Source organism: Frateuria sp. GZRR33 (assembly GCF_051900425.1).
In the GTDB taxonomy this organism is placed as follows: domain Bacteria; phylum Pseudomonadota; class Gammaproteobacteria; order Xanthomonadales; family Rhodanobacteraceae; genus Frateuria_A.
The window spans coordinates 1-42,800 of sequence record NZ_JBHZGK010000015.1; the positions used below are offsets into that span (position 1 = coordinate 1).

At 65.9% G+C, this 42,800-nt stretch carries 38 protein-coding genes; 13 read left to right on the plus strand and 25 right to left on the minus strand.

Annotated elements, in window-relative coordinates; translation table 11 throughout:
• Positions 1-140 precede the first annotated feature (140 nt).
• Positions 141-1,499: a 3-oxoacid CoA-transferase subunit B gene (locus ACFWZU_RS15005; protein WP_439702334.1), complete on the minus strand. Its 1,359-nt coding sequence runs from the start codon at positions 1,497-1,499 to the stop codon at positions 141-143.
• A gap of 287 nt (positions 1,500-1,786) precedes the next feature.
• On the opposite strand from ACFWZU_RS15005, the gene ACFWZU_RS15010 reads away from it, so the two are divergent.
• The 3 genes from ACFWZU_RS15010 to ACFWZU_RS15020 all read left to right on the plus strand — a co-directional run bounded on the left by ACFWZU_RS15010 (position 1,787) and on the right by ACFWZU_RS15020 (position 3,951).
• Positions 1,787-2,776, plus strand: a complete 990-nt coding sequence (locus ACFWZU_RS15010) for an isoaspartyl peptidase/L-asparaginase family protein (RefSeq protein WP_439702369.1) — start codon at positions 1,787-1,789, stop codon at positions 2,774-2,776.
• Between the two features lie 264 nt (positions 2,777-3,040).
• Complete coding sequence (locus tag ACFWZU_RS15015) at positions 3,041-3,529, plus strand: dihydrofolate reductase (RefSeq protein WP_439702335.1); 489 nt, start codon at positions 3,041-3,043, stop codon at positions 3,527-3,529.
• Positions 3,530-3,534: 5 nt separating this feature from the next.
• Positions 3,535-3,951 carry an NUDIX domain-containing protein gene (locus ACFWZU_RS15020; protein WP_439702336.1) on the plus strand — a complete coding sequence of 139 codons (417 nt, stop codon included), beginning with the start codon at positions 3,535-3,537 and terminating at the stop codon, positions 3,949-3,951.
• Between the two features lie 8 nt (positions 3,952-3,959).
• Here the strand turns inward: ACFWZU_RS15020 and coaE are convergent, their stop codons facing one another.
• The 4 genes from coaE to pilB all read right to left on the minus strand — a co-directional run bounded on the left by coaE (position 3,960) and on the right by pilB (position 8,826).
• Positions 3,960-4,586 carry a dephospho-CoA kinase gene (gene coaE / locus ACFWZU_RS15025; RefSeq protein ID WP_439702337.1) on the minus strand — a complete coding sequence of 209 codons (627 nt, stop codon included), beginning with the start codon at positions 4,584-4,586 and terminating at the stop codon, positions 3,960-3,962.
• Complete coding sequence (locus tag ACFWZU_RS15030) at positions 4,583-5,440, minus strand: prepilin peptidase (protein WP_439702338.1); 858 nt, start codon at positions 5,438-5,440, stop codon at positions 4,583-4,585. The genes coaE and ACFWZU_RS15030 overlap by 4 nt, the downstream gene beginning before the upstream one ends.
• Positions 5,441-5,703: 263 nt before the next feature.
• Positions 5,704-6,969: a type II secretion system F family protein gene (locus ACFWZU_RS15035; protein WP_439702339.1), complete on the minus strand. Its 1,266-nt coding sequence runs from the start codon at positions 6,967-6,969 to the stop codon at positions 5,704-5,706.
• A gap of 132 nt (positions 6,970-7,101) precedes the next feature.
• Complete coding sequence (gene pilB / locus ACFWZU_RS15040) at positions 7,102-8,826, minus strand: type IV-A pilus assembly ATPase PilB (protein ID WP_439702340.1); 1,725 nt, start codon at positions 8,824-8,826, stop codon at positions 7,102-7,104.
• A 291-nt stretch (positions 8,827-9,117) separates the two neighbouring features.
• Between pilB and ACFWZU_RS15045 the strand changes: the two genes are divergently transcribed.
• The 3 genes from ACFWZU_RS15045 (at position 9,118) to ACFWZU_RS15055 (ending at position 11,923) form a co-directional block, all read left to right on the plus strand.
• Positions 9,118-9,972 (plus strand): glycosyltransferase family 2 protein, encoded by an 855-nt coding sequence (locus tag ACFWZU_RS15045; protein ID WP_439702341.1) that lies wholly within the window; start codon positions 9,118-9,120, stop codon positions 9,970-9,972.
• 66 nt (positions 9,973-10,038) lie between these two features.
• Complete coding sequence (locus tag ACFWZU_RS15050) at positions 10,039-10,755, plus strand: class I SAM-dependent methyltransferase (protein ID WP_439702342.1); 717 nt, start codon at positions 10,039-10,041, stop codon at positions 10,753-10,755.
• A gap of 76 nt (positions 10,756-10,831) precedes the next feature.
• The gene (locus ACFWZU_RS15055) at positions 10,832-11,923 is read left to right on the plus strand and encodes a glycosyltransferase family 4 protein (RefSeq protein ID WP_439702343.1); all 1,092 of its coding nucleotides are present in this window, start codon (positions 10,832-10,834) and stop codon (positions 11,921-11,923) included.
• A gap of 20 nt (positions 11,924-11,943) precedes the next feature.
• Here ACFWZU_RS15055 and ACFWZU_RS15060 read toward each other — a convergent pair whose 3' ends face one another.
• The 12 genes from ACFWZU_RS15060 to ACFWZU_RS15115 all read right to left on the minus strand — a co-directional run bounded on the left by ACFWZU_RS15060 (position 11,944) and on the right by ACFWZU_RS15115 (position 26,414).
• Positions 11,944-13,068, minus strand: coding sequence for a glycosyltransferase family 4 protein (locus tag ACFWZU_RS15060; protein WP_439702344.1), 1,125 nt, complete (start codon positions 13,066-13,068; stop codon positions 11,944-11,946).
• Positions 13,069-13,087: 19 nt separating this feature from the next.
• Positions 13,088-14,200 carry a UDP-galactopyranose mutase gene (gene glf, locus ACFWZU_RS15065; protein ID WP_439702345.1) on the minus strand — a complete coding sequence of 371 codons (1,113 nt, stop codon included), beginning with the start codon at positions 14,198-14,200 and terminating at the stop codon, positions 13,088-13,090.
• Positions 14,197-15,246 (minus strand): glycosyltransferase family 2 protein, encoded by a 1,050-nt coding sequence (locus tag ACFWZU_RS15070; protein ID WP_439702346.1) that lies wholly within the window; start codon positions 15,244-15,246, stop codon positions 14,197-14,199. Before ACFWZU_RS15070 ends, glf begins: the two co-directional genes overlap by 4 nt.
• 16 nt (positions 15,247-15,262) lie before the next feature.
• The gene (locus tag ACFWZU_RS15075) at positions 15,263-16,024 is read right to left on the minus strand and encodes an FkbM family methyltransferase (protein ID WP_439702347.1); all 762 of its coding nucleotides are present in this window, start codon (positions 16,022-16,024) and stop codon (positions 15,263-15,265) included.
• 40 nt (positions 16,025-16,064) lie between these two features.
• Positions 16,065-17,012 (minus strand): NAD-dependent epimerase/dehydratase family protein, encoded by a 948-nt coding sequence (locus ACFWZU_RS15080; protein ID WP_439702348.1) that lies wholly within the window; start codon positions 17,010-17,012, stop codon positions 16,065-16,067.
• Positions 17,013-17,065: 53 nt separating this feature from the next.
• Positions 17,066-18,199 (minus strand): glycosyltransferase family 2 protein, encoded by a 1,134-nt coding sequence (locus tag ACFWZU_RS15085; RefSeq protein ID WP_439702349.1) that lies wholly within the window; start codon positions 18,197-18,199, stop codon positions 17,066-17,068.
• A 28-nt stretch (positions 18,200-18,227) separates the two neighbouring features.
• Positions 18,228-19,463, minus strand: a complete 1,236-nt coding sequence (locus ACFWZU_RS15090) for a flippase (protein ID WP_439702350.1) — start codon at positions 19,461-19,463, stop codon at positions 18,228-18,230.
• 137 nt (positions 19,464-19,600) lie between these two features.
• Positions 19,601-21,619 (minus strand): hypothetical protein, encoded by a 2,019-nt coding sequence (locus tag ACFWZU_RS15095; RefSeq protein WP_439702351.1) that lies wholly within the window; start codon positions 21,617-21,619, stop codon positions 19,601-19,603.
• Positions 21,616-23,658, minus strand: coding sequence for a tetratricopeptide repeat protein (locus ACFWZU_RS15100; protein WP_439702352.1), 2,043 nt, complete (start codon positions 23,656-23,658; stop codon positions 21,616-21,618). The genes ACFWZU_RS15095 and ACFWZU_RS15100 overlap by 4 nt, the downstream gene beginning before the upstream one ends.
• Before the next feature lie 64 nt (positions 23,659-23,722).
• Positions 23,723-24,193, minus strand: coding sequence for a pilin (locus tag ACFWZU_RS15105; protein WP_439702353.1), 471 nt, complete (start codon positions 24,191-24,193; stop codon positions 23,723-23,725).
• Positions 24,194-24,525: 332 nt separating this feature from the next.
• Positions 24,526-24,969 carry a pilin gene (locus ACFWZU_RS15110; RefSeq protein ID WP_439702354.1) on the minus strand — a complete coding sequence of 148 codons (444 nt, stop codon included), beginning with the start codon at positions 24,967-24,969 and terminating at the stop codon, positions 24,526-24,528.
• Positions 24,970-25,058: 89 nt separating this feature from the next.
• On the minus strand, positions 25,059-26,414 hold the full coding sequence (locus ACFWZU_RS15115) for a hypothetical protein (protein ID WP_439702355.1): 1,356 nt from the start codon (positions 26,412-26,414) through the stop codon (positions 25,059-25,061).
• A gap of 124 nt (positions 26,415-26,538) precedes the next feature.
• Between ACFWZU_RS15115 and ACFWZU_RS15120 the strand changes: the two genes are divergently transcribed.
• A complete protein-coding gene (locus ACFWZU_RS15120; protein WP_439702356.1) occupies positions 26,539-28,650 on the plus strand; it encodes a dipeptidyl-peptidase 5 in 2,112 nt (703 codons plus the stop codon).
• 91 nt (positions 28,651-28,741) lie between these two features.
• Here ACFWZU_RS15120 and ACFWZU_RS15125 read toward each other — a convergent pair whose 3' ends face one another.
• From ACFWZU_RS15125 to miaB, 7 genes are all read right to left on the minus strand, one after another.
• Positions 28,742-29,200 carry an REP-associated tyrosine transposase gene (locus ACFWZU_RS15125; RefSeq protein ID WP_439702357.1) on the minus strand — a complete coding sequence of 153 codons (459 nt, stop codon included), beginning with the start codon at positions 29,198-29,200 and terminating at the stop codon, positions 28,742-28,744.
• Positions 29,201-29,441: 241 nt separating this feature from the next.
• Positions 29,442-30,461, minus strand: a complete 1,020-nt coding sequence (locus ACFWZU_RS15130) for a magnesium and cobalt transport protein CorA (RefSeq protein WP_439702358.1) — start codon at positions 30,459-30,461, stop codon at positions 29,442-29,444.
• A 118-nt stretch (positions 30,462-30,579) separates the two neighbouring features.
• Positions 30,580-31,776 (minus strand): lipoprotein N-acyltransferase Lnb domain-containing protein, encoded by a 1,197-nt coding sequence (locus ACFWZU_RS15135; RefSeq protein ID WP_439702370.1) that lies wholly within the window; start codon positions 31,774-31,776, stop codon positions 30,580-30,582.
• 148 nt (positions 31,777-31,924) lie between these two features.
• Complete coding sequence (locus tag ACFWZU_RS15140) at positions 31,925-32,782, minus strand: HlyC/CorC family transporter (RefSeq protein WP_439702359.1); 858 nt, start codon at positions 32,780-32,782, stop codon at positions 31,925-31,927.
• 243 nt (positions 32,783-33,025) lie between these two features.
• On the minus strand, positions 33,026-33,523 hold the full coding sequence (ybeY, locus tag ACFWZU_RS15145) for an rRNA maturation RNase YbeY (protein ID WP_439702360.1): 498 nt from the start codon (positions 33,521-33,523) through the stop codon (positions 33,026-33,028).
• 5 nt (positions 33,524-33,528) lie between these two features.
• Positions 33,529-34,536 carry a PhoH family protein gene (locus ACFWZU_RS15150; RefSeq protein ID WP_439702361.1) on the minus strand — a complete coding sequence of 336 codons (1,008 nt, stop codon included), beginning with the start codon at positions 34,534-34,536 and terminating at the stop codon, positions 33,529-33,531.
• A 124-nt stretch (positions 34,537-34,660) separates the two neighbouring features.
• Positions 34,661-36,004, minus strand: coding sequence for a tRNA (N6-isopentenyl adenosine(37)-C2)-methylthiotransferase MiaB (gene miaB / locus ACFWZU_RS15155; RefSeq protein ID WP_439702362.1), 1,344 nt, complete (start codon positions 36,002-36,004; stop codon positions 34,661-34,663).
• A 335-nt stretch (positions 36,005-36,339) separates the two neighbouring features.
• On the opposite strand from miaB, the gene ACFWZU_RS15160 reads away from it, so the two are divergent.
• Entirely contained in the window at positions 36,340-37,386 is a 1,047-nt protein-coding gene (locus ACFWZU_RS15160; protein WP_439702363.1) for a lytic transglycosylase domain-containing protein, read from the plus strand.
• Between the two features lie 128 nt (positions 37,387-37,514).
• Here the strand turns inward: ACFWZU_RS15160 and ACFWZU_RS15165 are convergent, their stop codons facing one another.
• Positions 37,515-38,723 carry a S1C family serine protease gene (locus ACFWZU_RS15165; RefSeq protein WP_439702364.1) on the minus strand — a complete coding sequence of 403 codons (1,209 nt, stop codon included), beginning with the start codon at positions 38,721-38,723 and terminating at the stop codon, positions 37,515-37,517.
• A 165-nt stretch (positions 38,724-38,888) separates the two neighbouring features.
• Here ACFWZU_RS15165 and petA point away from each other — a divergent pair, with 165 nt between their 5' ends.
• The 5 genes from petA to ACFWZU_RS15190 all read left to right on the plus strand — a co-directional run bounded on the left by petA (position 38,889) and on the right by ACFWZU_RS15190 (position 42,681).
• The gene (gene petA, locus ACFWZU_RS15170; protein WP_439702365.1) at positions 38,889-39,485 is read left to right on the plus strand and encodes a ubiquinol-cytochrome c reductase iron-sulfur subunit; all 597 of its coding nucleotides are present in this window, start codon (positions 38,889-38,891) and stop codon (positions 39,483-39,485) included.
• Positions 39,485-40,786: a cytochrome b gene (locus ACFWZU_RS15175; protein WP_439702366.1), complete on the plus strand. Its 1,302-nt coding sequence runs from the start codon at positions 39,485-39,487 to the stop codon at positions 40,784-40,786. The genes petA and ACFWZU_RS15175 overlap by 1 nt, the downstream gene beginning before the upstream one ends.
• Before the next feature lie 13 nt (positions 40,787-40,799).
• Complete coding sequence (locus tag ACFWZU_RS15180; protein ID WP_439702367.1) at positions 40,800-41,531, plus strand: cytochrome c1; 732 nt, start codon at positions 40,800-40,802, stop codon at positions 41,529-41,531.
• Positions 41,532-41,606: 75 nt separating this feature from the next.
• Positions 41,607-42,230: a glutathione S-transferase N-terminal domain-containing protein gene (locus tag ACFWZU_RS15185; protein ID WP_439702368.1), complete on the plus strand. Its 624-nt coding sequence runs from the start codon at positions 41,607-41,609 to the stop codon at positions 42,228-42,230.
• A gap of 34 nt (positions 42,231-42,264) precedes the next feature.
• On the plus strand, positions 42,265-42,681 hold the full coding sequence (locus ACFWZU_RS15190; protein ID WP_439702371.1) for a ClpXP protease specificity-enhancing factor: 417 nt from the start codon (positions 42,265-42,267) through the stop codon (positions 42,679-42,681).
• Positions 42,682-42,800: the final 119 nt, after the last annotated feature.

Sequence of the window (42,800 nt, forward strand, 5' to 3'; positions counted from 1 at the left end):
CCCCCGGGCCGCCCCCCGCGGTCGCGCACAGGTGCGCTCCTACAGAGAGATTCCAGGTCCCAATGCTGACGCGCCCTTGGGCGCGACCGGAATGGCGGTCGCACCCAAGGGCGCTCTAACGGAGGCATGCAACCCTGCGCTCAGCCCTTCAGCGAGGGCGACACCACGAAATCGCAACCGGTCTTGGCCTTGACCTCGTCCAGGGTGACGCCCTGGTTGAGCTCGATCAGGGTCAGCCCCTTGCCCTTCTCGACCTCGAACACGGCAAGGTCGGTGATGATCAGGTCCACCACTTCCTTGCCGGTCAGCGGCAGGTCGCACTGCGGCTTGATCTTCGGCGAGCCGTCTTTCGCGGTGTGCTCCATCAGCACGACCACGCGCTTGACGCCGCTGACCAGGTCCATGGCGCCGCCCGGGCCCTTGACCATCTTGCCCGGCACCATCCAGTTGGCCAGGTCGCCCGTGGCCGACACTTCCAGGCCGCCCAGGATCGACAGGTCGATGTGGCCGCCGCGGATCATCGCGAAGGAATCGGCGCTGGAGAAGAAAGCCGAGCCGGGCAGGGTGGTAATGGTCTGCTTGCCGGCGTTGATCAGGTCAGGATCGACGTTGTCCTCGGACGGGAACGGGCCGATGCCGAGCAGGCCGTTCTCCGATTGCAGGATGACGTCCATGCCTTCGGGAATGTAGTTGGCCACCAGCGTCGGGATGCCGATGCCGAGGTTCACGTAGAAGCCGTCGCGCAGCTCCTTCGCCGCACGCTGCGCCATTGCCGAGCGGGTCGGGTTCTCCTTGCCGGTATTGGCGCCGGCGACGGTGCGGAACTCGATGCGCTTCTCGTACTTCGCACCCTGCACGATGCGGTCCACGTAGATGCCCGGTACGTGGATGTTGTTCGGATCGAGTTCGCCGACCTCGACCAGATGCTCCACCTCGGCCACGCAGACCTTGCCGCAAGTGGCGATCATGGGATTGAAGTTGCGCGCGGTCTCGCGGAACACGAGGTTGCCCAGGCGGTCGCCCTTCCACGCCTTGACGATGGAAACGTCCGCGTGGATGGCCTCCTCCAGCACGTACTCCTTGCCGTCGAATACCTTGGTTTCCTTGCCCTCGGCCAGCTTGGTGCCGAATGCCGTGCGCGTGTAGAAGCCCGGGATGCCGGCGCCGCCGGCGCGCAGCTTCTCGGCCAGCGTGCCCTGCGGGGTCAGGTGCAGTTCCAGCTCGCCGGAGAGCACCTGGCGCTCGAACTCCTTGTTCTCGCCAACGTAGGAAGCGTACACGCGCTTGACCTGGTGGGTTTTCAGCAGCGGCCCCATGCCGAAGTCGTCCACGCCAGCGTTGTTGCCGACGATGGTCAGGCCCTTGGTGCCGGCCTCCAGCAGCGCGCCGATCAGGTTCTCCGGGATGCCGCACAGGCCGAAACCGCCGGCGGCGATCGTCATGTCGTCGAACAGCAGGCCGTCGAGAGCCGCCTTCGCGCTTGCATACACCTTGTCCATCGCAGTGCCTTCCGGGTGGAGAGTCAGCTGCCAAGGATACGATGGAACGCAGGCGCGCCGCGTCGTACCAAGGTCGCAAGCGTCGCCGCCCCCGCTCCCAAGGTCGACGCGCGACGACAGTTCACTGTAGGAGTGCACCTGTATCATCCCGGGAGCAGCGCGGTTTCTGCAGCCGCGCCTGCTCGGATCGCCGGGACGGCTGGATATACTCGGTGGCCACTGCCGGGAGACTCCAAGTGAAGCCGCTGCGCGTGTTCGCCGCCCTGACCGCCCTGGGTATCGCCGCCATGAGCCATGCCGCCACTACCCCCGTGCTGGTCATCCACGGCGGGTCGGGCGTGATCCGGCGCGCCATGAATCCGGCGAAGGAAAAGGAGGTCCGCGCGGCGCTCGCCCGCGCGCTCCAGAGCGGCTATGCGCAGCTCAAGGCGGGCAAGCCGGCGATGGATGGCGTCACCGCGGCGCTGACCGTGCTGGAGGACGACCCCAACTTCAATGCCGGCAAGGGCGCGGTGTTCACCCACGACGGGCGCAATGAGCTCGATGCGGCGATCATGGACGGCTACACGCTGCGCGCGGGCTCGGTGGCCGGCGTGCATCGCGTGAAGAATCCCATCCTGCTGGCGCGGGCGGTGCTGGAGAGGTCCCAGCACGTCATGCTGGTGGGGGAGGGGGCCGAGGCGTTTGCGCGGGAAGCGGGGATCACGCTGGTCGATCCGTCCTATTTCCGCACCGAACCGCGCTGGCAGCAGCTGCAGAAAGCGCTGAAGGAAGACCGCGACGGCACGCCGCATTCGGACGTGGAAACGGCCAAGCACTTCGGCACCGTCGGCGCCGTCGCGCTGGATGCGCAGGGCCACCTGGCCGCGGGTACGTCGACCGGCGGCATGACCGACAAGCGCTGGGGCCGGGTCGGCGATTCCCCGATCATCGGCGCCGGCACCTATGCCAATGCCGACTGCGCGGTTTCCGGCACCGGCTGGGGCGAGTTCTACATCCGTACCGTGGCGGCGCACGCGATCTGCATGCGCGTGGCGTTGATGCACGTGCCGCTGGAACGCGCGGCGGCCGAGGTCATCAACCAGGAAATTCCCGCCATGGGCGGCAACGGCGGCGCGATTGCGCTCGATGCAAAGGGCAACATCGCCATGCCGTTCAACACCGATGGCATGTACCGCGGCTGGATCAGCAGCGATGGCGCGGCGCACGTGGCGATCTACGACGACGAGCCGGACGCTGCCGCCGGCGTCGACCCGGTCGAAGACGCGCGCCCATGATCGGCAAGCCGGCGTGATGCCGCGGGACTTGTAGCCGGTTTCCCCGCAAGACGAATTTGCCTGCGTACAGTCCGGGCGCACGGGCCGACGGTTTATCGCCACGCCGGGTATCCATGGCCTTGGTGCGCCTCCTGCGGGGGGGGGGAATGAAGGTGTGGGGCAACTCCCGGTTCTTCGTGAGTGGCTACAATGGATCCGAACATGGCGGGCGGCCCCAGCGGTCGCATGAGCCGGTCGCACCATCCACACGCCCCTGGAGCACCGATGTCCATTTCGTTGATCGCCGCACTGGATGAGAACTTCGCCATCGGCCGCAAGGGGCAACTGCCCTGGCACCTGCCGGACGACCTGCGCTGGTTCAAGCAGCTGACGCTCGGCAAGTACGTGCTGATGGGCTACAACACAGCGGTGGCGATCGGACGGGCCCTGCCGGACCGGCACAACCTGGTGCTTTCGCGCCGCCACGAGGCGCCCTTTCCCGGGCAGATCGCTGTGCGTTCGCTGGAGGAAGCGCAGGCGCGCGCCGGCGGCACCGGCCTGATGGTGATCGGCGGCGGCCAGGTCTATGCCGCGGCGCTGCCGCACGCCAGGCGCATGTACCTGACCTGGGTCAGCGCGGCCGTCGAAGGCGCGGACACCTTCTTCCCCGGCATCCACTTGCGCGACTGGACCGAAGTCGCGCGCACCCACCACAAGGCCGACGCCGAGCACGAGTACAGCTTCGACATGGTCGAGTACGTGCGCGAGACCTGACGTCGTTGATCGGCCCTGTCATGCATGTGGTGGCCGGCGTGCTGTTCGATCCCGCCGGCCGCGTGCTGCTCGCGCAACGACCGCCCGGGAAGCACCTGGCCGGCATGTGGGAATTTCCCGGTGGCAAACTGGAACCGGGCGAATCCCCGGCCGTCGGCCTGGTGCGCGAATTGCGCGAGGAACTGGACGTCGGGGTTGACCTGCATCGCGTCACGCCGATGATCCAGGTGCACTGGAATTACGGCGACCGGGACCTGCTGCTGGACGCCTGGCGCGTGGTCGCATGGCAGGGGACGCCACGCCCGGTCGAAGGGCAGGCGCTGCAATGGCGGTTGCCGGCGGACATCGACCCCGCGGTACTGGCGCCGGCGGACCGGGAGATCCTGGCCGCCGTCCGTTCCGGGCAGCCGGTACCCTTGTAGCAAGGCAGTCAGCTGCTCCGGCGTTGCGCCGCCAGGGCCAGGTATCGACGGTGCAGTGCCTGCACGTGCGCGTCCAGCGCCACTTCGCTGCTGCTGTTGTCGATCACGTCGTCCGCCAGCTTCAGCCGTTCGCTGCGGCTCGCCTGCTGCGCCAGCATCCGCTCGGCGAGCGACCGGTCGATGCCGTCGCGGGCGATCAGGCGCTCCAGTTGTACCGCCTCGGGCACGTCCACGAGCAGGATGCGGTCGATCCAGCGGTAGTGGGCAATGTTCTCGGCCAGCAGCGGGATGGCCAGCAGGCAGTACGGCGCGGTTTCGGCCAGCGCGCGCTGGTGCAGCCATTCGCGTACGCGGGGGTGGATGATCGCCTCGAGCGACTGCTTGGCCGTGGCGTCGGCGAACACGCGCCGACGCATCGCCGCACGGTCCAGGCGGCCTTGCGCGTCCAGCACCTCCAGACCGAACACGCCGGCGATCGCCGCCAGGCCTTCGCTGCCCGGTTCGACCACGACGCGCGCGGCGACGTCGGCGTCGTGCACCGGGACGCCCAGCGCTTCGAAGCGGCGGGCGACCGCGGTCTTGCCGGCGGCAATACCGCCAGTCAGGCCGACCACGTAGGCGCGCGCGGCAATCATCGCAGGCCGGTCAGGTGCATGTAGCCCTGCAGCAGGGGCTCGCCGGCGAGGAACCAGATCCAGCCCGCCATGGCGATGAACGGACCGAATGGCATCGGCATCTCGCGACCGTGCTTGCGCAGGGCGATCAACAAGCCGCCGACGATGGCGCCGACCAGCGACGACAGCAGCACCACCGGCAGCAGCGCGCCCGGCCCCATCCACGCGCCCAGCGCCGCCAGCAGCTTGAAGTCGCCATAGCCCATGCCTTCCTTGCCGGTGAGCAGCTTGAACAGCCAGTAGACGCTCCACAGGCTGACGTAGCCCAGCGCCGCCCCCAGGATCGCCGGTGCCGGCAGGACGAACATCGGCAGCAGCGACAACAGCAGGCCCAGCCACAGCAGCGGCAGGGTGAGCTGGTCCGGGAGCAACTGCGTACGGAAGTCGATACCCGCGGCGGCGATCAACACCCAGGTGAGCACCAGCCCCGCCAACGCCACCCAACCGGGCCCGAACTTCCAGACCACCAGCACGCTCAGCACGCCGCAGAGGAACTCCACCAGCGGGTACTGGATGGAAATCGGTTCGCGGCAATAGCGGCAACGCCCGCGAAGCAGCAACCAGCCGAACAGCGGGATGTTGTCCCCAGCGGACAGCGGGTGTTTGCAGTGCGGGCAATGCGAGGCCTCGCGCACGATACCCGGCGGCAGCGGCTCGTCGGCCACGTCCAGCGCCAGTTCCTCCCGTGCCTCGCGCCGCCACTGCGCTTCCAGCCGCGCAGGCAGGCGCAGGATCACCACGTTGAGGAAGCTGCCCACCAGCAGGCCGAGTACGCCGGCACATGCAAGCCAGAGCCAGAGTGGAAGTTCGAGCATGCACGTCCTCGAGTCAGAAGTTGGTGCTCCGCGAGCCACGGCCCTCTGCAGGAGCGTACCTGTGCGCTACGTGGACCTCGCGGTCGCGCCCAGGTGCGCTTTTGCAGGAGGCTTGGCACGTGCGCAGTTGTTCACGCCTGATCCAACCACCGGAAGCCGTCGCCCACAAGTGAGCCCCTGATGAGCGCCAGAGCTTGCGGAGTTTCCGCGACCATGAAAAAGGCCCCCCTCCCGGCGGGAGAGGGGCCTGGTTGTCCGGAAGATTACACCGTGCCGGCCAGCTTGAAGATCGGCAGGTACAGGGAGACGACCATGCCGCCGACCAGCACGCCGAGGATCACCATGATGATCGGCTCCAACAGGGTCGACAAGGTATCGACGGCGGTGTTCACCTCTTCCTCGTAGAACTCCGCGACCTTGAAAAGCATGTTGTCCAGCGCGCCCGATTCCTCGCCGATAGCCGTCATCTGCACCACCATGTTCGGGAACAGGCCCGTCTGGCGCATCGACAGCTGCAACTGGTGGCCGACCGCGATGTCATCGCGCATCCTGCGCACGGCATCGCCGTAGACGATGCTGCCAGTGGCGCCAGCCACCGCGTCCAGTGCCTCCACCAACGGCACGCCCGCCCGGAAGGTGACGCCCAGCGTGCGTGCGAAACGCGCGATGGCCGACTGGCGCATGATGTTGCCCATTACCGGCAGCTTGAGCAGCACGCGGTCCAGGAAGTGCGCGAACTTCACCGAACGCTTCTTGGCCATCACGATGGCCACGATGCTGCCCACGATGATGCCGATCACTACCCACCAGTAGTGCTGCATGAACTGCGATGCCGAGATGACAATCTGGGTCGGCGCAGGCAGCTCCGCGCCCGCGTCGCGGAAGGTCTGCTCGAACACCGGCACCACGAACAACAGCAGGATCATGCTGACCAGCAGCGCGACCGCCATGACCATCACCGGGTAGAACAGGGCCTTCTTGATCTTGCTCTTGATGCCCTCCATCCGCTCCTTGTAGGTGGCCACGGTATCCAGCACCGTGTCCAGCACACCGGCCGACTCGCCGGCGCGCACCAGGTTGCGGTAGAGCTCGTCGAACTGCACCGGGTACTTGCCCAGCGCCTCGTGCAGCGAGGCACCGCCTTCGATGCCCTGCTTGACGTCGGTGAGCATGTTCTTGAAGCGGACGTTCTTCTGGCCGCCGGCGATGATTTCGAAGGACTGCACCATGGGCACGCCCGAGGCCATCATGGTGGCGATCTGGCGGCTGAAGATCGCCACGTCGCGCGGCTTGACGGTGCTGCCGGAGGCGCCAAACAGCGGCTTGGCCTTCTCGCGCACCGTCTGCGGGTTCATTCCCTGGCGGCGCAGTTCGGCCTTGACCAGCGAGGCGTTCTTCGCCGGCATTTCGCCCGTCATGCGCTTGCCGCGCTTGTCCAGCGCGACCCAGTCGTACATGGTCATCCTGCTGACCTCGGCGCGCTGGGCGCCAAGGTTCGCGTTCTTCGCGAGTGCGTTAGCCGTAGCCATGCCCGATTCCCCCGGTGGTTCGATGGCGACCGACGCTCGCGCGGCCGGCCGACGGTGGAGCTTATGCCAAATCTGGCGGGTTATTTCGTGGCGCCCAACGCAACTTCGCGCATTGCGGACGCCGCCCCGTGGTTAATCCTTGGTGACGCGGTCGATCTCGGCCAGGCTGGTCACGCCGGCCTTGACCTTGAGCAGTGCCGAGGCGCGAAGGTCATTGACGCCGATGCCCCGGGCGACTTCCCCGATCTGCATTGCATTGCCCCCCTGAAGCACGATTTTCTGGATGTCCTCGGTCATCGGCATCACCTGATAGATGCCAACGCGGCCCTTGTAGCCTTCGTTGCAGTGGTCGCAGCCGACCGCTTCGTACAAGGTCAGGCCCGCATCGATGTCTTCCTGGCTGAAGCCTGCCGCCAGCAGCGCGTGTGGCGGCAGGTTCTGCGGCTTTTTGCAGTCATGCAGGCGGCGCGCCAGGCGCTGGGCGATCACCAGGGTCACGGATGACGTAATGGAATAGGGCGGGATGCCCATGTTCATCAGGCGCGCAATGGTCTGCGGCGCATCGTTGGTATGCAGGGTGGAAAGGACCATGTGGCCGGTCTGTGCTGCCTTGATCGCGATCTCGGCGGTCTCCAGGTCGCGGATCTCGCCGACCATGATGACGTCCGGGTCCTGGCGCAGGAACGAACGCAGGGCGGCGGCGAAGGTCATGCCGCGCTTGACGTTTTGCTGGACCTGGTTGATGCCCTCGACGCGGATTTCGACCGGGTCCTCGACCGTGGAGATGTTGCGCTCGGGGGTGTTGAGGATGTTGAGCGCGGTGTAGAGCGACACCGTCTTGCCCGAGCCCGTCGGGCCGGTGACCAGCACCATGCCGTAGGGCTTGTGGATCGCATCCAGGTAGAGCTTTTTCTGGTTTTCCTCGTAGCCGAGCTTGTCGATACCCAGCTTGGCCGAGGAGCTGTCCAGGATACGCAGCACGATCTTCTCGCCGAACAGCGTCGGCAGCGTGCTCACGCGGAAGTCCATCGAGCGGCTCTTGGAGAGGTTCAGCTTGATGCGGCCGTCCTGCGGTACGCGCCGCTCGGCGATGTCCAGGCCCGCCATCACCTTCAGTCGCGAGGAGATGCGGCTGGCCATCTTCATCGGCGGGTTGGCCACCGGGCGCAGCATGCCGTCCATGCGCAGGCGCACGCGGAAGTTCGTTTCGAAGGGCTCGAAATGGATGTCCGAAGCGCCGCGGCGGATCGCGTCGACGAGGATCTTGTTGACGAACTTCACCACCGGCGCGTCGTCGCCGCCGGTGGCATCGATGCCGGTGCTGTCGGCCACGTCTTCGTCGGCGGTCTCGAGCGACAGGTCGTCGAACTCGTCGTTGCCCATCTCGGGCATCGTCGCGTTCACCGCAGCCAGCGCGCCGTCGATGGCGCGCGACAGCTGGCCGCGCTCGACCAGGATCGGCTCGACCATGCAGTTGGAGTGGAACTTGATCTCGTCCAGCGCGTGCGACTGCATCGGGTCGGCGATGCCCACGAACAGGCGCTTGCCGCGCTTGAACAGCGGCAAGGCCTGGTGCTTGGTCATCAGCGCTTCGCTGATCAGGTTCACCGGCATGGACGAGGACGCGATCGCGCTGACGTCCATCATCGGCATGCCGAATTCGGCCGAGGCCACCTGCGTGAGTTTGGCGCTTTCGACCAGGCCGTGGTCGAGCAGCCAGGCCGCGAGCGAGGTTTTCTGCTGGGCCGAATCGGCGACCGCCTTGCGGACATCCGCCTCCGGCAGCACGCCCTCGGACACCAGGCGACGCGCCATGCCGGTCAGGCCCGTGAGCGACGGTTGCAATTGGGATGACATGATAGATTCCGGCCTTAAGCCCCCTTATTGACAAGGAATTTACCCTAGAAACGCGGCGCGGTCATCTGGCGGCGAAGGGGTGTCTGCGGCGGCTCCAAAAGCCGCCACGCGTGTCACGGAATGGGCTGGCTGCCCGGTCCGTTGCCCCGACGGGCAGCCGGAGGAGCGGTGCGTGGCCGGGCCAGCGCCGGAGAATGTGGCACCCGGCACACGGGCTGGCAGGACATCGGCGGTGATCGCCTTCGCCGCGATGCCCCGCGTTATGATCGCCCGATACCCGGGGGAACCTACTTGAAACGCCTGAGCATCATCCTGCCCGCGAAGAACGAAGCGGCGGCGCTTGCCCGCCTGCTGCCGGCGCTGCGTACCGCGCAGCCGGACGCGGAAATCATCGTGGTCGACGACGGCTCGACGGATGACACGCGGGCCATCTGCGCCGCCAACGCGGTCGATTGCCTGTCCTCGCCCTATTCGATGGGCAACGGCGCGGCGATCAAGCGCGGCGCGCGGGCGGCCCGGGGCGAATGGCTGGTCTTCATGGACGGCGACGGTCAGCACGACCCGGAGGACATCGACCGCCTGCTCGCCAAGCTCCAGGAAGGCTACGACATGGCCATCGGCGCGCGTGACTGGGGCAGCCAGGCCGGCGTGGGACGGGGGCTGGCGAACACCTTCTACAACTGGCTTGCCACGCGCATGACCGGTCACCCGGTGCTCGACCTTACCTCCGGGTTCCGCGCCGTGCGCGCCGAGAAATTCCGCGAGTTCCTGTACCTGCTGCCCAACGGTTTTTCCTATCCCACCACCAGCACCATGGCCTTCTTCCGTAGCGCCTACCCGGTCGCCTACGTGCCGATCAGGGCAGCCCAGCGCGTGGGCAAGAGTCACATCCGGCCGCTGCGGGACGGACTCAGGTTCCTGCTGATCATCTTCAAGATCGCCACGCTGTATTCGCCGTTGAAGCTGTTTGCGCCAGCGAGCGTGGTGTTCTTCCTGCTGGGCTGCTTGAACTACCTGTGGACGTACCTGCACTTCGGTCGTCTGACCAATGGCAGCACGCTTTTGTGGAGCGCGGCGGTCATTGTGTTCTTGATCGGACTCATATCCGAACAGATCACCGCGCTGATGTACCGGTTGGGCGACTAGACCTACTTGCGTGGCAAAGGGCGCGTCGGCCACGCCGATGCAACAGCGAAACGAGCGGCCACTCCGATGACCAGATCAAACGACGGATTCGACGAAATCCGCGATTTCTACGACCGCAAGTACTACGCCGTGATCGGAAACGACACCCGGCTACCGTGGCACTGTCGATCGGTCGCCCGGCGTTTCGGGCCATTCGAAGGACGGGCCGTGCTGGATGTCGCCTGCGGCACCGGTGAATGGTTGAGCTATTTCCGCGAACACGGCGCGCGCGTGGTGGCGGGCATCGACTTGTCCGAAAGAGCGATCGATGCATGCCGCCGGCGCCTGCCCGAAGGCGAATTCCATTGCGGTACCGCCGAAACGCTGCCCTTTGCCGCGGCCGCGTTCGACATCGTCACCTGTATGGGCTCGCTGGAGCACTTCCTGGACAAGCCGGCGGCGCTTCTGGAAATGCGTCGTGTACTTAAGCCGGGCGGCCTGATCGTGCTGCTGGTGCCTAACGCCGGTTTCCTGACACGACGGCTTGGCTTGTACGGTGGAACCCAGCAGAAAGCCGTGAAGGAAGACGTGCTCTCGCTTGACCAATGGCAGCAGCTGTTTGCTGCTGCGGGTCTCCGCGTGGAGGCGCGTTGGCGCGATCTGCACCCATTGAGCCGGTCGTGGATCGTCAGGGGATCGCCGTTGGCGTGGCCCGTGAGAATGCTCCAGGCGCTGGCGCTGGCGGTTTGGCCCGTGCGCTGGCAATACCAGGTCTACCACCGTTGCTCGGTATCCCGTTCGTGAGCTTCGGTGAGCCATGAACCCTGTACATCCGCGCATGCTTGTCGTCAGCAGGAACCTTCCGCCTCTGGTTGGGGGCATGGAGCGGCTGAACCATCACGTTGTGCTCGAGCTCGCGCGACGCGCTCATCTGGAAGTGGTGGGGCCTCCCGGATGCGGCGCGTGGATGCCCGATGGCGCTGTCGTACGTGAGACTGGCTCTTCCGGTCTGGGCCGGTTCCTGCTGAGGGCGGCCTGGAATGCGTTTGGTGCGGCGCTCAGCCGGCCTCTTGATTTCGCTTTTGCCGGGAGCGGCCTGGTCGCCCCGATCGTGCTGATCGCCGCGCGTATGCGGCGCGCTCGTTGCGTGGTGTATCTGCATGGCCTGGATATCGTGGTGCCGCATCCGGTGTACCGGCGGGTGTGGTTGCCGCTAATCCGGCGCTTCGATCTGTGCCTGACCAACAGTCGGAATACCGCCGAACTGGCTCTGCGCGCTGGAGTGCCGGCAGAGAGGATCAGTGTGCTTCACCCGGGGGTGGAGCCGGTGCCGGTGCCGTCACCAGATCCGGCCGCAGCGTGGCGGTCGCATCACGGGCTGAACGGGCGAAAGGTCTTGTTGTCGGTAGGGCGGCTCACTCGCCGCAAGGGTCTGCTGGAATTCGTCGAATGGGCGCTTCCAGGCATCGTTGCGGCGGATCCGCGTGCCGTGCTCGTGGTGATCGGCGACGAGGCGTCCGACGCCCTCGCCGGTCGCGCCGAAGGAATGAGTGACCAGTTAAGAAGAGCGGCCTCCGCGCGCGGCCTGGATGCTCACGTCATGCTTCTCGGGGCCTGCCACGAGGCTGAGTTGAACGCGGCCTATCAAGGCTCTGATCTTCTTGTGTTTCCCGTGTTGGAAGTACCGGGTGACGTGGAAGGTTTTGGCATGGTCGCCTTGGAGGCAGCCGCACACGGCCTGCCTACAGTGGCCTTCGCTGTGGGGGGCGTACCCGATGCTGTAGCGCCGGGAGAATCGGGGTGGCTGGTCAAGCCCGGGGACTACGTTGCGTTCGCCGCGCGCACGCTTGAGGCACTGTCTCCGGCAAGGTCGGTTTCTGCGCAGACATGTCGCAAGTTCGCCGGGCAGTTTGCCTGGTCATCCTTCGGGATGCGCCTTTGGGATTACCTGGGCCAGATCCAGAGGCGTTGATCGGCCCTTGCAGTACCGCGCTACTGCCGTATTCCGTTTCGGGCCAACTCCACCAACCGCAGTTCGATCCTGCCGATGATCGTCGCCCAATCCTCCACCGCCAGTTGTGCCGGCGCACGGAAGTTCAGTTGGTGGTTGATCGCACGCAGCAGGTCCTGCGCGTTGCCTGCGCGGTACAGGGCCTGCGGGTTATCCGCCAGCAGGGCAGGCATGGCGCCGATGTCGGCAGCGACCACCGGGAGGCCACAGGCGAACATTTCATACGCCTTCTGGGGAAAACAGTAGTTTCCAAAAGGCGTGTCGCGCAGGTAGATGATGCCTGTATCGAGCGCCTGGAACAGCGTGGCCGTATGACGGTGGGCGAGCATGCCCAGGTAGTGCACACGTGGCGCGACCGGTGGGGGCAGCGCCGGATCGACGGGTCCGGCAAGCACCAGATGTGCGTCGGGCATCGAAGGCGCCAGGGCGTTCCATGCGGCGTAGAGCTCGCCGATGCCACGGCTCGCCAACAAGCCGCCTGCCGTACCGATAAGCGTCGCCTGTACCGGCAGACCTAGTGCTTCGCGGGCCGTTGCTCGATCCCCTGGCCGGAATACATCCAGATCCACCGTGCTGGGCATGGAGACTACGGTGCCCTCCGCCCGATAGGTGCCGCGCACCAGGCCGGCAAGTGCGTCGCTGGTGGTAGTCACCAGGCTGGCGTGACGGGTCGCCTTGCGCAACGCCGTCACGAAGCCGGGAATGCGCGCCTGGCCGAAGCCCTCGAAGTTGTCGTAAAGGTCCACGGCGTAGGGGCGATCAAGCTTGCGAGCGAGCCAAGCGGTGAGGGCAACCTGCGGGATGTCGGATGCGCCGATAAGCACGTCGGGCTGCAAACGCCGCAGTTGCCCAAGGAGCCGGGACGGGTAAGCGGCAAGGCGGGTGAGCGCCCTGCTTCCCAAACTTCGAGCGTGCCACTCCAACCGGCCAGGGAGGGCGTCGTGGATCGCCTCGCCTTCGGACTCCGAACGGTATCCCAGACAGAAACCATGGACCTCGTGTCCCAGCCTCGCCAGTTGGAGCGGTATCTCGTACAGGCGGCCATAGCGGTCGTCGATGACGTCCTTGCCCATGTAGCGGCGCTTGCAGATAAAGGCGATCCGCATCAGAAAACGTCCGGGAAGCTCAGCGGAGGGATTCGATCAGGGTGCGCGATGCGGCAAGCGCTGCGCCGACCACCTGGTCCATGTTGTAGTAGCGGTATTGCGCGAGGCGACCCACGAAGGTCACGTCCGGTTCCGTCCTGGCGAGTGCCTCGTAGCGCTTGAAGAGCGCCTCGTTCTCCTCGCGCGGCACCGGGTAGTACGGATCGCCGTCGGCCAGCGGATATTCGCGGACGATGGAAGTCCCGGGGTGCGCCTGGCCCGTGAGGTGCTTGAACTCGGTAATGCGGGTATAGGCGTGGTCGTTCGGGTAGTTGACCGTTCCCGTCTCCTGGTACCAGGCCACGTCCGGCAGGTGCTCGTGCTCGAACCGCAGCGAGCGATAGGGAAGGTGGCCGAAGCGGTACCCGTAATACGCGTCGATCGGGCCGGTGTATACCGTGTGGTTGCGGGAAAAACGTTCGCGCACGTCCTGGAAATCCACCCCGAGCTCCAGCGAGATACGGGGATGGTCGAGGATGGCATCGAACATCTTCGTGTAGCCGTGCAGCGGCATGGCCTGGAAGGCGTCCGTGAAATAGCGGTCGTCGGTGTTGGTGCGAACCGGAATGCGCGCGGCCACCCCGGCCTTCAGCTGCGACGGCTCCAGTCCCCATTGCTTGCGGGTGTAATTGAGGAAGAACTTCTCGTACAGGTCGTGACCGACACTGTTGAGCACCACGTCCTCGCTCGTTCGCACCGGCTCGCGCGGCTCGCGGATACGCTCGAGGAACGCTGCCGCTCCCGCTTCGTCAAGATCGATCCCGTAGAGGCGATTGAGCGTGTCGCGGTTGATCGGGAAGGGGTACGGCCGGCCGTCGACCACGCTGCGCACGCGGTGTTCGTACGGCCGCCACGCGGTGAACCGCGACAGATACTGGAAGATGCGTTCCCCGTTGGTATGGAAGATGTGCGGTCCATACCTGTGCACCAGCAGGCCGTGTTCGTCCAGTTCGTCGTAGGCATTGCCCCCGATGTGCGGCCGCTTGTCGATGACGTGAACGCGGTGGCCGGCCTCGGCCAATTCGCGCGCCATCACGCTGCCGGCGAAACCTGCGCCGACGACCAGATGCATCGGATGCGCCGAAGTACTCATGAACTCAGGCCCAGGCGACGGAGCGTGGCAAAAGGTTTCGACGCGTAGCTGAGGCGGCACAGGGACAGCAGGTACATGTCCACCGAGGTGGCCAGGCCCCCGCCGTGCAGCTCGTATAGCGGCGAGGACCGGAACGCCCGCCACATCGTTTGCCCGAGCGGTGCAGCACGGATGCAGGCGCGCACCCATTGGGACGCCACGACGTGCCTGGCGTCCTCGTCGGTCCTGGTATCGAGCAGTTTGAGGAGCCACGCCTCGATACCGTGGAGGTCGTCGGCGCATTCGATCGACGAGGGCGCGCGTATCAGGTTGTGCAGGCGCAGCTCTTCGGGCGCCACCTCGATCGACTGGGCGCGCAGCGCTTCCCCGCGGATACGCCGCGTCACTTCCTCCATGGCGCTGCGCCTGGCCTGGGTGGCCTGCTGGGGGTGGCGGCGATAGCGAAGCAATGGTTCCGGTACGTTGGCGAGGCGAAACTCGCTGCCGGCCCTGACGAAGAGGTCATAGTCTTCCGCAAGACGGTAGTCCTCGCGATACCTGAAGCGGTCGAAGACTTCCCGGCGCGCCAGAATGGTGGGATGGCAGATCGTGTTCTGGAACAGCATCGCCGCACGGAGCGCTGCTTCCGTATGCGGCCAGCGGGTCGTCCTGCGCGGTCCTTGCCCGAATTCGACGAACCAGCTGCCGCACAGGTCGACGCCGGTGGACCGGAGATACGCCAACTGCCGCGAGAAGCGGTGTGGAAGGCACACGTCATCGGCATCCATGCGCGCGATGTAACGACCGCGTGCCACGTCCAGTCCGCGGTTGAGGCTCGCAACGATGCCCAGGTTTGTTTCGTTGCGGATCAATGTCACGGGCAGCCCCGCCTGGCCGGCTTGCTCCACCTGCCAGGCGCTGGCGTCGCTGGACCCGTCATCGATTGCTATCACCTCCAGGTCCGCGCAGTCCTGGGCGAGCACACTGGCAAGCGCCTCGCCGAGCCACTTCTCCGCGTTCAGGAACGGCAGGATGACCGATATCAACGGTGCTTTGGATGGGTGCATGCAGGTCTGGAGTCGTCTAGACCCGGGCGACCAGGGTCAGTTCGGTACTGACCGCCTTTGTGGCGAAGCCCCGGGTCGCCTGCCCGAACAGGGCCGTGCATCCCGGCCTGATTTGTTCGTGCAGCTCGATGACGATGTTGTCGACCTGGCCGACCCAGTCCGCCGCGTCCTCGAGCACCTCCATTTCCGCGCCCTCGATGTCCATCTTGAGCAGCGAGATGCGATCCGCGCCGCCGAGGGCGGCCAGGCTGCGGACACGGTAGCCGCGGACGGCGGAGCCCGCCGCGGAGGACTCGCCGGAGGTGCCGACCCGGTAGGCCCACTCGTTTGCATCGGCCGAAAGGATGCCAACCGGTTCATCGCGGTGCCAAAGCGCGCCGTGAATGCAACGGATCTGTTTGTAGGCCCGGGTATTGGCTCGGAGAAGCTCGAAGTTACTCGCCTCCAGCTCCACGGCAAGGATCTGTGCCATGGGATGGCGCGCGGCGATGAACAGGCTGGTCAACCCAATGTTGGCGCCCGCATCGATCACGAAGCCGAGCTCGTCGGGAATGGCTTCGATGATCTGGTATTCCTTTTCGATGAATACTTGCCTGAAGACGTTCAGATCGCTCGAATTCAAGCGCAGGTACAGCGGATGCGGCGACCAGTGGCGCGCGACACGCACCGGCTTCTTGTCTCCGGTCAAAAGCGCCAGTGCCGCGTACCAGAGGCCGCTCGCGCCGAATATGCGGAGGTACAGAGAGAGCGACCGGAATGGATGTTTGGGTAGCTTCAAGAGGTCACCTGATGCGCGCGCCTGAGGTTTCTGGTCAATGTCAGTTGTCGCTCTCGGTCGAGCTGAGGACCGCGTCGCGGTTCTCGCAGAACCAGGCCCAGGTGCTCGCCAGGCCTTCACGCAGCGATACCCGCGGCTCGAACCCGAGGGTCGCGGCGGCCTTGTCGAAACGAGCGAAATTGCGTCCGACCTCGCCGGGGCGGGAGGGGAGGCGGATGATCGGGTGCCCGGGCTGGCCAGCCACTTCGCTGACCAGGGCGGCAAGCGCGTTTACGCTCGTCTCTACGCCCGAAGCGATGTGGAATACCTCGCCCGGGGCGATATCCTGGCTCAACGCTTTGCTTATTCCCCTGCACAGATCATCGACGTGCAGATAGTCGCGTGTTGCCGTGCCCTCTCCGTAGATCGTGATCGGCTCCCCTCTCATGAGAGCTTTCATGAAGCGGGTTATCGCTCCTTTCTTGTGCGCGCTGAAGGGGCCGTAGATGTTTGCGAAGCGCAAGGCGACCGTGCGCAAGCCGTAGCTTTTGGCATAGGCGTGGCAGTAGGCCTCGCCGCACAGTTTGCTTGCGCCGTAAGGGGAAATGGGGCGGGGCAGCGAGCCCTCGTCAACCGGAGGTATGGCATCTCCGATCAGCGCGCCTCCGGTGGATGCGAATACCACTCGCTCGACCTTCTGCAGGCGGCAGGCCTCCAGGACGCACTGGGTGCCGAACGCGTTGATGTCGAAGTTGGCCGTCGGATCGCCGACCGATTCGACCACCGACCCGTAGGCCGCCAGGTGCACGACCGCCCGCGCACCGCGCAGTGCGCTGCCGAGCGCTACCGGGTCGCGGATATCCCCTTCGAACACCGCGACATGCTCGGGAAGGGCGTCCCGGTTGCCCCGCGAAAAGTTGTCGAACACCGCCACGGACGTAGCAGGTAGCGCGCGCAGGAGGTTGCTGCCAATGAATCCCGCACCCCCGGTCAAGACGATTTCGGCCATGTATGGTCTCTATGGAATAAGTGGCGACGTCTCGGTTCGAACGCGCCATAGTTTCAACCGCGGAGCTTCCAGCGCAAGGGTGTCGGTAGGCTGCGTATCGCCGCATGTTTCCTGCGCGAGGCAGGATGCAGGGAAACCAGGGCCCAGTAGGTGGGCGATCGGTAGGCAACGCGCGTCACGCACAGAACCAGCGCCGCAAGGAGCTCGCCGGCGGAATACGGGTGAAGCCGAAAAAGCGGTGAGCGCCTGAAGAGCTGAAAAGTCTTCCATCCATAGGGAGCCGCCTTCAGACAGAAGACGTACCACCGTGCGGAGAGGTGCCGGCTAGCTTCAGGGCGGTCGTCGAGCAAGGTGGAGAGACGCGTCAACCAGGCCTCGGTATCCACGACGTCCTCCCAGGTTTCCGGCTTCTCCTCGGTCCATAGCCGGCTCTGCAGGTAGACCTCGCGGTCGCTCGGCCGGATGCCCACGTCCTCGAGGGCCATTCGGCATACCTGCATGGCAGCCGAGTACCGCCTTGCTGCATGGCGCGAGCTGATCTGCTCTCCATGTACGCGCTTGAGCAGGAGCACATCAGGCAGATTGCGCATGCGCGCGACTTTCGCCAGGCGCACCCATAGGTCGTAGTCGGCTGCCGGCACCCGGTCTGCCCGGTATCGCTCCTGTCGAAGCAACCCGCTTTTCATCATCACGGTAGGGTGCATGACTGACCATTCGAAGAGGAGGCTCAGCTTGATCTGCGCGTCCCCCATGGCGGTTCCCGTGACACGGGGGCGCCGTGCGGGAAATTCCACGAAGGCGCTGCCACAGAGGTCCACTTCGCCGTGATCGAGGGTCTCCACCTGGATCGCGAAACGATCGGGTGTCGCGATATCGTCCGCGTCCATGCGGGCGATGTATTCGCCGCGCACTTCCGGTACCAGGCGATTGAGGCTTTCCGGCAGGCCCAGATTGCGCTCGTTGCGAAACAACCGTATCCGCCGATCCCGCCGGGCCAGGTCCTGAAGCGCCTCCCAGGTACCGTCGGTGGAGGCGTCGTCCACGATGAGGAACTCGAAATCTCCGAAGCTCTGGCCGAGGATGCTGTCCGCGGCGTCTTGGAGATAGGTACGAACGTTGTGTGTGGCCATCAGCACGGACACGCGCGGCGGCGCCGGCTCACTGGTCGTATCCTGCCTGTCCGTCATGTTCGCCGTCGCCCAATAGATAGCCGGGCTACCTGCCCATGGCGCTCGGCCGCAGGGACAGCGTTCGCCTGATCCAGATCCAGAGCAAAGTATTCCACAAGATCAGGCTGACAGCGGTGGCGCAGGCCGCTCCGTTCGCTCCGAACGGAGGAATGAGAATGGCGTTGAGGACCGTGTTCGTGACCAGGGCGATGCCGACGCCTCGGGTCGTCAGCTTCTCGTGCCCGGTCATGTTCAGAAGCAGGGCCGTGGGCCCGGCGAAGACGTTGAACAACTGGGCCACGGTCAGCAGTTGCAGGGCCGTTGCGCCTTCGAGAAAGGCCGTCCCGTACAGGGCGCGCATCAAGGAAGGTGCGAAAAGGACGAACGCGCAGGCGATGGGGAGGGTGGCCAGGAATACGCGGCGCCCCGAGGCGGACAGCAAACGCTGGAGCTTCTCTCTGTCTCCCTGCTGGTGGTACTGCGCCATCCGGGGGGCAATGACGGTGTTGCTGGCAAAAAGCACAAACGAAACCAGTTCCGCCATGCGGCTGGCGAGCGAATAGACGCCTGCCGCACCCGGTCCGACCAGCATGCCCAGCATGATCAGGTCGATCCTGCTGGTGAGCAGGTACAGCATGCCGATCCACATGAACGAGACCGCCTGGCGCGTGCTGGCCAGCCCCGGTCTGGCGCAGCCGTCGCCCGGAGCGGACCGGCGCAGGAGGGCATCGGTGATCAGCACGCCCACGATCACCGAAAGGGTCATCATCGACGTGACGTCGATCGCGGTGATTGCTCCCCGGGCGCGCCATAGCACCAGCAGCGCACCAAGCATCACGGTCGGAGCCAGCAGCAGTTGCGGCCATTGACTGGCGACGAACTTTCCGCGTACCTGCAGCAGGGAAGTCCGGATGTTGGCCAGGTTGGTCAGCAGCGGCAGCGGTGCCGCGATCAGGAACAGCAACGGGTCGACCGAAGGCGCCCAAAGCCATGCGGCTGCAAGCATGCAAGCGATGGCTCCCAGGCCCGCCAGCCACGTCCTCTGCGTGGCCCAGCGCAACAGCCAACCCACCGATTCCGGCTGCCTGGAGCCTTCCCTGATCAGGTACTGGGGATAGCCCAGGCCCGCGGGTACCGTGAGGACGGTACTCCACGCGATGACGTAGGCGTAGGCGCCGTAGCCATCCGGACCCAGTGCCCGCGCGTACAGCAGGCTTGCCAGGAACGCGACGAACAGGGAGCCACCCTTCAGCGAGGCGGTGGCGGCGGCCGATCGCACCATCCTGCCTCGTTGGCTGGCAGGATGGAGATCGTCCCGAAGGGTCTGGATCAGTTGGCGAAGTGGCATCTGGGAGTTCGGGTCAAGACCTGGGCGGCCCCAGCGATGCGAGGCCGCGCCAGGGGACCGGTCGTTCGACCTCAAAGGTGCGCGTTGCCATCTGCAGCTTTCAGCGCCGGCAACGCACGCAACTCCGCCAACGAGGCGTCCAGGCGACCGCCCACGTTGAGCTGTTCCAGTTGCCGGTAGGTGGCTTGAGCGCCTTGCCCGTCACCCCGCGCCGCAAGCATGCGGATGAGCGTGATCAGATAGGCAGGTTCCCCGGGCGATGCCTCGGTCGCAGCAGCAGCCATGCGCAAGCCGAGATCGTGATCGCGCAGGACGTTCCAGGCATAGTCGGCGTAGCTGGCCAGCAGTCTCGCGCTCGGCCTCGGGTGGGACAGCGCGGCCGTGAAAGCCGCAACCATCCGCTGCTTGGGCAAGTCGCAGAAACCCTCGCGTGCGCATTGCGTCAGAGCTCCCAGCGAGCTTTCGTCCTGTACCCCCGGCTTGTGCGCCCGCAGTTTGCCGATCAAGCTGTCCCACCACGCATCCTTGATGGGCAGATGCATGCGTGCATTCATGAAGATGAGGGCTTGCTCGGGCAGGATCGAGCTGTCGGGAAGCTTCATGGAACGCTCGAGAGGCGCATAGGCTTCGCGCGTAAAGATCGACGCCGGGTCGTAGTGCGAATAGATGATGTAGGTGCGCCCCAGCTCGTACTGGGCGCGTGGGGATGCGGGGGCGCGTGCGGCCAGCTCCACTGCCAGGCTCAGCGGATCGCCCCAGGCCTTTGCCGTCTGTACCGTCTGGGCTGCCCATAGCAGCATGAGCCCGCCCAGCAGCACGTATCGTGGCAGAGCCAGCGGCAAGGGGCGGTCGAACGCAATGGCGCCGGTGCGGTCGATCGCGGTCGTTCCCGGCTGCCCGCTCTTTTGGCTTGGCGCGGCGAGTAACGGGACCAGCGCCAGCAGCAAGCCGAAGCTGGCGAAGTAATTCCGGTGCTCGTAAATGAGCTCGAGCGGCAGGATGGTGCCCGTGAGGAGGTGGCATCCCAGGTAGAGGGCCAACCCGAGCGACACCAGGGGACGTCGACGACGCTGGCTCCAGATGCCGATGACCAGTGCGCCAAGAAAGAGGATGCTGGAGAGCGTGGTCCAAGGGGTCAGCCAGCCGGTCGAGACACGGAAGTCATCGTGATAGAACGACAGCGCCCCCGGTGTGGGCAGCAGGGTCCAGCCGATGTAGTCGGTGACGATGCGCGCTTCGCTGAGCAGACGGCTGCCGAGGGTGAAGTCGCGCGTCGCCCAGGCGGATGCTCTGAGCAGGCCTGGTAACAGCCACGCCAGCCCTGCCAGCAGCGGAACAACGAGCACGAGGATGAAAAACAGGACAAGCCCGCGGTGCTTGCGGCGGTCAACCTGCGCCTCGGCGCGCGCGAAGCGGAACACGAACCACTCGATGAGGAAGGCGTACAGCGGCAACATCACTGCCGTTTCCTTGACGAGCAGCCCGATGGCCGCCGGTATCAGCATGCTGGCGATGCAGAGCGGAAGACCGCGCCGGCCGGCCATCATGCGACGTCGGCCGGTAACGTAACCGAGCAAGCCCGCCAGCACGAACAGGTTGGCCAGGCTCTCCATCCGCTGGACGATATACAACACCGCTGTCAGGTTTATTGGCAGCAACATCCAGGCGCATGCAACGAGTGCCGCCACCAACCCTGGATCCCGACGGGGGCTTTGCTCGGTGGCTGTTTGCGCAAGGGAGCGGAGCAAGGCCGCGGACAGCAGATAGACGAGCCACCCGTTGAGCAAGTGGATGGCCAGATTGGTGAGCTTCCACGTAAGGGGATGCAGACCGGCCACCAGGTAGTTGGCAGCGAAGCTCAGCGAGGCGAGTGGCCGCTTGAACTCGCTCGCTGGCGAGGACAGGGCTGCACGGGTCAGGCTGGAGAGGCTCGCGTCGGTGATCTGCAGGTTGTGGTTGTCGACGATGTTCGGGTAGTCGTCAAACAGGAAGCCACCGGAGAGGCCCGGCCAGTACACCGCGGTGCACAGAACGAACGCGATGACCATCAGCCATGCGCTGCGGTCTCGAAGGCGGGAGAGGAGGCTCATCCGGAGGGGGCTTGGCTACTGTGAAGGTCCTGGAGCAGTGTATCCCGCAGGCGTGCCAATTCCCGCGGCCAGTAATTCTGGCGGGCCAACACGTAGGCGTGCAGGCGCCCCATGTTCCAGCCGGATGCTTTGGTTGGACGCGGAAGGGATCGGAAATAGTCCAGATGGGCGAGCCCTTGCGCAGGGAAGCCGGCCGCTCCGAGTTCTGCCGCCTGGCTGAGCGCAAGGCTTTCACGCGGCTGCTCCCGCAGGCCGGCGTTGAACAATGACAGGGCCTGCGCCGGCTGTCCCTGCTTGATCGCAATGCGGCCGAGCAAATAATAGATGTCCTGCTGCCGCCCATGGTTGCTGACAAGCCGGGGATTCTGTCTTGCGGCGAGCAGAAGGCGTTTGATCTCGGGCAGATCCAGCGCCGGGCATCCGCCGGAACCCGCCTGATTGATGGCTCGGCCGAACCAACTGGTGAGCAAGGTGCCCATATCGCGGGTGGTAGCCAACGCGTGTTCGGCCGATGCAAGCGCTGGGGTGTCGAGGTTGCCCTCGGCGCACCGGGCAGCGAGCAGGTTCAAGGCGAGTTGTACCTGGTCGGGAGCGAGCCGCAGGGCTGGCTCGAGGCGCCGGATGGCAAGCCGAGGGTGGCCGGCACTCATTTCCGCTTGAGCTGCGAAGGCCTGCGCTCGTGCCGAAGTCGGGTTCAGGCGTGCCCATAGGAGAGCCTGGTCATGGGCGTTGCCCCATAGACTCGCCCGGGCCCAGGTCATGGCCAGCAAGACACCCAGGCAGGCGACCGCCAGGAGCACCCTGGTGCGCGGCCAGGTGGACCGCGCCGGAAGGATGCCGGAGGGTTGCCTCGTGGCCGGGGTGGCATCGCATAACCACAACGCCAGCGGCCAGAACATCAGCAGCGCAGGCAGGTAGTTGCGGTGCTCGAAGAACAGCTCCAGGGCGATGGTGCTGGACTCGATCGACTGCCCGACGAAGAAGAAGGCGATGGCGGTCGCAAGCGCCGGCCAACGGTTGCGGCCTTTCCATGCGAAGACGATCAGCGCCCCCACAAGCACGAGCGAAGGCAACGTCGTCCAGGGGTGCAGCAGAGAGGTCGACGCCCCGACCTGATCATTGAACAGGCCGGGGGTGAACGGCGTTGGCAACCACAGCATGTGCAGGTAGGTGAGCAGCACGCGCGGCTCGGTAAGCAGCCGCTGCCCCAGCGTCCAGGGGCGTGTGTCGGAGATGCCAACCGTCAGGCCGTGCCATCCGGCCTGGACCAGGTACGCGATGATCACCCATGTCGGCAGCCAGGCGAACAACAGCATCAAGCGGTCGTAGCTCGACGGCGGAGCTGCGCGATGCGAGGCGCGCTCACACGGGCGCAGAAGCACAAATTCGAGCGTGAGCGCCAGGGCAGGCAGGAGGATGCCGTTGGCCTTGCTCAGCACGGCCAGGACGGTGCAGATGCCCAAGCCGGCAACGATCCAGGTCGATCCTTGCCACAAGGCGTGCTCCGCGACCTTTTCCCTGCCCCGCAACCAGGCCAGCAGCCCGAGCAGCGTGAACGTGGCGGGCAACATCGCCTCACGCTGGACGATGTAGAGCGTTGTCGAGACGAAGAGCGGATGCGCCATCCAGAAGCTGGCGCCCAGGACAGCAGCCGCATCGACGCGCTTGCTGCTTCGCCCTGCCCGGGGCGTGATCGCAGTGCCCAGCCGGCGTAGCAGGAGGAACAGCAACACGCCGTTCAAAAGATGGATGAGGAGATTGGTTCGCTTGAAGGGGTAGGGGTTTGCGGGCCAGTCGCACGCGTCCAGCAGGAATGAGAGCAGGGCGATCGGCCGCCCGGTGGGGTCGGCGGTGCCTGAAGTCACGTAGCGGAAGAACGTGTCCCATCGCGTGATGGGGCCTGTCGCACCCAGCGAAGGCAGGTTCGCGAAATCGTCGAACAGGAACCCGCCGTGCAGCCCCGGCTCATAGGCGAGCGCGGCCAGAAGCACCGTGCAACACAGCAACAGCCAGGGGGCCAGGCGGATATTTCGGGTCATTGTTCCGGGCCAAAAAAGAAGGGCCGCATGGCGGCCCTTCTTGTTATTGCACGAACCAGTGGAATTACGAATTGCGGCAGGAGGCCGGCAGGTACTTGTCCTTGACCTTGGTGCCGTCGCCCTTGCAATGCCACTCGACCGAACCGGCGTGGGTGATCGGAGACAGCGTCAGAGTCGCGTCGTCGCCCTTGATCGCCGTATTGGCCTTGTCGCCATCGTAGGAAGCAACGATCTGACCGGCATCGCCATTCTTGCCATCCGAGCCGACACCCACCTGGCTGACGTACTGACCGTTGATGCTGCTGGCGGTCGACAGGCCCGCCGAAGCATTGCTGTCTGGCAGACGACCGGTATTGGTGTAGAACTCGGCCACGGCGGTCTTGGCGCCATCGGCCAGCGACATGCCTTCGGACACCTGCGTGCGGATCACGTAATCCTGGTAGGCCGGGATCGCGATGGCCGCCAGGATGGCGATGATGGCGATCACGATCATCAGTTCGATGAGGGTGAAGCCCTTCTGGATGCTCTTCTTCATGATGGTTCCTCGTTCTTTGCTGGTTAGCTAACCGGTTTTGATGCCCCCTGAGCCCCGGTCCCGGATCCCCCTAGGCGGAATCGGACCCCACGTACGCGGTCAGGAACGACCAGGAAGCTCGCGGTGTACGAAGCAGTTTGCGTGCCACGCTCACTGCTTCTTTATTGCCGCATAGCTGCAGGCCGGGCGATTGTGCACGTCGTCACGAATGTCTACAACCCGTCTGTTTGCCGTAGTGCCCGGTTGAAGAATCGTGACAGGGCTGGCATCTGGCGGCTCTGCCTAAAAGCGGCACCTAGTGCCAAAGTTTGTCAAGGGTACGTCTCTAGCCGTCAGCGGCGGCACGACGCGGGCAGGTACTTCCCCGGTAGGGTTGTCCCCGATCCGCTGCAGGTCCAGGCGATGCTGCCGGCATAGGTGACCGGCGACAGGACCAGCTCGGCGCTGTGGATCTGGATGTTGGCTTTGGGCCCCTGGAACGCCACGTCGATCTTGCCCCCGGTGACATCGACGCTGGACACGTAACTTCCGTTGATCGAGGCGGCGTTCGCCAGGCCGGCCGATGTGTTGTTGGGTGGAAACCGGCCGGTGTTGGAGATGAAGTCCCATACGGCCGATTTGGGGCCCGTGGAAAGGCTGAGTCCCTCGGATACCTGGGCGCGGATGGCGTAATCCTGGTACGCGGGTATCGCGATGGCAGCCAGGATGGCGATGATCGCAATCACGATCATCAACTCGATCAGCGTAAAGCCGCCGGCACGTCGAATCGTTCGCATGGAAGTCCCCTGTTGGTCGTCCGAGCGAGGCAGGTTTTATACCAAACGGGTCGGCGGATCGGCCCGGCTTGATCGAGTTGTGATTGGTGTCACGTACCGTCGTGTCCGCTTGCCTCTGCGCGATATCTCCATACCGCACTGCAGGTTAGCCAGATGGCCCAAAGCGCCAGCAGTATCTCGATGGGGCGGAACGGGATCGAATACCGGGGTTCGGCCTGCAGCACCGTGTACACCAGGGTGACGTAGATCGTGAGCACACCCGCCAAATGCAGGGATGGCGGTAGTTCGCGGCGGCGCATGGCCATGGCGAACCATCCGACCAGCAAGGCCCCGAACAGGAACGGATTCAGGGCCTTGCACATTGCCGCGAGCGCCCTGAGCGCGCCGTTCTCGAGAAACGGGGAGTGACGTGTGGGATAGACATAGATGTCGCCCTGTCCCATCCGGATGTCCCACCCCCAGAAGAGCCAGGGCTTGCTCGCGTACCAGGCGGCATAGTGAAGCGGCTTTCGCCCCATGCGGCCCAGGATCGCTTGCAACCCCTGCAACGGTTCCCGTTGCAGCAGGGTCGTTTCGCGGTCGATCGCCCCCAGTGCGGCGGCCGCGTTCGGGTCGTGCCGGGAAGCGCCGCGGTAGGCGGCGTGATAGTTGGGCCACGACCCTTGGTCGAGATTGATCAGCGCCCGTCCGCTCGACGAAGGCGAAGGGGGCAACAGCGCCCCCCGCACCTGCCAGGCGCCACAGAACAACACAGGGAAGATGAGCAACCCCAGTGCCGTGCGTCGGTTGATCCGGCGGCAGGCGAGCAGCCAGCAGACCCCCAAGGGGACCAGGGGGATGAGCACCGCGTTGCTCAGTGCGGCCATGGTCAGGACGGCGGTTCCACCGATGGCGTGTGGCACGCTGCCCTTGTCCAGCCCCCAACCGGTCCATGTGAGACCGGCGACCGCGAGGAATCCGACCCAGGACTCGCTCAGGATGAAGCTGTTGATCGCAACGCTGTGTGGCCACAGCGCCATCAGGACCCCCGCGGCGGCGAGCCACGGCAGCGGCATCCAGCGCCGTGCCATGAACATGCCCAGCGGCACGGCCAGCCCGCTTAGTATCGCCTGGCTCAAGAGCACGGCGGCATACCAGCGGGTCCAGTCGGGCCAGACTTTCATCCAGGCGGCGAGAAACAACGGATAGCCGGGGTCCCTGAAGCTGTCCGCGGGAGGGGGCGTCCCGGTTTCCGGCGCCATTGAGAACACGTGGTAACGGACGAGATTGCGTGCGTAGGCGTAGTACTCCACGCCGTCGCCCCGCACGTGTTGTTGATCGTCTACCGGCTGAAGCACCTGGGCGTGTATGACGTAGTGCAGGCGCACGCCCAGCGAGAGCGCCGTTATAAGCACAAGCAGGGCGGGCCACATCCAGTGGCGTGCGCGTGCGTCGGGCAAGGACATGGTGCTTCGCAGGCCTTTTGGAGAGCTGGGGCGCGTGAATGGTACTGGCGAAGGCTCGCATCGGTTGCGTCTACCTGCCAGCCCGCTTAAGTTGCGGGTTTCGCCTTCAACCAAGGGAAACTCCATGAAGCCGCTGTTCGCCGCGCTTGCACTGGGCCTGCTCGCCACACCGGCGCTGGCCGTCGACCTGGAAACCCACACCCCGCACCCGTTCAACGTGCGCGACCTGGTGATGATGGATCGGGTCAGCGACCCGCAGCTGTCACCCGATGGCCGCTATGCCGCCTTCGGCGTGCGCAGCACGGATTACGCCGCCAACAAGGGCATCAACGCGATCTACGTGCTGGACCTGAAGAAGGGCAGCGAGCCGGTCAAGGTGGTGGACAAGGGCAGCGCGGCGCGCTGGGCGGCCGACGGCCACAGCCTCTATTACATGGCCGCGGCCGACGGCATCTCGCAGCTGTGGCGCGTGGACCTGGGCACGGGCGACAAGCTGGACCTGGCCGGGCACCCGGCCGCGGTCCAGGTCAGTCACGGCGTGCTGGACCTGGGCGGCTACAAGCTTGCGCCCGATGGCAAGAGCGTGCTGCTTTCCTACGAGGTCTATACCGACTGTGCGGACCTGGCCTGCACCAAGGAACGCGTCGACGGCCGCGAGAAGAACAAGGCGACCGGCACCGTCTACGACAAGCTGTTCGTGCGCCACTGGGACACCTGGGCCAACGGGCGCCGCAACCAGCTGTTCATCGCCCACTTCGACGGCCAGGGCATGTTGCCGGCCGAGCCGACCCTGCTCAGCCGCGGCATCGACGGCGACATTCCCAGCAAGCCTTTCGGCGACGAGAGCGAGTTCGCCTTCTCGCCGGATGGCCGTACGGTCTACTTCGACGTGCGCATCGCCGGCACCAGTGAGCCCTGGTCGACCAATTTCGACCTCTACCGCGTGCCGGCCGATGGTTCTTCCGCGCCGCAGAATCTGACCGAGGCGAACAAGGCGTGGGATGCCTATCCCGTGCCTTCGCCGGACGGCAGGACGCTTTACTACCTGGCCATGAAGGAGCCGGGCTTCGAGGCCGACCGCTTCGCGGTCATGGCGATGGACCTGCAGAGCGGCGCCACGCGCGAGATCGATCCGCAGTGGGACCGTTCCGCCGGCGCGCTCACGATCGCCGACGACGGCAAGACGCTCTATGCCACCGCCGACGACGAGGGCCAGCACCCCCTGTTCGCCATCGACGCGGCCAGCGGCAAGGTGACCAAGCTGGTGGGCGAAGGCTCGGTGGGCGGCTATTCGCTCCAGAACGGCAAGCTGTTGCTGGCGCGCGATGACCTCAAGCATCCGGTCGACCTCTACCTGACCGACGCCAACGGCCGCGGCCTCAAGCAGGTGACGCACTACAACGCCGAGCGGCTGAAGAACGCCAGGACGGGTGACTTCGAGTTCTTCACCTTCAAGGGCTGGAACAACGAAACCGTGCAGGGCTACGTGGTCAAGCCGGTGGGTTACAAGCGCGGGCAGAAGTACCCGGTCGCCTTCATCATCCACGGTGGCCCGCAGGGCGCGATGACCAACGACTGGAGCTATCGCTGGAACCCGCAGACCTACGCCGGGCAGGGCTTTGCGGTGGTGACCGTCAACTTCCACGGTTCCACCGGCTACGGCCAGGCGTTCACCGACTCGATCTCGGGCGACTGGGGCGGCAAGCCGCTGGACGATCTCAAGGCCGGCTGGAAGGCCGCGCTGGACAAGTACAGCTTCCTCGACGGCGACAACGCCTGCGCGCTGGGCGCCAGCTACGGCGGCTACATGGTCTACTGGATCGCCGGCGTGTGGAACCAGCCGTGGAAGTGCCTGGTCGACCACGACGGCGTGTTCGATGCGCGGATGATGTACTACGCCACCGAGGAGCTCTGGTTCGAAGAGAAGGAGAACGGCGGTACGCAGTTCGACCACCCGGAGAACTACGAGCGCTTCAACCCGATCAACCACGTCAAGGATTGGCGCGTGCCGATGCTGGTGGTGCACAGCGGAAACGATTTCCGCATCCCGATCACCCAGGGCCTGGGCGCCTTCACCGCGCTGCAGCGCCAGGGCATCCCGAGCGAGTTCCTGACCTTCCCGGAGGAGAACCACTGGGTGCTCAAGCCGCAGAACAGCGTGATGTGGCACGAGACGGTGAATGCGTGGCTGAAGCGGTGGACGTCGAAGGATGGCGGCGATACCGCCAGGCACTGAGTCCTGGAAGCGGCGGCCCTTCGGCCGCCGTTTTCTTTGTAGGAGCGCACTTGGGCGCGACACGTAGCCCTGCTCAGGGAATGCACCCCCGCTACAGCCACACGCAGTCCCAATAGGGATAGTCGCAAACGTGCGAAACCAGGCCCGAGCGTACCGGGTTGCCAATGATGTACCGGGCGGTGGCGCGAAGAGCGTCCTCCTGCCGCAACGCGCGGTCATGGAAACCCGGCGCCCAGACTCGCGCGGCGGAATGCTCCGCCTGTAATCGTCTGCCGACGCCGGCTTTTATGCGATTCATGACTCGCGACAAGTCGTCCTGGCATCCCAGTTGCACTAGCCCGTGCCAGTGATCAGGCATGAACACCCAGCACAATAGCGTCGCATCGCTCCGGCATTCGTCGCTGATCATGCAGCGACAAGCCGTGCGCGCGTGTCCGGGATCAAGGAAGAAGGGGATGCGTTGCCTCGTGACAGTCGTAAGCAGATAGACCTGATGTGGCAAGGATTTGCGTCCGACGCGTAGCGCACGATGTCCAGAGCTGCGAGGCATGTCCGCAGCATGCGGTCGCGCCACGAACCAAGCAGCCGTCGGATGCTGATTTTCCTGTGGGCCGAAACCGTGTGAGCCGCCTATGGCTTCTTGCAGGAGCGTATGCGGGTGCGGCCAACATTGTGACCGTGAAGATTGTGGTCGCGCCCAAGGGCGCTCCTACAGATTCAATCTTCCCAACTCGCAGCGCACCCAACGCCCGATTTGCAGGCGCGCCATGGGCGCGCGATCGGAAAACGGCCTACAGCCACTTGACGCGTTTCAGCCAGGTATAGATCCCGCCCACCACACCCGCCACCAGCACGATCACCAGCGGGTACGCCCACGGCTTGTCCAGCTCGGGCATGTGGCTGAAGTTCATGCCGTACCAGCTGGTGATCAGGGTCGGCGCGGCCAGCAGTGCGGCGTAGCCGGCGAGGCGCTTCATCACTTCGTTCTGGCCGAAGGTGACCAGCGACAGGTTCACGTTGATCGCGGCGGCCAGCATCTCGCGCATGGCGCTGATCGACTCGTTGACGCGGGTCACGTGGTCGTAGACGTCACGGAAATAGGGGCGCAGGTCGTCGGGAATCAGCTGCGGGTGCATGCGCACGAGCTGGTTGGTGATGTCCTGCAGGGGGGCGACGGCCAGGCGCAGCGTGGTCAGGTCGCGTTGCATGTCGTAAAGGCGACGCACGGTGCTGCGCTTGAACGTCTCGGCGAAGATGTCCGCTTCGAGCCGGTGCAGCTCCTCGCGGAAGTCGCGGACGATCGGCAGCATGTTGTCCACGATGAAGTCCAGCACGCCGTACAGGCCGTAACTCGGCCCGTTCTGCATCAGCTCGCGTGCCTGTTCGCAGCTGCGGCGTGCCGGCGCATAGGACAGTGAGGCGCCGTGGCGGACCGTCACCAGGTAGCGCTCGCCGAAGAAGATCTGCGTTTCGCCGAAGGCCAGGTTGCCATCGACGACCTGCGCCGTCTGCACCACCAGGAACAGCGAATCGCCGTAGGCCTCCAGTTTCGTGCGCTGGTGTGCCTTGTGTGCGTCTTCGACCGCGAGATCGTGCAGATCGAATTCCTCCTGCAGCTTGAGCAGCAAGGGGGCATCGGGTTCGTGCAGGCCGACCCAGACGAAGGTGCCGGGTTCCTGCAGCACGTCGCTGATCGCGTCGAGCGTGACGTCGCCGATGCGGGTGCCGTCGCCGCGGTAGGCGATGCAGTTGACCACCATGCCGTTGTGGGCATGGAGCGACGCGGGTGCGGGCGAGCTGGACGAGGTCATCTCCGCATCATGCGCGGTGGTCGGGCACGAGGCAATTGCGCGGGCCCGGCCCGTGGATCAGGTCCGTCCGCGAGCGGCATTCGCAGAGTGCAGATGGCGCTCGCGCACAGGTGCGCTCCTACAAGGGGCGCCTCGCGCGGAGCGCCCAGGCCATCGCCAGCCACGCCGGCATCGCGAAGAGCAGCCAGGGTTGGTTCTGCTGGACGGTGCCGGGGAGCAGGTGCAGCAGCACGGCGGCCAGCAGGGCGAGCAGTTGCAGCACGAGCACGGCATCGGCCAGGCGAGAGGCGGGCAGGCCGCGCCTGGCGCGCCACGCCGATGGAAGCAGAGCCATCGCGAGCGGGTTGAAAAGCAGCAGGTTGGCGTTGGCCCAGGCCGCGTGATGCGTGGTCAGGAGCCACAGGAAGAGCAGCCCGATGCCGGTCACGCCGGCGAACAGCAGGTAAAGCGTGCCGAGCAGGCTGAAGCCGGCCGGCCAGGACCGGCGCGCGAGCAGCAGCACGATGGCCAGCGCCAGGCCTGCGAGGGCGAGCGGCAGCCGCAGGTCGGGCGCCGTCGCCGGCGGCGTGTCCAGGCGATTGGGTGAAATCAAAGCGGTGCCGGCCACCAGCGGGCGCGCACCCTGCGCGCCGGCGAGCTGCACGCTGGCCAGCTGCTGCGAGAGCACGGATGGCAGGAAGCTTTCCTGCCACGTGTTGAGTGGCTGGTCGGCGTAAGGTCCGAGGCCCAGATCGAGCAGCAGCATCAGCCACGGTTGCGCGCTCATCAGGCGGGCGGTCTGCTGGCGGTAGGTCATCCCGCCGGGGCGGCGGGTGAGCTGGGCCTTGAGCACGCCCCCGAGCGCGCGGTCCAGCGCGTCGCGCACGCGGGTGGTGCAGTTGTCGACGTAGTAGTCGTAGTCGTAACGGGCGTTTTCCGGGCGCAGGTTCCAGAGCAGGAAGTCACGCAGTGCGGACGCCTGCTCCGGCGTGAGATCCAGTTGCTGGCGGGTGACCGAGCGGCCGGCCTGGATGTACCAGCTCTGGTCCAGCGTGGTGGGCGCGGCATCCATCAGGTAGTGCATGCGGCCGCGCGCGAAGTTGAGCAGGAAGCCGCTCTCGTCGAAGTCGAACACGCCGTAGTTGAAGTTGTACGCCTCGCCGCTGACCGTATCGCGCAGCTCGATGGCGTCGTGCCCGAAGCGTTCCCAGTAGGTGTCGCCGGGGCCGTAGGTGATCAGCGAAACCTGGAGGTTTGCTCCCGGGGCGTTGGCGACGCCGGCGCGGGCGGGGACGGGGAGGGCAAGGGCAAGCAGCGAGGCCAGAAAGCACAGCAGCCAGAGCTTGCCGGCGAAAAGGCGGGATCCCTCCCCAACCCTCCCCTGTACGCAGGGGAGGGGGCGGGGCGCGGCGAGCCTCGGGCTCCTCACCCTGCGCGCAGGGGGAAGTCGGGAGGGGGCAAGGAATGTACGGCCGAAGAACAATTCAGGCATCGGCGGACTGCCGGTTCACCCGGAACTGCTGCACGCGCCGGTCGTCGGCCTCCGTGACGATGAAGAGGTAGCCGCCGAAGACCACTTCCTCGCCCACTTCGGGCAGATGCCCGAACTCCGCGGTCGCCATGCCGCCGACGGTGTCGAACTCCTCGTCGGAGAAGCTCGCGCCCGTCTGTTCATTGAAGTCGGCGATCGGGGTCAGCGCGCTGACCATCCAGCCACCGCCGCCGGGCAGTTCGTGCATCAGGCTCGGCTCGTCCTCGTCATCGTGTTCGTCGTCGATCTCGCCGACGATCTGTTCGAGCACGTCCTCGATGGTGATCAGGCCGGCGACACCGCCGTATTCGTCGACCACCAGCGCCATGTGGTTGCGCGAGCGGCGGAACTCGGCGAGCAGCACGTTCAACCGCATGGACTCGGGGATCAGCACTGCCGGGCGCAGCAGCAGCGCGAGGTCGAAGCCCTCGGCGTCGCCGAAATACTTGAGCAGGTCCTTTGCCAGCAGGATGCCGATGATCTCGTCCTTGTCCTCCCCGTGCACGGGGAAGCGCGAGTGGCCCGAATCGACCACCTTGGCAAGGATCTCGGGCAGCGAGGCGCCGGCGGGGATCATCACGATCTGCGCGCGCGGCACCATGACGTCGTCGACGCTCAGCTCGGTGACCTTGAGCGCACCCTCGACCATGGTGAGGGTGTCGTTGGAGAGCAGGCCGTTGGCCTGGGCTGCGCGCAGTTCCTCGATCAGTTCGTCGCGGTTGCGCGGTTCGCCGGAAAACAGATGGCCCAGGCGATCCCACCAGGAGCGGTGGGGGGCCGGGCCATTGGTACTGCCAGGGTCGTCGTTCATCAACTCAAGGAAGAGCGGCCCGTGAAGGGGCGGAAAGCCGGAGTCTAGCGGAAAAAACGTGGAGATTCAGGGCACAAGCGGGCGGGTATCGCTGCATGAACCTGGCACGCCACGCCTGTCCGTAGGAACGCACCCTGTGCGCGACTGCCGGACCGTATCGCGGTCGCGCACGGGTGCGCTCCCGGCGTCCGTGCAGGTCAGCTGTTCCTGCCGAGGGCCTGTCCCGACGCTGCGCGAGGGGCGTCATTGCGGGGCGTAGGGGTCAGCAATACCCAGCGTGGCCAGGATCCGCGTCTCCAGCGCCTCCATCACCTCCGCTTCGGCATCCTCGATATGGTCGTAGCCAAGCAGATGCAGCGTGCCGTGCACAGTCAGGTGCGCCCAGTGGTCGCGCGGTTTCTTGCTCTGTTCCGCCGCCTCGCGGGCGACCACCGGGGCGCAGATGGCGAGATCGCCGATCAATGGGAGATCCACGCCCGGCGGCAGTTCGGCGGGGAAGGAAAGCACGTTGGTCGCGTAGTCCTTGCCGCGGTAGCCGCGGTTGAGCGCCTGGCCTTCGTCGGTGTCGACGATGCGGATGGCGACCTCCGCCGGCTTGCGTCGCCTGGCGCCCTGAAGCGCCGCCGCCACCCACTGGCGGAAGCTGGCCGGCGAGGGCACGCCGGCACGGGGCACGGCATAACTCACGGATAGCCGGGGAGCGGGCAGGGCGATGGCAGCCGGACGGGGGCGCCTGGCCATGGCACTCACGCCGCGCCGCCTTTTTTCCCTGCGCCCTGGTCCTCGCTCGCCTGCTCGAACGCCTCGTATGCGCGCACGATCTTCGCCACCAGGGGATGGCGCACCACGTCGCGCGAGGTGAAGAAGGTGAAGCTGATGCCGTCGACGCCGCGCAGTACTTCGATCGCGTGGCGCAGGCCCGAGCGGACGTGGCGGGGCAGATCGATCTGGCTGACGTCGCCGGTGATCACCGCGACCGAGCCGAAGCCGATGCGCGTGAGGAACATCTTCATCTGCTCGACGGTGGTGTTCTGCGCTTCGTCGAGGATCACGTACGAATCGTTGAGCGTGCGACCGCGCATGTAAGCCAGCGGCGCGATCTCGATCACGTTGCGCTCCATCAGCTTGGCGACCTTTTCGAAGCCGAGCATCTCGTACAGCGCGTCGTAGAGCGGGCGCAGGTAGGGGTCGACCTTCTGGCTGAGGTCGCCCGGCAGGAAGCCGAGCTTCTCGCCGGCCTCCACCGCCGGCCGCACCAGCAACAGGCGCTGCACGCGGTTGGCTTCGAGCGCTTCCACTGCGCTGGCGACCGCCAGGTAGGTCTTGCCGGTACCGGCCGGGCCCACGCCGAAGTTGATGTCGTGGGTGGCGATGGCGTGCAGGTAGCGGGCCTGGCTCGCGCCGCGGCCCTTGATCACGCCGCGCTTGACCTTGATCGTTACTTCCTGGGCGCCCTCGGCCGCCTCGTCGACCATTGCGTCGATGCCCGACTCGGCCAGCTGCAGATTGATCTGCGCGCCGGTGAGGGTTTCCTTTTCGGTGGCGGCGTAGAGCGCGCGCAGCACCTTTTCGGCGGCACGTGCGGGGGGTTCTTCGCCGATCACCTTGAACAGGTTGCCGCGGTGGTCGATCTCGACGCCGAGGCGCAACTCGATCTGGCGCAGGTGCTCGTCGAACGGGCCGCACAGGTTGGCCAGCCGGGCGTTGTCTTCCGGGTCGAGGGCGAAGTCGCGTTCGTTGAGGCCGTTGGTCATGGGGTTCCGTGGGTTGGCTCCTCCTCCTGCGTGCAGGGGGAGGCCGGGAGGAGGTTGTCCCTCCGCAGTGGAAGAGCACCCCTCCCCAACCCTCCCCCGCAGGCAGGGGAGGGAGTGGTGAGGTTCAGGCGGTCACTTCTTCGGTCAGGTGCACGCGCCCGCGCAGCGAGTTGGTCATGGCCTCGGTGATCTGGACGTCGATGAACTGGCCGATCAGGCGCGCGTTGCCGGGAAAGTTCACGAACCGCATGTTCTCGGTGCGGCCGGTGAGCTCGTTGGGATTCTTGCGGCTGGGCTTTTCCACCAGCACGCGCTGCACGGTGCCGACCATGGCCTCATTGATGATCCGCGCATTGTCGTTGATCTTCGCCTGCAGCCGCGACAGGCGCGCATGCTTGACTTCCGGCGGCGTGTCGTCGGCGAGGTTCGCCGCCGGCGTGCCCGGACGGGCGGAGAAGATGAAGGAGAAGCTCTGGTCGAAGCCGACGTCCTCGATCAGCTTCATGGTCTTCTCGAAATCGTCGTCCGTCTCGCCGGGGAAGCCCACGATGAAGTCCGAACTGATGCAGATGTCCGGGCGCACCGCGCGCAGCTTGCGGATCTTCTGCTTGAACTCGAGCGTGGTGTAGCCGCGCTTCATGGCCGCCAGGATGCGGTCGGAGCCGGCCTGCACGGGCAGGTGCAGGAAGTTGGCCAGCTTGGGCACGCTCGCATAGGCCTCGATCAGCGAGTCGGAGAACTCCAGCGGGTGCGAAGTGGTGAAGCGGATGCGGCCGATCGATTCGATCTGCGCGATGGCATGGATCAGTACGGCCAGGTCCGCGACGCCACCGTCGTGCATCGGACCCTGGTAGGCATTGACGTTCTGCCCCAGCAGGGTCACTTCGCGTACGCCCTGTTCGGCCAGTTGCGCCACTTCCACCAATACGTCGTCGAACGGCCGGCTGATCTCGGTGCCGCGGGTGTAGGGCACCACGCAGTAGCTGCAGTACTTGGAGCAGCCTTCCATGATCGAGACGAAGGCGGTCGGGCCTTCGGCGCGCGGCTCCGGCAGGCGGTCGAACTTCTCGATCTCGGGGAAGGAGATGTCCACCTGCGGCTTGCCGGTCTCGCGCTTGGCCTCGATCAGCTCGGGCAGGCGGTGCAGCGTTTGCGGGCCGAACACCAGGTCGACGAACGGCGCACGCTTGATGATCGCCTCACCCTCCTGCGAGGCCACGCAGCCGCCGACGCCGATCAGCACCGGCTTGCCGCCCTGCTTGTGCTCCTTCCAGCGACCGAGCTGGCTGAACACCTTTTCCTGGGCCTTCTCGCGGATCGAGCAGGTGTTGATCAGGATGACGTCCGCCTCGGATTCGTCCTGGGTCAGTTCCAGGCCGTGCGAAGCCTTGAGCACGTCTGCCATCTTGGCCGAGTCGTACTCGTTCATCTGGCAGCCGTGGGTCTTGATGAAAAGTTTGCCGCTCATGGGCTGGTCTACCGTTTGCCTGGGCGCCAGCCGGGGATGGGCGCCGAACCGCACAGTTTACGCGGGTGGGTTTACGGGTGCCAGTTTGTGGTTGGGATCAATCACTTGCGGACATGCCGGGACATGGGGAGCGCGCAGTCGCGCGCAGGTGGGCTCCTGCGACAACTGGCTCTTCCAGCCCGCTCGCCTCGGGCGCAGCCCGCGGGGGGCGAAGCGCCGCCTCGGCGCAAGCCCTCTGCCATTTCGAACGGGAGCGGCCACGAAAAGCTTGCCAGCCCGCACGGAACCGTGTGGCGGCGCTGGCTTCCGCCCCCTCGTGGGGGCACACTCCGCGCATGTTTGCCGCCGCACGCGAAGGGGAGAGCGCCGGCGTGGCTTCCGTTGCTTTCCCGGGTCGGTCGATCCTCTGCAGGGTCGCGCTTGCCTGTGCGCTGCTGGCGGGGTTGCTGTGCCTGCCGAAGGCGCACGCCGGGGCGCTCTACCAGTGCACCGGGTCGGGCGGGGAAACGGTATACAGCAGTACCACCGCCGGCTACCGCGGTTGCCACAAGGTCGCGTCCTTCGCCGACTCGCGCCGCAAGGTTCCCGCGACGCCCAGGAAACCGGTCGCGTCGCTGGCAGGGGTGCATGGCTGGGTGCAGACCACCGCCCGGCGGGTGTCGCTGACCGGTGTCGAGGGCTCGGTGGACACCACCGCGCGCACTGTCGATGCAGGCCAATGGAACTACCGCGAGGGCGCCCCCGACACGACGGCCGCGGCTGCGCCGGGCAACCGCGTGCTGCGCGGCGCGGTCTATCGCGTCCAGAAGGCGGACGGCTCGGTCGAATACACCAATCTCGCGCCGGGCAGCGGCAGGGGCCGCGCGGTGACCACGCTATTTACCTATATCGCCACCTGCGCGGCCTGCAACCTGCACTCGACCATCGACTGGAACCGCGTGCGCCTGAACCTGACCGCCTATGCCGATGCCGTGCGCGCAGCCAGTGCGGAATCGGGCGTGGACGAAGCATTCCTGCGCGCCGTCATCCACGCCGAGAGCGCGTTCAATCCCAATGCGCTCTCGCTCAAGGGGGCGCAGGGGCTGATGCAGCTGATGCCGGGGACGGCCAGCGACATGGGCGTGCTTGATGCGTTCGATGCCGGGCAGAACATCCGCGGCGGCGCCCGCTACCTGGCGCAGTTGCTCAAGACCTTCGGCGGGGACGAGCAATTGGCCGCGGCCGCCTACAACGCGGGGCCCGGGGCGGTGCTGCGGTACAACGGCGTGCCGCCGTTCGCCGAGACCCAGGTGTACGTGAAGCGGGTTGGCGAGCTGCGCAAGCGCTACGGCGCCGCTGTGCATGGCGCGATGACCGCGATGCGCGCCAGCGGCGCGCCCTGAGATCTCGCTGGTTCCCTGTAGGAGCGCACCCCGTGCGCGACCGTCATCTTTGCGCCGGCTGGGCGCTACGGCACGACGGAAATGGCGCTCGCGCATGGAGTGCGCTCGTGCAAAGGGACGCCTTGGCTTCAGCCGTCCAGCGGGGCGCGGGTCTGCAGCGGCGGGCGTCGGGCCAGGGTGACGTCGGCGTGGAATGGCACGCCATTGCGCAGCCCGGAGACTTCGACCCTGGTGCCGGGCTTGAGCGCGGCCTCGTGCCGGCGCAGATCGGCCGGATCCAGGATGTCGTCGGTGCCGATGCGCAGCAGGATGTCGTGCGGCTGGATGCCGGCCTGTGCCGCGGGGCCGCCGGGATAGACGTCGGTCACCTGCGCGCCGCGGGCCGCTGCGGGCAGGCCGCTGTCGGCCGCCACCGGCACGAACGCGTAGTCTGCCCCCAGCCAGCCGCGCACCACGTGGCCGGTGGCGATGATCTGGTCCAGGACGTTCTTCGCGTTGCCTACCGGGATGGCGAAGCCGATGCCCTCGGCATTGGCCTGCCGCCCGATCAAGAGCGTATTGATGCCGACCAGTTCACCCCTGGCATTGACCAGCGCGCCACCGGAATTGCCAAGATTGATCGCGGCGTCGGTCTGGATGAAGTCCTCGGCGCTGGAGCTGGACAGTTGCCGTCCGACCGCGCTGACGATGCCCATCGTCACCGTCTGGTTGAGGCCCAGCGGGTTGCCGATCGCCAGCACCACGTCGCCGGCGCGCAACGAGCGGCCATCGGCGATTTTCACCACCGGCAGGTTGCCGGCACCGATCTTGAGCACGGCCAGGTCGGTTTCCTCGTCGGCTCCGACCAGGGTGGCCTTGGCGATGCGGCCGTCGTAGAGCAATACCTGGATGTCGTCGGCGTTGGCGATCACGTGATTGTTGGTCAGCACGTAGCCCTTGTCGCTGACGATCACCCCCGAGCCGAGCACCTGCTGGGGGCGCTTGTACGCCGGGCCGGTCGGCAGGCCGCCGAAGAGCCGCTGCAGCACCGGATCGTCGTACATCTGCACCGCGCGCGCGGTGACCATCTTGTTGGCGTAGATGTTGACCACCGAGGGCGCGGCCTTCGCCACGGCATCGGCGTAGGAGACCGGTCCGTTGCCCTGTGCGGGGACGGTGGCCTGTGCCGCCGCGGGATGCTCCGTGGAGGCCGAGGCCTGCGGCACATGGCCCAGGCCGAAGCGTGCGCGCAGGCGGTCGCCGCTGCCCGGCCAGAACAGCCCGACCACGAAGGCAAGCGCCAGTCCAAGGATGACGAAGCGGGCGATAAAGGCGAGCGCGCCGGCGGCGTTCTTCATGGCTTCAATGGTTTGCGTGGGCCGGACGTGGAGGCGCGCGGGAAGGTCGTCTCCCCTCGTGTGATTGATTGTACGGGCCAGGCCCTGACGCTACACTAACGCGATTTTTGCAGGCTCCCAAACGGGGCTCGCATCTCAATGGCATTGCATGTACCGGAGAGCCTGATGGCGAACGAAGTCGTCGATCATGGCCGCCGCCGCTTCCTGACAGCGACCACTTCCGTGGTGGGTGCTGTCGGAGTCGTCGCGGCAGCCGTGCCCTTCATCAAGTCCTGGGAGCCCAGCGCCCGCGCCAAGGCCGCCGGTGCGCCGGTCATGGCCGATATCGGCAAGATCGAGCTGGGCCAGAAGGTCGACTACGCCTGGCGTGGCCTGCCCGTGTTCGTGGTCCGCCGCACGCAGGACCAGCTTGCGGTGTTGCCGACCCTGGCCCCGCGCCTGGTCGATCCCAATTCCGAGGTCGACCAGCAGCCGAGCTACATCAAGGGCCCGGACCGCGCGATCAAGCCCGAGTGGCTGGTCGTGATCGGCATCTGCACCCACCTGGGCTGCGTGCCGGAGTTCTTCCCCCAGATCAAGCCCGAACCGTTCGACCCGAACTGGAAGGGCGGTTTCTTCTGCCCATGCCACAAGTCGCGCTACGACCTCTCCGGCCGCGTCTTCCAGGGCGTGCCCGCGCCGAAGAACCTGCAGGTGCCGCCGTACCACTTCGTGGACGATACGCACATCCAGATCGGCGTCGATCCCAAGGAGGCCGGCTGATGGCTAACGTATTCACCCGCATGGGCGACTGGGTCAACGAGCGCGCGCCCAACATGATGCCTGCCTACCGCAAGCACATGACCGAGTACTACGCGCCGAAGAACTTCAACCTCTGGTACTACTTCGGTTCGCTGGCGCTGCTGGTGCTGGTCAACCAGATCGTGACCGGCATCTTCCTCACCATGAACTACAAGACCAGCGCGGCGGAAGCCTTCGCGTCGGTCGAGTACATCATGCGCGACGTGGAATGGGGCTGGCTGATCCGCTACATGCACTCCACCGGCGCTTCGCTGTTCTTCGTGGTGGTGTTCCTGCACATGTTCCGCGGCCTGATGTACGGCTCGTACAAGAAGCCGCGCGAACTGGTGTGGCTGCTGGGCATGCTGATCTTCCTGGTGCTGATGGCCGAGGCCTTCATGGGCTACGTGCTGCCGTGGGGCAACATGTCGTTCTGGGGCGCCAAGGTGATCATCTCGTTGTTCGGCACGATCCCGGTCATCGGCGGCACGCTGGTGGAGTGGATCATGGGCGACTACCTGCCCGCCGACGCCACCCTCAACCGCTTCTTCGCGCTGCACGTGATCGCGCTGCCGCTGGTGCTGCTGCTGCTGGTGGTGCTGCACATCGCCGCGCTGCACGAAGTGGGTTCGAACAACCCCGATGGCGTGGAGATCAAGAAGGGTCCGAAGGGCAATCGCTGGGACGCGCTCAAGCCGGCCGACGGCATCCCGTTCCATCCGTACTACACGGTCAAGGACCTGGTCGGCGTCGGCTTCTTCCTGCTGATCGCCGCGTTCATCATCTTCTTCGCACCGACCATGGGCGGCTGGTTCCTGGAGCACGACAACTTCATCCCGGCGAACAACCTGGCCACGCCCGCGCACATCAAGCCGGTGTGGTACTTCACTCCGTTCTACGCGATCCTGCGCATGATCCCCTCGTTCCTGGGTCAGGCGTTCTGGGGCGTGCTGGCGATGTTCGGCGCGATCGCGCTGCTGTTCGCGCTACCGTGGATCGACGTGGGCAAGGTCAAGTCGATCCGCTACCGCGGCACCGGCTACAAGGTCGGCCTGGGCCTGTTCGTGCTGTCGTTCATCATGCTGGGCGCAGTCGGCGCGGGCATCACCGCCGAGGTGATCCCGGAGTGGTTCGGCGACGTCGACGTGACCTTCTGGGAGAACCTGTTCGGTCGCTTCTGGACGCTGGTCTACTTCGGCTATTTCGTGTTCCTGTGGCTGTACACGCGCCTCGGCTGGGAAACCACCAAGCCGGTTCCGGAACGGGTGACCATGCATGACTAAGCGGCAGCTACTGATGAAGCACATTCTTCTTTCGATGACGCTCGCCCTGGGCCTGCTCGTGGGCAGCACCCAGGCCATCGCCGAGGAGGGCGGCGCGGAGCTGCCTTCCGCCAACGTCAATCTGCGCGACCAGGCGTCGCTGCAGCGCGGCGCGCGCCTGTTCTTCAACTACTGCGTGGGCTGCCACTCGCTCAAGTACCAGCGTTACTCGCGCATCGCCGAGGACCTGGGCCTGACCGAGAAAGAGGTGATGGAAAACCTCAACTTCACCGGCGCCAAGTTCGGCGAGCCGGTGATCTCGCACATGCCCGAAGACATGGCCAAGCAGTGGTTCGGCAAGGCTCCGCCGGATCTTTCGCTGGAAGTGCGCGCCAAGACGGCCGACTGGGTCTACGGCTACCTCAACGGCTTCTACGTCGACCCGAGCCGCCCGGTGGGCTGGAACAACACCGTGTTCCCGAACGCCTCCATGCCGTTCCCGCTGTGGGAGCTGCAGGGCGTGCAGACCGCGGTGAAGAAGCCCGGCAGCGAAGACGTGGAGAAGCTGGAGCTTTCCCAGCCCGGCCGCATGACGCCTGAGCAGTACAAGCAGGCGGCCCGCGACCTGACCAACTTCCTGGCCTACGTCTCCGAGCCGGCGGCGCTGCAGCGCCATGCCTATGGCATCTGGGTGATCCTGTTCCTGGCGCTGTTCACCCTGCTGGCCTATGCACTGAAGAAGGAATACTGGAAGGACGTCCACTAAGCCGGACACCTGTCAGCATCGGATGCGGCGGCCCTCTTGCGCCGCCGCATCGCTTATACAAGGGGAGAAAAGCGCATGGTGCAAAGCGCTCGTTCGCGTACCGTACTGACCCTGTACACCACCGCCGACGACATCCAGTGCCATCGCGCGCGACTGGTGCTCGCGGCCAAGGGCGTCAGCTACGAGCGTGTGCTGGTCGACCCGGCCAAGCCGCCGGAAGACCTGCTCGATCTGAATCCCTACGGCAGCACGCCGACACTGGTCGATCGCGACCTCACCCTCTACGACACCGCGGTCGTCTGCGAATACCTGGACGAGCGCTATCCGCATCCGCCGCTGATGCCGATCGATCCGCTGTCGCGCGCGCGCCTGCGCCTGGCGACCGTGCGCATCGAGCGCGACTGGCTGCCCGAGGTGGACACCATCCGCGCCGGCGGCCGTCCGGCCGACGCCGCGCGCAAGCGTCTGCGCGAACACCTGCTCGCCTCGCTGCCGTTGTTCAAGGCGGCCAAGTTCTTCCTCAATCCCGAAATGAGCCTGGTCGACTGCCTGGTTGCTCCGGTGGTCTGGCGCCTGCCGTGGCTGGGCGTGGACCTGGGCCGCGAGGGCAAGCCGATCGTCGACTATGGCGAGCGGCTGTTCCACAGCCAGGGTTACGCGCGCAGCCTGACCAACGAAGAGCGGGCGATGCGGCCATGACCGGCACGTGCCGATGACCGACCGCTCGCCGCCGATGAGCTCCAATCGTCCGTACCTGCTGCGGGCGATCTACGACTGGATCACCGACAACCAGCTGACCCCCTATGTGCTGGTGGACGCCACCGTCGAGGGCGTGCGCGTGCCGCCGCAGGTGGTCAAGAACGGGCAGGTGGTGCTCAACCTCGCCATGCGCGCGGTGGCCAACCTCGAGCTCGGCAACGACTACATCGGTTTCCAGGCGCGCTTTTCCGGCGTCAGCCAGGCGATCCGCATTCCGGTGCAGGCCGTGCTCGCGCTGTACGCGCAGGAAAACGGGCAGGGCATGATGTTCCCGACCGAGGATGGCGACGCGCCGCCTCCGGCGCCCGGCCCGGACGATTCCGGCCCCTCGTCACCTGGCGAAGGCCAGGACAAGCCCAAGCGTTCACCCCACCTGCGCGTAGTGAAGTAAGCCTGCGCCGTTTGGCTCCCCTTGCTGGACCGGTTCCTGTAGGAGCGCACCTGTGCGCGACCGGGGACACGATAGTCGCGCACAGGTGCGCTCCGACATGCGCCAGGGGTTTGCATCAC

Bases quoted from the DNA above. Each gene is read 5' to 3' on its own strand.
- ACFWZU_RS15110 (WP_439702354.1), bottom strand. From the start codon at position 24,969: ATGCGAACGATTCGACGTGCCGGCGGCTTTACGCTGATCGAGTTGATG.
- pilB (WP_439702340.1), bottom strand. From the start codon at position 8,826: ATGTCATCCCAATTGCAACCGTCGCTCACGGGCCTGACCGGCATGGCG.
- ACFWZU_RS15150 (WP_439702361.1), bottom strand. From the start codon at position 34,536: ATGACCAACGGCCTCAACGAACGCGACTTCGCCCTCGACCCGGAAGAC.
- ACFWZU_RS15080 (WP_439702348.1), bottom strand. From the start codon at position 17,012: ATGGCCGAAATCGTCTTGACCGGGGGTGCGGGATTCATTGGCAGCAAC.
- ACFWZU_RS15160 (WP_439702363.1), top strand. From the start codon at position 36,340: ATGTTTGCCGCCGCACGCGAAGGGGAGAGCGCCGGCGTGGCTTCCGTT.
- ACFWZU_RS15115 (WP_439702355.1), bottom strand. From the start codon at position 26,414: ATGTCCTTGCCCGACGCACGCGCACGCCACTGGATGTGGCCCGCCCTG.
- ACFWZU_RS15050 (WP_439702342.1), top strand. From the start codon at position 10,039: ATGACCAGATCAAACGACGGATTCGACGAAATCCGCGATTTCTACGAC.
- ACFWZU_RS15180 (WP_439702367.1), top strand. From the start codon at position 40,800: ATGAAGCACATTCTTCTTTCGATGACGCTCGCCCTGGGCCTGCTCGTG.
- ACFWZU_RS15015 (WP_439702335.1), top strand. From the start codon at position 3,041: ATGTCCATTTCGTTGATCGCCGCACTGGATGAGAACTTCGCCATCGGC.
- ACFWZU_RS15035 (WP_439702339.1), bottom strand. From the start codon at position 6,969: ATGGCTACGGCTAACGCACTCGCGAAGAACGCGAACCTTGGCGCCCAG.
- miaB (WP_439702362.1), bottom strand. From the start codon at position 36,004: ATGAGCGGCAAACTTTTCATCAAGACCCACGGCTGCCAGATGAACGAG.
- ACFWZU_RS15060 (WP_439702344.1), bottom strand. From the start codon at position 13,068: ATGCGGATCGCCTTTATCTGCAAGCGCCGCTACATGGGCAAGGACGTC.
- ACFWZU_RS15175 (WP_439702366.1), top strand. From the start codon at position 39,485: ATGGCTAACGTATTCACCCGCATGGGCGACTGGGTCAACGAGCGCGCG.
- ACFWZU_RS15125 (WP_439702357.1), bottom strand. From the start codon at position 29,200: ATGCCTCGCAGCTCTGGACATCGTGCGCTACGCGTCGGACGCAAATCC.
- ACFWZU_RS15095 (WP_439702351.1), bottom strand. From the start codon at position 21,619: ATGAGCCTCCTCTCCCGCCTTCGAGACCGCAGCGCATGGCTGATGGTC.
- ACFWZU_RS15005 (WP_439702334.1), bottom strand. From the start codon at position 1,499: ATGGACAAGGTGTATGCAAGCGCGAAGGCGGCTCTCGACGGCCTGCTG.
- ACFWZU_RS15010 (WP_439702369.1), top strand. From the start codon at position 1,787: ATGAGCCATGCCGCCACTACCCCCGTGCTGGTCATCCACGGCGGGTCG.
- ACFWZU_RS15185 (WP_439702368.1), top strand. From the start codon at position 41,607: ATGGTGCAAAGCGCTCGTTCGCGTACCGTACTGACCCTGTACACCACC.
- ACFWZU_RS15140 (WP_439702359.1), bottom strand. From the start codon at position 32,782: ATGAACGACGACCCTGGCAGTACCAATGGCCCGGCCCCCCACCGCTCC.
- ACFWZU_RS15105 (WP_439702353.1), bottom strand. From the start codon at position 24,193: ATGAAGAAGAGCATCCAGAAGGGCTTCACCCTCATCGAACTGATGATC.
- ACFWZU_RS15070 (WP_439702346.1), bottom strand. From the start codon at position 15,246: ATGCACCCATCCAAAGCACCGTTGATATCGGTCATCCTGCCGTTCCTG.
- ACFWZU_RS15090 (WP_439702350.1), bottom strand. From the start codon at position 19,463: ATGGTGCGATCGGCCGCCGCCACCGCCTCGCTGAAGGGTGGCTCCCTG.
- ACFWZU_RS15055 (WP_439702343.1), top strand. From the start codon at position 10,832: ATGGAGCGGCTGAACCATCACGTTGTGCTCGAGCTCGCGCGACGCGCT.
- coaE (WP_439702337.1), bottom strand. From the start codon at position 4,586: ATGATTGCCGCGCGCGCCTACGTGGTCGGCCTGACTGGCGGTATTGCC.
- ACFWZU_RS15190 (WP_439702371.1), top strand. From the start codon at position 42,265: ATGAGCTCCAATCGTCCGTACCTGCTGCGGGCGATCTACGACTGGATC.
- ACFWZU_RS15120 (WP_439702356.1), top strand. From the start codon at position 26,539: ATGAAGCCGCTGTTCGCCGCGCTTGCACTGGGCCTGCTCGCCACACCG.
- ACFWZU_RS15085 (WP_439702349.1), bottom strand. From the start codon at position 18,199: ATGACGGACAGGCAGGATACGACCAGTGAGCCGGCGCCGCCGCGCGTG.
- ACFWZU_RS15100 (WP_439702352.1), bottom strand. From the start codon at position 23,658: ATGACCCGAAATATCCGCCTGGCCCCCTGGCTGTTGCTGTGTTGCACG.
- ACFWZU_RS15130 (WP_439702358.1), bottom strand. From the start codon at position 30,461: ATGACCTCGTCCAGCTCGCCCGCACCCGCGTCGCTCCATGCCCACAAC.
- ACFWZU_RS15165 (WP_439702364.1), bottom strand. From the start codon at position 38,723: ATGAAGAACGCCGCCGGCGCGCTCGCCTTTATCGCCCGCTTCGTCATC.
- ACFWZU_RS15030 (WP_439702338.1), bottom strand. From the start codon at position 5,440: ATGCTCGAACTTCCACTCTGGCTCTGGCTTGCATGTGCCGGCGTACTC.
- petA (WP_439702365.1), top strand. From the start codon at position 38,889: ATGGCGAACGAAGTCGTCGATCATGGCCGCCGCCGCTTCCTGACAGCG.
- glf (WP_439702345.1), bottom strand. From the start codon at position 14,200: ATGAGTACTTCGGCGCATCCGATGCATCTGGTCGTCGGCGCAGGTTTC.
- ybeY (WP_439702360.1), bottom strand. From the start codon at position 33,523: ATGGCCAGGCGCCCCCGTCCGGCTGCCATCGCCCTGCCCGCTCCCCGG.